Annotated in this window: 51 protein-coding genes and 1 tRNA gene (2 of these 52 running past the window's edge); 30 read left to right on the top strand and 22 right to left on the bottom strand. The window is 63.8% G+C overall.

Annotated elements, in window-relative coordinates:
• Both ACFPN5_RS17480 and ACFPN5_RS17475 read right to left on the bottom strand, forming a co-directional pair.
• A protein-coding gene (locus ACFPN5_RS17480; RefSeq protein ID WP_379785054.1) for a phospholipase A crosses the window boundary here: on the bottom strand, positions 1–474 show its start. Its footprint begins 582 nt before the window's first position; only the first 474 of its 1,056 coding nucleotides appear in the window; its start codon is at positions 472–474; its stop codon lies beyond the left edge, outside the window.
• A 195-nt stretch (positions 475–669) separates the two neighbouring features.
• Positions 670–1,386: a pseudouridine synthase gene (locus tag ACFPN5_RS17475; protein ID WP_379785053.1), complete on the bottom strand. Its 717-nt coding sequence runs from the start codon at positions 1,384–1,386 to the stop codon at positions 670–672.
• Between the two features lie 205 nt (positions 1,387–1,591).
• On the opposite strand from ACFPN5_RS17475, the gene ACFPN5_RS17470 reads away from it, so the two are divergent.
• The gene (locus ACFPN5_RS17470) at positions 1,592–1,894 is read left to right on the top strand and encodes a hypothetical protein (RefSeq protein ID WP_379785052.1); all 303 of its coding nucleotides are present in this window, start codon (positions 1,592–1,594) and stop codon (positions 1,892–1,894) included.
• A 246-nt stretch (positions 1,895–2,140) separates the two neighbouring features.
• On the opposite strand, the gene ACFPN5_RS17465 is transcribed toward ACFPN5_RS17470, so the two are convergent.
• The 4 genes from ACFPN5_RS17465 to ACFPN5_RS17450 all read right to left on the bottom strand — a co-directional run bounded on the left by ACFPN5_RS17465 (position 2,141) and on the right by ACFPN5_RS17450 (position 5,287).
• Positions 2,141–3,133 carry a S49 family peptidase gene (locus ACFPN5_RS17465; RefSeq protein WP_379785051.1) on the bottom strand — a complete coding sequence of 331 codons (993 nt, stop codon included), beginning with the start codon at positions 3,131–3,133 and terminating at the stop codon, positions 2,141–2,143.
• Positions 3,134–3,182: 49 nt separating this feature from the next.
• On the bottom strand, positions 3,183–3,560 hold the full coding sequence (locus ACFPN5_RS17460; RefSeq protein ID WP_379785050.1) for a Rieske (2Fe-2S) protein: 378 nt from the start codon (positions 3,558–3,560) through the stop codon (positions 3,183–3,185).
• Between the two features lie 13 nt (positions 3,561–3,573).
• Complete coding sequence (locus ACFPN5_RS17455) at positions 3,574–4,233, bottom strand: HAD-IIIA family hydrolase (RefSeq protein ID WP_379785049.1); 660 nt, start codon at positions 4,231–4,233, stop codon at positions 3,574–3,576.
• Between the two features lie 73 nt (positions 4,234–4,306).
• On the bottom strand, positions 4,307–5,287 hold the full coding sequence (locus ACFPN5_RS17450; RefSeq protein WP_379785048.1) for an RluA family pseudouridine synthase: 981 nt from the start codon (positions 5,285–5,287) through the stop codon (positions 4,307–4,309).
• 662 nt (positions 5,288–5,949) lie between these two features.
• Here ACFPN5_RS17450 and ACFPN5_RS17445 point away from each other — a divergent pair.
• From ACFPN5_RS17445 to ACFPN5_RS17425, 5 genes are all read left to right on the top strand, one after another.
• Complete coding sequence (locus ACFPN5_RS17445; protein WP_379785047.1) at positions 5,950–9,051, top strand: Rne/Rng family ribonuclease; 3,102 nt, start codon at positions 5,950–5,952, stop codon at positions 9,049–9,051.
• An 89-nt stretch (positions 9,052–9,140) separates the two neighbouring features.
• Positions 9,141–10,493, top strand: coding sequence for a chromate efflux transporter (gene chrA / locus ACFPN5_RS17440; RefSeq protein ID WP_379785046.1), 1,353 nt, complete (start codon positions 9,141–9,143; stop codon positions 10,491–10,493).
• Positions 10,486–11,595: a GTP 3',8-cyclase MoaA gene (gene moaA, locus ACFPN5_RS17435; protein WP_379785045.1), complete on the top strand. Its 1,110-nt coding sequence runs from the start codon at positions 10,486–10,488 to the stop codon at positions 11,593–11,595. The genes chrA and moaA overlap by 8 nt, the downstream gene beginning before the upstream one ends.
• 21 nt (positions 11,596–11,616) lie before the next feature.
• Positions 11,617–13,506 carry a molybdopterin molybdotransferase MoeA gene (moeA, locus tag ACFPN5_RS17430; protein ID WP_379785044.1) on the top strand — a complete coding sequence of 630 codons (1,890 nt, stop codon included), beginning with the start codon at positions 11,617–11,619 and terminating at the stop codon, positions 13,504–13,506.
• 158 nt (positions 13,507–13,664) lie between these two features.
• Positions 13,665–14,201 carry an REP-associated tyrosine transposase gene (locus ACFPN5_RS17425; RefSeq protein ID WP_379785043.1) on the top strand — a complete coding sequence of 179 codons (537 nt, stop codon included), beginning with the start codon at positions 13,665–13,667 and terminating at the stop codon, positions 14,199–14,201.
• Positions 14,202–14,315: 114 nt separating this feature from the next.
• Here ACFPN5_RS17425 and ACFPN5_RS17420 read toward each other — a convergent pair whose 3' ends face one another.
• The 4 genes from ACFPN5_RS17420 to ACFPN5_RS17405 all read right to left on the bottom strand — a co-directional run bounded on the left by ACFPN5_RS17420 (position 14,316) and on the right by ACFPN5_RS17405 (position 19,718).
• Positions 14,316–15,656: a DNA recombination protein RmuC gene (locus ACFPN5_RS17420; RefSeq protein WP_379785042.1), complete on the bottom strand. Its 1,341-nt coding sequence runs from the start codon at positions 15,654–15,656 to the stop codon at positions 14,316–14,318.
• Positions 15,656–16,045: a group II truncated hemoglobin gene (locus tag ACFPN5_RS17415; protein ID WP_379785041.1), complete on the bottom strand. Its 390-nt coding sequence runs from the start codon at positions 16,043–16,045 to the stop codon at positions 15,656–15,658. Before ACFPN5_RS17415 ends, ACFPN5_RS17420 begins: the two co-directional genes overlap by 1 nt.
• Before the next feature lie 86 nt (positions 16,046–16,131).
• A complete protein-coding gene (locus tag ACFPN5_RS17410) occupies positions 16,132–18,687 on the bottom strand; it encodes an ABC transporter permease (protein WP_379785040.1) in 2,556 nt (851 codons plus the stop codon).
• Between the two features lie 20 nt (positions 18,688–18,707).
• The gene (locus ACFPN5_RS17405) at positions 18,708–19,718 is read right to left on the bottom strand and encodes an adenosine deaminase (protein WP_379785039.1); all 1,011 of its coding nucleotides are present in this window, start codon (positions 19,716–19,718) and stop codon (positions 18,708–18,710) included.
• 651 nt (positions 19,719–20,369) lie between these two features.
• On the opposite strand from ACFPN5_RS17405, the gene ACFPN5_RS17400 reads away from it, so the two are divergent.
• The 17 genes from ACFPN5_RS17400 (at position 20,370) to ACFPN5_RS17320 (ending at position 40,598) form a co-directional block, all read left to right on the top strand.
• Positions 20,370–22,292 (top strand): PrkA family serine protein kinase, encoded by a 1,923-nt coding sequence (locus ACFPN5_RS17400; RefSeq protein ID WP_379785038.1) that lies wholly within the window; start codon positions 20,370–20,372, stop codon positions 22,290–22,292.
• A 133-nt stretch (positions 22,293–22,425) separates the two neighbouring features.
• Entirely contained in the window at positions 22,426–23,697 is a 1,272-nt protein-coding gene (locus tag ACFPN5_RS17395; protein ID WP_379785037.1) for a YeaH/YhbH family protein, read from the top strand.
• A gap of 23 nt (positions 23,698–23,720) precedes the next feature.
• A complete protein-coding gene (locus tag ACFPN5_RS17390) occupies positions 23,721–25,247 on the top strand; it encodes a SpoVR family protein (protein WP_379785036.1) in 1,527 nt (508 codons plus the stop codon).
• Between the two features lie 530 nt (positions 25,248–25,777).
• Positions 25,778–26,446 (top strand): energy transducer TonB, encoded by a 669-nt coding sequence (locus tag ACFPN5_RS17385; protein ID WP_379785035.1) that lies wholly within the window; start codon positions 25,778–25,780, stop codon positions 26,444–26,446.
• 84 nt (positions 26,447–26,530) lie between these two features.
• Positions 26,531–27,469, top strand: coding sequence for a MotA/TolQ/ExbB proton channel family protein (locus ACFPN5_RS17380; RefSeq protein WP_379785034.1), 939 nt, complete (start codon positions 26,531–26,533; stop codon positions 27,467–27,469).
• A gap of 3 nt (positions 27,470–27,472) precedes the next feature.
• Positions 27,473–27,901, top strand: coding sequence for an ExbD/TolR family protein (locus tag ACFPN5_RS17375; RefSeq protein WP_379785033.1), 429 nt, complete (start codon positions 27,473–27,475; stop codon positions 27,899–27,901).
• Between the two features lie 69 nt (positions 27,902–27,970).
• On the top strand, positions 27,971–28,402 hold the full coding sequence (locus tag ACFPN5_RS17370) for an ExbD/TolR family protein (RefSeq protein ID WP_379785032.1): 432 nt from the start codon (positions 27,971–27,973) through the stop codon (positions 28,400–28,402).
• A gap of 68 nt (positions 28,403–28,470) precedes the next feature.
• A complete protein-coding gene (locus tag ACFPN5_RS17365; RefSeq protein WP_379785031.1) occupies positions 28,471–29,700 on the top strand; it encodes a tetratricopeptide repeat protein in 1,230 nt (409 codons plus the stop codon).
• A 267-nt stretch (positions 29,701–29,967) separates the two neighbouring features.
• Positions 29,968–30,963 (top strand): bifunctional riboflavin kinase/FAD synthetase, encoded by a 996-nt coding sequence (locus ACFPN5_RS17360; protein WP_379785030.1) that lies wholly within the window; start codon positions 29,968–29,970, stop codon positions 30,961–30,963.
• Positions 30,964–31,056: 93 nt separating this feature from the next.
• Complete coding sequence (gene ileS, locus ACFPN5_RS17355) at positions 31,057–33,954, top strand: isoleucine--tRNA ligase (protein ID WP_379785029.1); 2,898 nt, start codon at positions 31,057–31,059, stop codon at positions 33,952–33,954.
• Positions 33,955–34,038: 84 nt separating this feature from the next.
• Entirely contained in the window at positions 34,039–34,557 is a 519-nt protein-coding gene (lspA, locus tag ACFPN5_RS17350; protein ID WP_379785028.1) for a signal peptidase II, read from the top strand.
• A gap of 146 nt (positions 34,558–34,703) precedes the next feature.
• The gene (coaBC, locus tag ACFPN5_RS17345) at positions 34,704–35,924 is read left to right on the top strand and encodes a bifunctional phosphopantothenoylcysteine decarboxylase/phosphopantothenate--cysteine ligase CoaBC (RefSeq protein WP_379785733.1); all 1,221 of its coding nucleotides are present in this window, start codon (positions 34,704–34,706) and stop codon (positions 35,922–35,924) included.
• A gap of 47 nt (positions 35,925–35,971) precedes the next feature.
• Positions 35,972–36,421 carry a dUTP diphosphatase gene (gene dut, locus ACFPN5_RS17340; RefSeq protein ID WP_379785027.1) on the top strand — a complete coding sequence of 150 codons (450 nt, stop codon included), beginning with the start codon at positions 35,972–35,974 and terminating at the stop codon, positions 36,419–36,421.
• Between the two features lie 12 nt (positions 36,422–36,433).
• Entirely contained in the window at positions 36,434–37,519 is a 1,086-nt protein-coding gene (locus tag ACFPN5_RS17335) for a M48 family metalloprotease (protein ID WP_379785026.1), read from the top strand.
• 181 nt (positions 37,520–37,700) lie between these two features.
• Complete coding sequence (locus ACFPN5_RS17330) at positions 37,701–38,711, top strand: XdhC family protein (RefSeq protein WP_379785025.1); 1,011 nt, start codon at positions 37,701–37,703, stop codon at positions 38,709–38,711.
• Positions 38,712–38,790: 79 nt separating this feature from the next.
• Positions 38,791–39,684: a DMT family transporter gene (locus ACFPN5_RS17325; protein WP_379785024.1), complete on the top strand. Its 894-nt coding sequence runs from the start codon at positions 38,791–38,793 to the stop codon at positions 39,682–39,684.
• Positions 39,685–39,695: 11 nt separating this feature from the next.
• The gene (locus tag ACFPN5_RS17320; RefSeq protein ID WP_379785023.1) at positions 39,696–40,598 is read left to right on the top strand and encodes a DNA-3-methyladenine glycosylase family protein; all 903 of its coding nucleotides are present in this window, start codon (positions 39,696–39,698) and stop codon (positions 40,596–40,598) included.
• A 16-nt stretch (positions 40,599–40,614) separates the two neighbouring features.
• Here ACFPN5_RS17320 and ACFPN5_RS17315 read toward each other — a convergent pair whose 3' ends face one another.
• Both ACFPN5_RS17315 and ACFPN5_RS17310 read right to left on the bottom strand, forming a co-directional pair.
• Complete coding sequence (locus ACFPN5_RS17315) at positions 40,615–41,028, bottom strand: T6SS immunity protein Tdi1 domain-containing protein (protein WP_379785022.1); 414 nt, start codon at positions 41,026–41,028, stop codon at positions 40,615–40,617.
• Positions 41,029–41,244: 216 nt separating this feature from the next.
• A tRNA-Met gene (locus ACFPN5_RS17310) sits at positions 41,245–41,321 on the bottom strand.
• A gap of 172 nt (positions 41,322–41,493) precedes the next feature.
• On the opposite strand from ACFPN5_RS17310, the gene ACFPN5_RS17305 reads away from it, so the two are divergent.
• From ACFPN5_RS17305 to ACFPN5_RS17285, 5 genes are all read left to right on the top strand, one after another.
• Complete coding sequence (locus tag ACFPN5_RS17305) at positions 41,494–42,093, top strand: NUDIX hydrolase (RefSeq protein ID WP_379785020.1); 600 nt, start codon at positions 41,494–41,496, stop codon at positions 42,091–42,093.
• Between the two features lie 15 nt (positions 42,094–42,108).
• Complete coding sequence (gene aat / locus ACFPN5_RS17300; protein ID WP_379785019.1) at positions 42,109–42,846, top strand: leucyl/phenylalanyl-tRNA--protein transferase; 738 nt, start codon at positions 42,109–42,111, stop codon at positions 42,844–42,846.
• A 79-nt stretch (positions 42,847–42,925) separates the two neighbouring features.
• Complete coding sequence (locus ACFPN5_RS17295) at positions 42,926–43,654, top strand: arginyltransferase (RefSeq protein WP_379785018.1); 729 nt, start codon at positions 42,926–42,928, stop codon at positions 43,652–43,654.
• A 50-nt stretch (positions 43,655–43,704) separates the two neighbouring features.
• Positions 43,705–44,742 carry a quinone-dependent dihydroorotate dehydrogenase gene (locus ACFPN5_RS17290; RefSeq protein WP_379785017.1) on the top strand — a complete coding sequence of 346 codons (1,038 nt, stop codon included), beginning with the start codon at positions 43,705–43,707 and terminating at the stop codon, positions 44,740–44,742.
• Between the two features lie 2 nt (positions 44,743–44,744).
• Positions 44,745–45,803, top strand: a complete 1,059-nt coding sequence (locus tag ACFPN5_RS17285) for an aldo/keto reductase (protein ID WP_379785016.1) — start codon at positions 44,745–44,747, stop codon at positions 45,801–45,803.
• Between the two features lie 4 nt (positions 45,804–45,807).
• Here ACFPN5_RS17285 and ACFPN5_RS17280 read toward each other — a convergent pair whose 3' ends face one another.
• From ACFPN5_RS17280 to ACFPN5_RS17250, 7 genes are all read right to left on the bottom strand, one after another.
• Positions 45,808–46,737: a CysB family HTH-type transcriptional regulator gene (locus ACFPN5_RS17280; protein WP_379785015.1), complete on the bottom strand. Its 930-nt coding sequence runs from the start codon at positions 46,735–46,737 to the stop codon at positions 45,808–45,810.
• Complete coding sequence (locus ACFPN5_RS17275) at positions 46,734–47,807, bottom strand: sulfate/molybdate ABC transporter ATP-binding protein (RefSeq protein WP_379785014.1); 1,074 nt, start codon at positions 47,805–47,807, stop codon at positions 46,734–46,736. Before ACFPN5_RS17275 ends, ACFPN5_RS17280 begins: the two co-directional genes overlap by 4 nt.
• A complete protein-coding gene (cysW, locus tag ACFPN5_RS17270) occupies positions 47,804–48,658 on the bottom strand; it encodes a sulfate ABC transporter permease subunit CysW (protein ID WP_379785732.1) in 855 nt (284 codons plus the stop codon). Before cysW ends, ACFPN5_RS17275 begins: the two co-directional genes overlap by 4 nt.
• 50 nt (positions 48,659–48,708) lie before the next feature.
• Positions 48,709–49,545: a sulfate ABC transporter permease subunit CysT gene (gene cysT / locus ACFPN5_RS17265; protein WP_379785013.1), complete on the bottom strand. Its 837-nt coding sequence runs from the start codon at positions 49,543–49,545 to the stop codon at positions 48,709–48,711.
• 134 nt (positions 49,546–49,679) lie between these two features.
• The gene (locus ACFPN5_RS17260; protein ID WP_379785012.1) at positions 49,680–50,453 is read right to left on the bottom strand and encodes a sulfite exporter TauE/SafE family protein; all 774 of its coding nucleotides are present in this window, start codon (positions 50,451–50,453) and stop codon (positions 49,680–49,682) included.
• Between the two features lie 245 nt (positions 50,454–50,698).
• Complete coding sequence (locus ACFPN5_RS17255) at positions 50,699–51,337, bottom strand: peroxiredoxin (RefSeq protein WP_379785011.1); 639 nt, start codon at positions 51,335–51,337, stop codon at positions 50,699–50,701.
• A 106-nt stretch (positions 51,338–51,443) separates the two neighbouring features.
• Complete coding sequence (locus tag ACFPN5_RS17250) at positions 51,444–51,830, bottom strand: diacylglycerol kinase (RefSeq protein ID WP_379785010.1); 387 nt, start codon at positions 51,828–51,830, stop codon at positions 51,444–51,446.
• Between the two features lie 157 nt (positions 51,831–51,987).
• Here ACFPN5_RS17250 and ACFPN5_RS17245 point away from each other — a divergent pair, with 157 nt between their 5' ends.
• Positions 51,988–52,770, top strand: coding sequence for an IclR family transcriptional regulator (locus ACFPN5_RS17245; RefSeq protein ID WP_379785009.1), 783 nt, complete (start codon positions 51,988–51,990; stop codon positions 52,768–52,770).
• Between the two features lie 85 nt (positions 52,771–52,855).
• On the opposite strand, the gene ACFPN5_RS17240 is transcribed toward ACFPN5_RS17245, so the two are convergent.
• From ACFPN5_RS17240 to ACFPN5_RS17230, 3 genes are all read right to left on the bottom strand, one after another.
• Complete coding sequence (locus ACFPN5_RS17240) at positions 52,856–54,070, bottom strand: serine hydrolase (protein ID WP_379785008.1); 1,215 nt, start codon at positions 54,068–54,070, stop codon at positions 52,856–52,858.
• 203 nt (positions 54,071–54,273) lie between these two features.
• Positions 54,274–54,969, bottom strand: coding sequence for a nitroreductase (locus ACFPN5_RS17235; RefSeq protein ID WP_379785007.1), 696 nt, complete (start codon positions 54,967–54,969; stop codon positions 54,274–54,276).
• A 14-nt stretch (positions 54,970–54,983) separates the two neighbouring features.
• The gene (locus ACFPN5_RS17230; RefSeq protein WP_379785006.1) at positions 54,984–55,907 is read right to left on the bottom strand and encodes a DMT family transporter; all 924 of its coding nucleotides are present in this window, start codon (positions 55,905–55,907) and stop codon (positions 54,984–54,986) included.
• Between the two features lie 333 nt (positions 55,908–56,240).
• Here ACFPN5_RS17230 and phaP point away from each other — a divergent pair, with 333 nt between their 5' ends.
• Positions 56,241–56,410, top strand: the 5' portion of a protein-coding gene (gene phaP / locus ACFPN5_RS17225) for a TIGR01841 family phasin (protein WP_379785005.1). The gene runs 415 nt beyond the window's last position; the window shows 170 of its 585 coding nt (coding positions 1–170); it begins with the start codon at positions 56,241–56,243; its stop codon lies beyond the right edge, outside the window.

Genomic DNA, 56,410 nt, shown 5'->3' with positions numbered 1-56,410 from the left:
CACCTTGAAGCTCAGCTGGTAGGCCAGCTCCGTCTTCGACAGGTTGCTGTCGCCCGACAGGCGCCGGTATGGCAGGTAGGGTTCCTCGTTCGGGCGGTAGGTGCGGGTCGCGATCAGGTAGTTGGCGTGGTGCGGGCGGAACTTGAAGAGGCCGCGCTCATAGGGTGCGTCCAGCTCCCAGTGGTCGAGCTGGCTGAATTTGGCGCTGCTCTCGGCCGAAGGCTGGGCCGTTACTACGGGGACGGTGGCAGCCGGGCTGCCATCGGTTGAATTGACGACGACGGCCGCTTCGGTGCGCGGCGCAGGCGTGGCGGCGAGCTTGTCGAAGCAGGCCAGGCGGGCGACGTTATCGGCGATATTGGCGCAATCGCCCACGACTTTCGGCGTGTCCTGGGCAAAGGCGTTGGCGGCGCTGAGCAGGGGAAGGGCAAACAGGGGAAGGGAAAGCAGGAGGGTGCGGTGTGGATGAGGCATCGTGAACAGGGAAACGGTTGCAAAAAACGCCGTCGCGCTCGACTACCCTTGTTCAACTACATGAGGCGCCGATCACGTTTCGGCGCGAATCGGCATGCAGTGTGCGTGAAAACCGGGCTGGCCGTCGCACCGCAGGCGAGCGCACTCGATGAGTTCGGCAGCGCTTTCCCCTATTCCCTCAATCCGTTTTCCGGATCAGCCAGCCGTAAGCAAATCCAGCTGGGCCTGCTCCAGGAAACACCACTCGCCCTCCTTCAGGCCGAGTGCCTCGAGCGTCAAGCCACCGATGGCGGAGCGATGCAGTGCGCCGCAATGGTTGCCGGCCGCGGCCAGCATGCGCTTGACCTGGTGGTACTTGCCCTGCTCCAGCACGATCTCGAGCTGGTGCTCGCCGCGTTGCACGCAGGACACGGCGCGTAGCGGCGCCGGTTCGTCGTGCAACTGGACGCCGTCTAATAATTGTTGCACCAGCTCGGGGGTAACCGGTTCGGCGGTCGTGGCTTGATACACCTTCGGCACATGGCGCTTCGGCGAGGACTGGGCGTGGATGAACGGGCCATCGTCCGACATCAGCAGCAGGCCCGTGGTGTCGTGGTCGAGCCGGCCGACCGGCTGCACCTCGCGCCAGCCAAACTGTTCCGGCAGCAGCGTTAGCACGCCAGGATGGTGGCTGGGCTTGCGCGAGCATTCGAAATTGGCCGGCTTGTACAAGGCGATATACACGCGCTCGCGGTACACCCATTCCTCGTCGAACACGGTGAGCACTAGAGCGTCCGTGTCCACGGCGAGCTTGTAATTGTCGACAATGGCACCGTTCACGGCGACGTCGCCGTCTTCGATCAGGGCACGGCAGTACTTGCGGGTACCGAAGCCTTGCGATTGCAAGATCCGGTCCAGGGATAATTTACTCATGGGCGAGACTTTAACAGAAGGCACCCTCATGGCATAGGTTGACAACATGTTACCGCAAGGATACGAAACCACCATACGTTTGACATAAATCAATCGTAGCGGGAGATCCATTGATAGACTTCAACTCAATTAGGAATCGGCCTAAGCCTTGCCGGAATCCATACCAGTAGGGCTAGGATAAATTACTGACAAAAAGAGGAATACAATGCACGCAATCAAGCTTGTGCCCCATGCCGCCCTGCTACCCGCCGCGTCCGCATCGGTCAAAGCCACGCGCTTATCGCTGGCGCGTTCACAGTCGACCCTGTTCCCCACGCGGCTGGCGCTGGCGCGCTGGACAGCCGGCGGCGACGTGCCCCACTTGCACAGCAACGCCAACGCCAACGCACCCCTGCGCGCCGCCTGGCTCACCCGTGCCCAGCGCGATTTCCAGGCCTGGCTCGACAGCGGCGGCTTTGTCCAGCATGACGGCGATGACGCGGCGGAGGATGCCGCCCCCGGCGTGTGAAGCGCTGTTCGTAATCCTGGAACCCAAATGAAAACGACGGCTTGCGCCGTCGTTTTCGCTCCCAGGAAGAGCTGTTACTGTGAGGAATTGAATTCTCTCGAAACCCGCGCGCAGGCGGGGAAGTAGTGTCGCCAGATAAGTCGATCATGAACAGATGAGACCGGTTATTGATCGCTCTTCATGGAAGAACTACAAGCCTCACTATAGGACAATTTGCGGAACTTTCAAGGAAATTATTGATCTTTGTCAGTTCAACTTCGGCAGCACAGGACCCGCCACCGCTTTTACTGCCCCGGCCCCCACCGAGGCGCCGAATTTCTTCAGTACCCGCTCCGGCAAGCCTTCGTGCGCCGTGTAGTCGACGATATCCTCGGCCTTGACAATGTCGCGCGCGACCGTGTCGACCGTGCCGAACCCGTCCGCCAACCCCATCTCGACCGCCTTTGCCCCGGTCCAGTACAGGCCGGAGAAGGTTTCCGGTGTTTCCTTCAGGCGCGTGCCGCGGCCCGACCGCACCACCGAGATGAATTGCTGGTGGATATCGTTGAGCATTTCCTGCGCGTGGGCGCGGTGTTTCTCGGACTGGGGGCTGAACGGGTCGAGGAAACCCTTGTTGGCGCCGGCCGTCAGCAGGCGCCGTTCGACGCCCAGCTTGTCCATGGTGCCGGTGAAGCCAAAACTGTCCATCAGCACGCCGACCGAACCGACGATGCTGGCCTTGTTTACATAAATCTTGTCGGCGGCGGCGGCGATGTAATAGCCGCCGGAGGCGCAGATTTCGTCGACCACCACATACAGCGGCTTGTCCGGATAGCCGCGCTTGAGGCGCAGGATTTCGTCGACGATGATGCCGGCCTGCACCGGGCTGCCGCCGGGGCTGTCGATGCGCAGCACCACCGCGGCCGAGCCGGCGTCGGAAAAGGCCTTGTTCAGCGAAGGGATGACATTGTCGGCCGCACCGCTGCCTTCTGCTTCGATCTCGCCGTTAATTTCGATCAGCGCCGTATGGCGGCCGAGGCTTTCGTCCTCGCCGCCGAAGCTCAAATCGAAATACGTCCACAGACCTACCACGAGGATGGTGAGGAAGGCCAGCCGGAAGAAGATGCTCCAGCGGCGCGCGGCGCGCCGCTCCTTGATGGTCGCGAAGACCAGCTTTTCGAGCGTGTCGCGCTCCCAGTTGCCGGCAGTCGGATCGGACACGAAGCGGCCCTCCCCGTCATTCCTTAAATTGTCGCTCATAAGTGTCTGAAGTTAGATACATCCGCCGTGCATTCACTAGTCATCGCATTCAGGCCGGCGGCGCGCTGATCCGTTCGTCGGGTTGCCAGTACACCTTGCCGTCCGCCTCGCGCACGGCGATCGACCGCAGGCGCGCGCCGCGGCAGGGACCGCCCGCGCACACGCCGCTTTCCGGCCGGTAGACCGCGCCATGCGTTGCGCACATGATGTATTCGCCGCCCGATTCGAAGAACTGCCCCTGCACCCAGTCCAGTTCGATCGGGACATGGGCGCAGCGGTTCAGGTAGGCATAGGCCGTGCCCTGGAAGCGCACCACGAAGCCGGTTGCCGCCTCGCCGTACACCGATACGGGAAAACGCACCCCGGCGCCGCCATCGTGCAGCGCGTCGGAATCGCAGACCAGCACCTCCGCGGGCTTCTCAGCCATATTCTCGGCCATATTACGCGTATTCGGCCAGCCAGGCGTGCAGCTCGACCGCGGTTTTCGCCGAATACAGCGGGCGGCAGGCCTGCAGCTGGTCGACCGGATGCGCGCCATACTCTACAGCAATGCCTGCCGCGCCGGCGTTTCTCGCCATCAAGAGGTCGTGCGTGGTGTCGCCGATCATCACCGTGCGCCGCATGTCCTGGCCGAGCTCGCGGGTCAGTTCCTGCAGCATGGCCGGATGGGGCTTGGAGAACGTTTCGTCCGCGCAGCGTGTGGCGTCGAAGGTGGACAGCAGGCCGGCCGCGTTCAGGGCCCGGTTCAGGCCGACCCGGCTCTTGCCGGTGGCCACTGCCAAAAAATAACCCTGCTGGTGAAGTTCGGTCAACATCTCGCGAACGCCCTTGAACAGCACCAGTTCGTGGTCTTTCGTCAGGAAATGGTAGCGATAGCGTTCGACCAGGCGCGGGTACATCGCGGGCGCCATGTCGGGGATCGCCGCCTGCATCGCTTCCGGCAGGGCCAGCCCGATCACATGCGAGGCTGCCTCGTCGCTGGGAACCGGCAGGCCGACATCGCGCGCGGCGGCCTGGATGCAGCGCACGATGGCAACGGTACTGTCCATCAGCGTGCCGTCCCAGTCGAAGACGATCAGATCAAATTGCTTTCTTGGCATGTCTTCCGGCAAACCGCCGGCTCCTGTTGTTTACCCCGTTAGCGGGCGGCCGTGCCGCTTCGCGCGTCGATAGTTATTGAATGGCTTGCCCCAAGCTTAACAAGAAACGGTCGCACTCTGCTGGCAAGGGTGCCTGCAGCGTCATCGGCTTGCCGCTTTCCGGGTGCGTGAACGTGATCTTGTAAGCATGCAGGAACATGCGCTTGAGTGCGCCACGCGTCTGGTCGCCCTTTTGCAGCGCCCTGTTCATGGCGAAATCGCCGTATTTCTCGTCACCAAGGATGGGAAAGCCCGACGAGGCCAGGTGCACGCGGATCTGGTGCGTCCGCCCGGTTTTCAGTTCGGCCTCGAGCAGGGCGAACCGTTCCCACTTGCGCAGCAGGTTGAACACCGTATGCGACTCCATGCCGCCGGCCTGCACCACCACGCGCCGTTCGCCGTCCGGGGTCGAAAATTTATGCAGTGGCAATTTCACGTGCTGGCGCTTGTTGACCCAGTCGCCGGCCACCGCGGCCAGGTAGCGCTTGTCGGTGAGGCCATCGCGCATCTGCTCGTGCAGGTTCGTCAAGGCCGAACGCTTTTTCGCCAGCAACAGCAGCCCCGAGGTTTCGCGGTCGAGGCGGTGGACGAGCTCGAGGAACTTGGCGTCCGGGCGCGACGCGCGCAATTGTTCAATGACGCCATACGACACGCCCGAGCCTCCGTGCACGGCGACGCCGGCCGGCTTGTCGATGACCAGCAAATGCGTGTCTTCATGGACGATCCGGAATTCGGCGCCCGGTACCGGCGCGGTATGCGTTTTTTCGGCAATGCGGATCGGCGGAATGCGCACCAGGTCGCCGGTTTCGAGCCGGTACAACTGGTCGATACGGCCCTTGTTGACTCGGACTTCGCCGGAGCGCAGGATCCGGTAAATGTGGCTTTTTGGAACGCCTTTGCAGACCCGCAGCAGGTAGTTATCGATGCGCTGGCCGGCCTCTTCTTCGGTGATCGTGACGAACTGTGCTGCTAACGCCTGTGATGAAGGGGGAACAACATCGTTTTGCATCTTCATTTGGACTGTCTTCCCAGAAATTCTCTCTAAGTCCTTCATTTTGAATATATAATCGACAGGCGGCGGTGAGACCTCTGCAGGTGTAAGAATTAAAACGATATTTTACACAGGGGCGCGCTCCATCGGCCCCGCTGGCATGCAAATTCGATGGAAAAAACGTGTACGCACATTCCTGCCCGGATCAGGGTTGCACCGCAGTTGTAATCGGATCGCGTGCAGGAGTGCCGGATTGGATTGTTTGGAACTGTAAGGATAAGTACCGGAAAGCTTGTTTTCAAAGCAGGCTCGCCGGTTGATGGTGTCGATAACGCTTGTCGTTTCGCCCGACCCATTGCAGGCCTCATTCCGGAGGCTTCAAAAACTTGGCTGATTACATCGCCTGTCATCGAAGTCCTGGTTTGTTCGCTGTAACGGTTTGGCTGGTAGTTGCGCGCACCGCCTCCACCCTGTTGCGCCGCTCGGGATGAGCGGCCCAGGTGCGGCGTGCCCTCGGCATGACGATCGATCCCATTTGCGCCCTGTTGCGGCAGCGATGCCATGCGTCGCCGTGCCGTACGCCCGGGCATACCCCCTCCAGCTCTCCCCTCCCGCGTATGTCCCTGTACTTTGGCCGTCCTGGCAAGGCGGCCCCGGAACGGCCCCTGGGTCGCGGAGTTATAAAAATGAAACGTATGTTGTTTAACGCTACGCAGCAAGAAGAGTTGCGCGTAGCAATCGTCGACGGTCAGAAACTGATCGACATCGATATCGAAACGGCCGGACGCGAACAGCGCAAGTCGAATATCTACAAGGGTGTCATCACCCGCATCGAACCCTCCCTCGAAGCTTGCTTCGTCAGCTACGGCGAAGACCGCCACGGCTTCCTCCCCTTTAAAGAAGTTGCCCGCACGTATTTCCGTGACGGCGTCGACGTGCGCAATGCCTCCATCAAGGAAGCGCTGCGCGAAGGCCAGGAAATCATGGTCCAGGTCGAAAAGGAAGAACGCGGCAACAAGGGCGCGGCCCTGACCTCGTTCATCTCGCTGGCCGGCCGTTACCTGGTCCTGATGCCGAACAATCCGCGCGGCGGCGGCGTATCGCGCCGTGTCGAAGGCGAAGAACGCCAGGAACTGCGCGAGACGATGGACAAGCTGGACCTGCCGCAAGGCATGTCGGTGATTGCCCGCACCGCCGGCATTGGCCGCAACGTCGAAGAACTGCAGTGGGACTTGAATTACCTGATGCAACTTTGGCGCGCGATCGAAGGCGCCGGCAAGTCGGCATCGGGCGCCTTCCTGATCTATCAAGAGTCGTCGCTGGTGATCCGTGCGATCCGCGATTACTTCCAGCCTGACATCGGCGAAGTCCTGATCGATACCGACGAGATCTTCGACCAGGCCCAGCAGTTCATGAGCCATGTGATGCCCGACATGGCGCACCGCGTGAAGCGCTACAGCGACGACGTGCCGCTGTTCTCGCGTTTCCAGATCGAACACCAGATCGAGACCGCCTACGCGCGTACCGTGCCGCTGCCATCGGGCGGCGCGATCGTCATCGACCACACCGAAGCCCTGGTCTCCATCGACGTCAACTCGGCACGCGCCACGCGCGGCTCGGACATCGAGACCACCGCCTTCAACACCAACTGCGAAGCGGCCGACGAAGTGGCCCGCCAGCTGCGCCTGCGCGACCTGGGCGGCCTGATCGTGATCGACTTCATCGACATGGAAGTGGCCAAGAACCAGCGCGAGGTGGAAACCCGCCTGAAGGATGCGCTGCACCATGACCGCGCCCGTGTCCAGATGGGCAAGATTTCCCGCTTCGGCCTGATGGAACTGTCGCGCCAGCGCCTGCGTCCGTCGCTGTCCGAAGGCTCGCACGTGACCTGCCCGCGCTGCTCGGGCACCGGCCACATCCGCGATACCGAATCGTCTGCCCTGCAAGTCCTGCGCATCATCCAGGAAGAGGCGATGAAGGAAAACTCGGCCACGATCCACGTGCAAGTGCCGGTCGACGTCGCAGCCTTCCTGTTGAATGAGAAACGTGGCGAAGTCCTGAAAATCGAGAACCGCCACCGCATCAGCGTGATCCTGGTGCCGAACAAGCACCTCGACACCCCGCACTACAAGCTCGAGCGGATCAAGCACGACGACCCGCGCCTGGAAGAAGCGGCGTCGAGCTATACGCTGGCCGAGTCCGCCGAAACCGACATGGCCTACAGCAAGCGCCAGAAGGAAGAAGCCAAGCCGCGCCAGGAAGCCATGGTCAAGACCATTACCCCGGCCCAGCCGGCACCGGTGGTCGACCGCAGCGAAGCGGCGAAACCAGTCAAGGCGGTCGAAGCGCCAGCCGCACCGGTGGTCGCGGCCCCTGTTCCGGCCCCGGCCGGTTTCTTCGGCAAGATCAAGAGTTTCTTCTTCGGCGCGCCTGCGCCGGTGGCCCCAAGCCCGGTCGTGGCCGAGCCGGTCAAGCCGGCCGCCCCTGCCGCAGCCGAACGCGGCGAGCGCAACGGCCGTGGCCCGCGTGCCCGGAATGGTCGCAATGAGGGTCGCAACGAGGTACGCACCGGCAAGCCCGAGCGTACCCGCGAAGAGCGCGATACGACGGCCAAGGCCGGCGTCGACGAGGCTGTCAAAGGCACCGAGTTCGAGGCCAAGCCGGCGCGTCCGCCACGTCCGCCGCGCGAGCCGCGTGCCCCGCGCGAAGCTCGCGAGCCGGCCGAGGCAACGCAAGCGGCACCGCGTGGCGAACGTCCGGAACGCGCCGAGCGCACTCCTCGTCCTCCGCGTGAACGCGCCGAGCGCACCCAGCCGGTCGAAGTCAAGGCAGAGGCCACGGCCGATGCGAAGGCGGTAGACATCACTGCCATCCACGCGATCCCGGCGCCGGCAACCGAAGCGGAACTGTCGACGACCACCCCGCACGGCGACCAGCTCGAGAACGCGGTAAAAGCCGTGACCACGCAGGGCCCGAATGGCGAGGAGCTCGAAGTCGAAGGCGACGAGCCGCGCCGCCGCCGCCGCCGCGGTGGCCGCAACCGCAATCGCCGCGACCGCGACGGGACCGAAGGTGTCGAGTCCGCCGAGCATGGCGAACACGAAGGCACGCCGGCCTTCATGCCGGTAGCCGACGAAGAAGCCGCGAAGGTGCAGGCTGCCGCCGCTGCCGAGAAGCCAGCCCGCAAGCCGCGTGGCGAAGGCAGGCAGCAAGCCGCCAAGCTGGCGCCATGGCCGTTCCCGACCGCCGCGTCGGTGGCCGCAGCGCAAGCCAAGGCTGCAGCGAAAGCTGCGCCGGCTCCAGCTCCGGCGGCCCAGCCTGCCCAGGCAGCGCTGGTCCGGACGGCGACCGCACAGGCATGGTTCTTCCCGACCGCCGCCTCAATGGCTGCAAGCAACCCGCAGCCGGCTGCAGCGCCTGAACAGGCAGCACCGGCACCAGTGGAAGTGGCTCCGATCCAGGCTGCACCTGCACCTGCTGCTGCTCCCGTGCAGGCTGTGCCTGCACCTACTCCGGTCGCCGTCGAAGCGCCGGCACCGCAAGCTGCCGCGCCGCAAGCACCAGTTGCGCCAGCTCCGGCACCAGCTCCAGCTCCGGCCGCCCCTGCGGACCTGAGCGAAGCGCTCGGCGCCGCCGGCCTGACCCTGGCCGCGACCGATCCGGAAAAGCTGCGCGCAGCCCAGGAAGCGGCCGCCCAGGCAGCCGCCCCGATCCGCGTCGGCCGTGCCCGCAAGCCGGCGCCGAAGCTGGCTGACGAGCCGCTGATCCAGGTCGACACCCGCCAGTAAGTTGATGAACCAAGCGGTGAAGTAACCTGTAGAAAGGGAAGCCGCGTGCTTCCCTTTTTTTCGTCTGTTCCTCTTTCTTTTGAACGCGCATGAACGATACGCCCCCACCACCGCAAGTCACCCGCCGCGAAGCCTTTCTCTACTGGCTCAAGCTCGGTTTCATCAGCTTCGGCGGCCCGGCCGGGCAGATCGCGCTGATGCACACCGAGCTGGTCGAGCGCCGCCGCTGGATCTCCGAAGGCCGCTTCCTGCATGCGCTGAATTACTGCATGCTGCTGCCCGGGCCGGAAGCGACGCAACTGGCCATCTACATCGGCTGGCTGCTGCACCGCACCTGGGGCGGCATCGTCGCCGGCCTGCTGTTCATCCTGCCCTCGCTGGCGATCCTGATCGGCCTGGCCTGGATCTACCTCGCCTTCGGCCACCTGGCGCCCGTGGTCGGCATCATGAACGGCATCAAGCCGGCCGTGGTGGCCATCGTGCTGGCGGCGGCGTGGCGCATCGGCAGCCGCACCTTGAAGAATGGAACGCTCATCGGCATCGCGCTGGCGGCCTTCATCGCCATCGCGCTGCTCGAACTGCCCTTCCCCCTCATCGTGCTGGGAGCGGCATTGGCCGGCGCCATCGGCGGCCGCTTGCGTCCGCAGGCCTTCCAGCCCGCCGGCGCCCATGGCGGCGCACATGGCGGCAAACAGGGCACGCCGGCCGCGGCCAGGCCGCGCGCGCTCATCGACGACGATACCCCGACACCGGCGCACGCACGCTTTTCAGCGAAACGCCTCGCCGCCGTCGTGCTGCTTGGGGTCGGCATCATGCTGCTTGCATGGCTGCTGCTTGCTGCATGGGGCGGCACGCGAGGTACGCTCGCGCAGATGGGCTGGTTTTTCACCAAGGCGGCCCTGCTGACTTTCGGCGGCGCCTATGCCGTCCTGCCCTATGTCGTGCAGGGCGCGGTCGAGCATTACGGCTGGCTGAGCGCGGCCCAGATGATCGATGGGCTGGCGCTCGGCGAAACCACGCCCGGCCCCCTGATCATGATTGTCGCTTTCGTCGGTTTCGTCGGCGGCTGGACCCATGCCCTGCTCGGCCCGGCCGCGCTGCCGCTGGCCGGCGTGCTGGGCGCCGCAGTGGCGGCGCTGTTCACCTTCGTGCCCTCGTTCATCTTCATCCTCGCCGGCGGACCGCTGGTGGAGTCGACCCGCGGCAACCTGCGGCTCACGGCCCCGCTCACCGCAATCTCGGCGGCGGTGGTCGGCGTCATCGCCAGCCTGGCGCTCTATTTCGGGCGCGAAGTGTTTTTCGCAGGGGGCACTGTCCAGTGGCAGGCGATCCTGCTCGGCGTGGCGGCGGCAATCGCCCTGCTGCGCTACCGGGTCGGCACGATCACGCTGCTCGCCGCCTGTGCGCTCGCTGGCCTCGTGCTATCGTATTGGCATGGCTGAAAATATCATCATGCTGCACGACCTGCGCGCACCTGCGATGGCCGTGCCGGCAGCACCTGAGGCGCCCGTCGGCCATTTGGCCGATGCCCTCGCGCGTCCCCTGCACGACCTGCGCATTTCCGTGACCGACCGCTGCAACTTCCGCTGCGTTTATTGCATGCCGAAGGAAGTGTTCGGCAAGGATTACCCCTACCTGCCGCACAGCGACCTGCTCTCCTTCGAGGAGATCACCCGGGTGGCGCGGCTGTTCATCGCCCACGGCGTCGAAAAGATCCGCCTGACCGGCGGCGAGCCGCTGCTGCGCAAGAACCTCGAACACCTGGTGGCGATGCTGCGCGCCCTGCCGACCCCGTCCGGGCGCCCGCTCGACCTTACCCTGACCACCAACGGTTCGCTTCTGGCGCGCAAGGCGCAGGCATTGAAAGACGCCGGCCTGGACCGCGTCACGGTGTCGCTCGACGCGCTCGACGACGACGTGTTCAAGCGCATGAACGATGTCGACTTTCTGGTCGCCGACGTGCTGGCCGGGATCGACGCGGCGCACGCCGTGGGCCTGGGGCCGGTCAAGGTCAACATGGTCGTCAAGCGCGGCAGCAACGACGACCAGATCGTGCCGATGGCGCGCCATTTCAAAGGCTCGCCGACGATCCTGCGCTTCATCGAATACATGGACGTGGGCGCGTCGAACGGCTGGAACATGGATGAAGTCGTTCCCTCGAGCGAGGTCGTGCGCCGCATCGATGCCGAGCTGCCCCTGGTGCCCCAGGCGGCCAACTACACCGGCGAGACGGCGGCGCGCTGGCGCTACCTTGATGGCGGCGGCGAGGTGGGCGTCATCTCGAGCGTGACCGGGGCTTTCTGCAAGGACTGCAGCCGCATGCGCCTGTCCACCGAGGGCAAGCTCTACACCTGCCTGTTCGCCACCCGCGGGCATGACCTGCGCGCGCTGCTGCGTAGTGGTCAGGATGACCTGGGCATCAGCGCGGCCATCGCGCGGCTCTGGCAGGGGCGCACCGACCGCTATTCCGAAACGCGCACCTTGAATACCGCGAGTAGCGACACTGGGGCACGCAAAGTCGAAATGTCCTATATCGGTGGCTAAATCAGTGGCGGTTAAAATAATATGAACAAACACGAATCGATCAGCGGGCTGATCCTCGCGGGCGGACGCGGCACGCGCATGGGCCAGGTGGACAAGGGGCTGCAGCCGTTTCGCGGCAAGACAATGGCCGCGCACGTGCTCGAACGCCTCGCCCCGCAAGTGGCCAGCGTGGCGATCAACGCCAACCAGAACCTCGACGTCTACGCCGGGTTGAAAGTGCCTGTGTGGCCGGACGACCTGCCCGGCTTCGCCGGGCCGCTGGCGGGCATGGAGGCCGGCATGCGCCGCTGCGCCACGCCTTACCTGCTCACGGCCCCCTGCGATTCGCCCTTCCTGCCGCCTGACCTGGCCGAGCGCCTGCTGGCGGCACTCGAGGCGGCGGAGGCCGACCTCGCCTTTGCGATGACGCAGGAGCCTGGCCAGCGGCCGCAGCCGCATCCCGTGTTTTGCCTGGTGAAGGCGAACCTGCTGCCGGTGCTTTCCAGCTATCTGGCAGAAGGCGGACGGCGCATGGACGGCTGGTACAAGGATTTGAAGGTGGTCGAGGTGCCGTTCGAGGATGCGGACGCCTTCCGCAACATCAACACGCTCGACGAGTTGCGCGGCCTCGATACCGGGCATGCAGTGCGCCCAGCAGCGCGCCTGCAGGACGTGACGAGCTGCCTGTCGGATTACGACCCGGATGCGCTGCCGGTCAAGCAGGCCCAGCACATCATCCGCGAGTTCGTGCAGCCGGTCGGCGCCGTCGAGCAGGTTGCCTTGCGCGCCGCGCTCGGCCGGGTGCTGGCGCGCGACATCGTCTCGCCGATCAATGTGCCGGCGCACGACAATTCGGCGATGGACGGCTACGCGCTGCGTGGCGCCGACCTGCCTGCCGAGGGCCAGGTCCAGTTGAAGGTAATCGGCACCGTGTATGCGGGCCGGCCTTCGGACACGGTGCCGGGCCCGGGCGAATGCGTGCGCATCATGACCGGCGGCGTGATGCCCGAGGGGTGCGACAGCGTGGTGCCGCAGGAGCTGCTGGCCGAGGAAAGCGAACACCAGGTCGTGCTGCGCGCCGGCACCATCCAGCTCGGGGACAACCGGCGCTTCGCCGGCGAGGATTTAGCGGCCGGCAGCGCCGCGCTGCGCGCCGGGAAGATCATCCGTCCGGCCGACCTCGGCCTGGTCGCCTCTTTGGGTATCGCTGAACTACCTGTGCGGCGCCGGCTGCGCGTTGCGTTCTTTTCCACCGGCGACGAACTGCGCTCGATCGGCCAGCCCCTCGATGCCGGCAGCGTCTACGACAGCAACCGCTACACGATCTACGGCATGCTGCAGCGCCTGGGCTGCGACATCATCGACATGGGCATCGTGCGCGACGACCCGGCAGCGCTCGAGGAAGCCCTGCGCAGCGCCTGCGAGAACGCGGATGCGATCGTGACCTCGGGCGGGGTGTCGGTCGGCGCCGCCGATTACACGAAGCAGATCATGGCGCGCCTGGGCGACGTCACGTTCTGGAAAATCGGCATGCGGCCCGGGCGGCCGCTGGCCTTCGGGCGCATTCACTCGAACGGGCACGATGCCTTCCTGTTCGGGCTGCCGGGCAATCCGGTGGCGGTAATGGTCTCCTTCTACTTCTTCGCCCGCGAAGCGCTGCTGCGCATGATGGGCGCCGATGCCCCGCTGTCGCTGCTGCGCGCGCGTTCCGAAGCCCCGATCCGCAAGAAGCCGGGCCGCACCGAATACCAGCGCGGCATCCTCACGCATGGCGCGGACGGCATGCCGCAGGTGCGCATCACCGGGTCGCAGGGCTCGGGCATCTTGCGGTCGATGTCGGAGGCGAATTGCATGGTGGTGCTGCATGATGGGCAGGGGAGCGTCAATGCGGGGGATATGGTGGATGTGCTGATGTTTGAGGGGTTGGTGTAATCCACCTGCTCTATTCGAAGGGACGTAGGGTGGGCGGGTCTCCCGCTCACGCGTTCAACCGGCTCCGGCTCATCCACACAACGCTTGTTCGTTTGACCGACATCACGGCCGTCGCACCTCCGATTCGTGCACGCGCCTCCACGCCTTACGATGGCGCGATGTCCCGCTTCCGCCGCCCGATTGCCGGTTCAACTTTTTTCTTCACGCTCGTCGCGTGGCGCCGTCGTCCCATCCTTTGTGATGACATCATTCGCAATGCGCTCCGGGATGCCATACACGCGGTGCGCAAACGCCGACCGTTCAGGATCGACGCGTGGGTCCAGCTGCCCGACCATCTACGTTGCATTTGGACGCTGCCGCAAGACGATATTGATTTCGCTCGGCGCTGGTCGGAGATCAAGCACAGCGTCTCATATGCGTGCCGCGATCGGTATGACGGTCCGGGATTGTCGCTAAGCATGACGAGACGGCGCCTATCAACGATCTGGCAGCCGCGCTTTTGGGAACACCAGATCCGTGACGAGCACGACTTCAGCAGGCATGTCGATTACATTCACATCAACCCGGTGCGTCATGGGCTGGTTGGGCATGCGTCGCTTTGGCCGTATTCAAGTTTCGGTCGGTATGTGCGCGACGGGGTGTATCCCGTGAATTGGTGCGGACCAGTTGGTGTCCAGGAGTTGTGGTTGGAGTGACGCTGGGGCGCGAATGATCAGCCGCTGGTTGAACGCGTGAGCGGGGGACCCGCCCACCCTACGGGTCTGAACAAGCGAATCGACAGGTTCCAGGTGACGGGAATGCCGGCCGGTTTACTCGTCTTTATCGATTTCCGCCCCCAGCATCAGTTGCGCCGCCTCGCTCGGCAGCGCCTCCACCGACTTGAGCTTGCGCGCCATCTGGCGGCTGCGCACTTCGGCGTTCTCGATGTTCTTGGCCGCCTTTTCCAGCGTGGCCTTGGTGGCGGCGAGGACGTCGCCGAATTTTCCGAACTCGGTCTTTACCGCGCCCAGTACCTGCCACACTTCGGACGAGCGCTTTTCCAGCGCCAGCGTGCGGAAGCCCATCTGCAGGCTGTTGAGCAGCGCCGACAGCGTCGACGGGCCGGCGATCGTCACGCGCATCGTGCGCTGCAAGTCGTCGGCGAGACCCGGACGGCGCATGACCTCCGCGTACAGGCCCTCGGTCGGCAGGAACAGGATCGCAAAATCGGTCGTCTGCGGCGGCGAGACGTATTTTTCGCAGATGGTTTTGGCTTCGGTACGCACCGCGCGTTCCAGTTCGGCGCCGTGCCTGGCCACGCCGTCGGCATCGGCGCGGTCCTGCGCTTCGATCAGGCGTTCGTACTGTTCCTTCGGGAATTTGGCGTCGATCGGCAGCCACAGCGGCGGGCCGCCGTCGACGGTACCGGGCAGCTTGATCGCGAACTCGACCCGGGCATTGGTGCCGGCCACGGTCTCGACGTTCTTCGCGTACTGGTCCACGGTCAGCACCTGCTCGAGCAGCATCTCCAGCTGCACTTCGCCCCAGGTGCCGCGCGTTTTCACGTTGGTCAGCACGCGCTTCAGGTCACCCACGCCAATGGCCAGCTGCTGCATTTCCCCGAGGCCCTGGTGCACCTTCTCCAGGCGTTCGGACACGTGGCGGAAGGATTCGGTCAGGCGCGTTTCCAGCGTCGTGTGCAGCTTCTCGTCGACCGTCTGGCGCATCTCTTCGAGGCGCTTGGCGTTATCGACCTGCAGGTCGCGGATCTTGTGTTCGAGCGTGGCGCGCACTTCCAGCATGCGCTGGGCGTTCGATTCGGTAAGGTTGGCCAAGGTCTGCTGCAGCGTGTCGGCGAAGCGCTTGAGCGAACGCGCCTGCTCTTCGCGCCCGCCGGCGGCATGCAGCTGCATCTGCTGGCGCATGCTCTCGAGCTGCTGCAGGGTCGCGCCCTGGTGCTGGGCCATGTGCCCGGCCAGTTCCTGGCGCGTGGCCTGGGCGCTGTGCTGCAGCTCCAGGCGCAGCTCGCGCTCGACGCGCTCGAAGGCCAGGGCCTGCGCGCCGGCATTGGCGTTAGCGTCAGCGCCGCGCGGGCGCAGCAGGAGCAAGACCAGCAGCGCGATCACGACCAGCAGGGCGACCACGAGTACCGCAAATTGAAAAGTGGTCATCAGTCGGCTTTGTTCCGCATCCAGTCGGCGGTCTGGTAGAACGACTGCATCAGCCGCAGGCGGAGCTCGTCGTCCATGCCGATGTCTTCCATCGCCAGGGCCATGGCGCGCAGCCACTGGTCGCGTTCTTTCGTGCCGATGGCGAACGGCAGGTGACGCGCGCGCAGGCGCGGGTGGCCGTAGCGTTCGACGAAGAGGTCGGGCCCGCCCATCCAGCCGGACAGGAACATGAAGAGCTTGTCGCGCGAGCTGTCGTTGGGTTTCGGGTGGAGGGCGTGGATGCCGGCAAATTCCGACTCCAGTTCCATCAGGTCGTAGAAGCGGTCGACCAGTTCGCGCAGGCGTGATTCGCCGCCGATGATCTCGTACAGGGTTTGGTTCTCAGGCATGCCGCCATGATAGCGTAGGTGAGTGAGGCCGGGGGCCTCACTCACGGCCCGTAGGGCCAGTCGTCACCCTCCCCGCAACAGTCGGGTTAAGCCTCGCGCAGCGTCTGCAGCGGCGGCTGGCGCAGCACTCCGCGCAGGCCGAGCCACCCGCCAATGAGCGCACACAAGGCGCCGACCACGATCCCCGCCAGCCACACCCCCGGCTCGAAGGCCCACGGGAACTTGAACTGGTAAGTCGCCAGCGCCCAGCCCAGCAGTGCAGCGCCGCTGGCGGCCAGCAAGCCGGCCAACCCGCCGACCAGCACGAACTCGATGCGCTGCGCCTGCGCCAGCTGCTTCTTGGTGGCGCCGAGCGCGCGCAGCAGGCCGGCTTCGCGGGTGCGCTCGGACTGCGAGCCCATCAGGGCGGCGTACAGCACCAGCACGCCCGAGGCAAGCGTGAACAGGAACAGGAATTCGACCGCCACCACGACTTGGTCCACCACTTCCTGCACCTGGCGGATGATGCCGCTGACATCGATGACGGTCAGGTTCGGGTAGGCACGCGCCAGCTCATTGGCGAAACCCGTCGCCAGGCTGGCGCCCTGCTGCGGCAGGTGAAAGGCCGTCATGTAGGTCGCGGGCGCGTTCGCCATCGCTTGCGGATTGATGATGACGAAGAAGTTGGCCCGCATCGATCCCCACTCGAGCTTGCGCAGGCTGGTGATTTTGGCGTCGACGACCAGTCCGGCCATATCGAAGCGCATCACGTCGCCCAGTTTCAGGCCCAGCGTCTTGGCGATGCCCTGCTCCACCGAGGCCTCCGATACGCCGGGCGCATCGCGGAACCAGGCGCCGCCGACGATCTCGTTGCCTTCGGGTGCCTCCAGCATCGTCGACAAATTGAATTCGCGGTTGGCCAGGCCGCGCGCACGGTCCTCGGTGTAGGTATTGGCGGTGACCGGCTTGCCGTTCACGGCGGTCAGGCGCCCGCGGATCATCGGGAACAGCACGGGTTGCTCGACGCCGGCCGCCGCCATGCGCCGCGCCACATCGTCCTTCTGGTCGGGCAGCACGTTGATGACGAAGCGGTTCGGCGCATTCTCGGGCGTGGCCCGCTGCCATGCCGCGACCAGGTCGCCGCGCACCACGGTGAGGAGCAGCAAGGCCATCAGGCCCAGCGCCAGCGAGACCACCTGCACGATGGTGGCGCCCGGGCGGCGCTGCAGCGAGGTGACCGCGAAGCGCCAGCCCTGGTGGGTGGACAGGCCGCGCAGGCGCCGCAGCAGGCGCAGTCCGAGCCAGGCCACCAGCGCGAACACGGCAAAGCCGCCGAGGAAACCGCCGGCCGTGGTCAAGGCCAGTTTCGGGTCGCCCGCCTGCCACAGCATCAGCAGCACGAATACGCCGACGCCGAGGCCATAGGTGGCGAGCGCCATCGGCTGCGGCGCCGCCTGCTCGCGCCGGATCACGCGGTTGTGTGGCACGTTCCGCAGTTGCAGCACCGGCGGCAGCGCAAAGCCGACCAGCAGCAGCATGCCGGTGGCAATGCCCTGCACTGCCGGCATGGGCGAGACCGGCGGCAAGTCCGCCGGCAACAGGTTGCCGATCAATTCCAGCAATACGAAATGCGCGGCAAAGCCCACCAGCACGCCGATGACGCTGCCGACCAGGCCGACCAGCGCGAATTCGAACAGATACAGGGCGCCGACCCCATTCTGCGTCATGCCCAGGCAGCGCAGCATGGCGCAGGCATCGAGGTGGCGCTGCATGAAGCGGCGTGCCGCCATCGCGACCGCCACCGCCGCCAGCATTGCCGACAGCAGGCCGACCAGGGACAGGAACTGGTCGGCGCGCTCGAGCGTCGCCTCCATTTCGGGGCGGCCGTTTTCCAGCGACTCGATGCGCACGCCCTTGACGTTGTCCTGCTTGATGCGCTCGCGCACCCATCGGCCGTAGTCGAACACCGCCTTCGGGTCGTTGGCGTTGGGCGCCGCCACCTGCATGCGGTAGGTGACGCGCGCGAAGTTGTCGACCAGGCCAGTGGACGGCAAATCGCCCAGCGCCAGCATCACGCGCGGCGAGAAGTTGGCGAACGAGGCGCCGCGGTCGGGTTCGGCCGCGATCAGTTGCGCGATCGTAAAGCGGCGCTCGCCCAGTTGCAGCACGTCGCCGACTTTCACGCCCAGCCCCGTCAGCAGATTGGGATCGACCCAGACCGTGCCCGGGCTCGGAACCGCCTGCGTAGGCGTGCCGCGCGCTTCGCTCGCCTGGGCAGGGTCGGTCGTGATGCGCAGTTCGCCGCGCAGCGGGTAGCCCGGCGACACGGCCTTGATCGAGCCCAGTTGGGCTTGCGACGCCTCGCCCTCGCCGGCCTGGGCCATGCTCGGAAAGGTCACGGTATCTGCCAGCAGCAGGCCGCGCCGCTGCGCTTCCAGGCGCCAGCTTGCCGGCACCGGATTGTCGGCGTTGACCAGCAAATCGGCGCCCAGCAACTGGTTGGCGTCGCGTGCCAGGCCCGCGCGCATGCGGTCGATGAAAAAGCCGACCGAGGACAAGGCCGACACGGCCACGATCAGCGCGACGAGCAGGAAGCGCAGTTCGCCGGCGCGCCAGTCGCGCGCGGTCATGCGGAGGGACTGGCGGAAGGACTGAATGAGCATGGCGCTGGCTTGTTGGCTATTTAGTGAACAGGCGCGAAGAAGGCGTCGACTTCAGCGAGGAAGGCGCGCTTCTGTTCCGGGTCGAGGAAGGCGGCTTCGAAGCTGTTGCGGGCGAGCTGGCGCGCATGCGAGGCGTCCAGGGGCAGCGACTCGAAGGCAGCCACGAAATTATCGTTCATATAGCCGCCGAAATAGGCCGGGTCGTCCGAGTTGACGGTCGCCGCCAGGCCCTTGTCGAGAAGCGTGCGCAGGTTGTGCGAACCCATCACGTCGAAGACGCGCAGCTTGATGTTCGACAGCGGGCAGACCGTCAGCGCCATCCGTTCGCGCACCAGGCGCTCGACCAGGGCCGGGCTCTCGAGGCAGCGCACGCCATGGTCGATACGTTCCACCTTCAGCACGTCGAGCGCGCTCTCGATGTAGCTTGGGGGCCCCTCCTCGCCCGCATGGGCGACCAGGCGCAGGCCGAGCTGGCGGGCGCGCTCGAAGACGCGCGCGAATTTTTCGGGCGGGTGGCCCACTTCCGATGAGTCGAGGCCGACGCCGATGAACTTGTCGCGATGGGGCAGCGACTCTTCCAGTGTCGCCAGCGCTTCTTCCTCCGACAGGTGGCGCAGGAAGCACATGATCAACGCGGCGCTGATGGGCGCGTCCTGGCAGGCGCGCCAGATGCCGTTGATGGCGGTCTCGAACGGCACGCCGCGCGCGGTATGGGTTTGCGGATCGAAGAAGATTTCGGTGTGACGCACGTTGTCGGCTGCCGCCCGTGCCAGGTAGGCGGCGGTCATGTCGTAGAAGTCCTGCTCGGTCAGCAGCACACTGGCACCGGCGTAATAGATATCAAGAAAGGACTGCAAATCGCTGAAAGCGTAGGCCTCACGCAACGTTTCGACCGATGGATAGGCCAGCGTGACGCCGTTCCTTTGCGCTAACGCAAAGATCAGTTCCGGCTCGAGCGAGCCCTCGATATGGATGTGCAATTCCGCTTTGGGCATCTGTTCGATGGTGTGGCGCAGCTGCTCGTTGAGCATGGTTTTCTCCGTCTGGGGCGGTGTGGCAGGGATAGGGAGGCAAGTGTACCGCATGCCGATCCTGCCCTGTTTTCATTGGAAAATGCAGGAGGAAAATATGCGATATGCGTGCGCCACCAGCCTGCCAGATCATGCACTATCAATAGCGCGGTTTCGACAACCCGGCAGTACAGCCGCCAACACATGAGCTTGCAGAACAGCTCGAAATGCTGACTCGGCTTGCCGTCGGAACCTTGCTCGATTTCCTGCTTTCCATATAAGAATCATGTACTTAGGTGCAAGTTCGCAACACACCTGTTACCGCTTTACTTCGAGAACCAATAGGCACATAATAAATTTCAGATATACAAGAAGACCCTCCATCCAAATGGGAATCCGGCCATGAGGAGCATCTGACAAAATTCAGGGCAAGGCGCTTCGTCGAAGACAGTACGCAGGTACGGCGAGACGAATGCAACGCAGCCATGGGTTTTGTCAGATGTTCCGAGCCGGACAGAACAAGAATCATCGTCCTAGCCGACGCGCATTCGCGGCGCTACCAGGGCGACCCGTCAAATATGGGACTTACGCCAAGAAAATTCGGGCTTGGGCAGTCGGCTGCGTCTGGCTGTCGTGATAGTGATCGTTGTTAGCAAACTAAAGGACATGCACATGACCATTTTTGACAACTACGCAGCCCGCTACGAGCGCACCCGTGAAGAAGAATATTCCCTGTCCGAATACCTTGCCCTGTGCAAGAAGGACCCGCTGACCTATGCCAGCGCGCCGGAACGCATGCTCGCGGCGATCGGCGAACCGAAACTCGTCGATACCCGGCTCGACCCGCGCATGTCGCGCATCTTCGCCAACAAGGTCATCAAGATTTATCCTGCCTTCCGCGAGTTCTACGGCATGGAAGAAGTCATCGAGCAGGTGGTCTCGTACTTCCGCCACGCGGCCCAGGGCCTGGAAGAGCGCAAGCAGATCCTCTACCTGCTGGGACCCGTTGGCGGCGGCAAGTCGTCGATCGCCGAAAAGCTCAAGCACCTGATGGAACAGGTGCCCTTCTATGCGATCAAGGGTTCGCCCGTGAACGAGTCGCCCCTGGGTCTGTTCAACGAAGAGGAAGACGGCGTCATCCTCGAGGAAGACTACGGCATCCCGCGCCGCTACCTGCGCTCGATCCCGAGTCCGTGGGCCGTCAAGCGCCTGCACGAATTCGGCGGCGACATCAACAAGTTCCGCGTCGTCAAGCGCTACCCGTCGATCCTGAAACAGGTCGCCATCTCGAAGACCGAACCGGGCGATGAAAACAACCAGGACATTTCGTCCCTGGTCGGCAAGGTCGACATCCGCAAGCTCGAAGACTATTCGCAGGACGATCCGGACGCCTACAGCTATTCGGGTGGCCTGTGCCTGGCGAACCAGGGCCTGATGGAATTCGTCGAGATGTTCAAGGCGCCGATCAAGGTCCTGCATCCGCTGCTGACCGCCACCCAGGAAGGCAATTACAAGGGCACCGAGGGCTTCGGCGCGATTCCATTCGAGGGCATCATCCTGGCGCACTCGAACGAATCGGAATGGAAGACCTTCCGGAATAACCGCAATAACGAAGCTTTCCTCGACCGCATCTATATCGTCAAGGTGCCGTACTGCCTGCGCATCTCCGACGAGATCAAGATCTACGACAAGCTGATTCGGAATTCCTCACTCGAGAAGGCGCCCTGCGCGCCGGGCACGCTGCGCATGATGGCGCAGTTCGCGATCCTGTCGCGCCTGAAAGACCCGGAAAATTCGAGCATCTATTCGAAGATGCTGGTCTACGATGGCGAGAACCTGAAGGACACCGATCCGAAGGCCAAGTCGCTGCACGAATACGTCGATTACGCCGGCGTGGACGAAGGCATGAATGGTTTGTCGACGCGCTTCGCCTTCAAGATCCTGTCGAAAGTCTTCAACTTCGATAACACCGAAGTGGCCGCCAATCCGGTGCACCTGCTGTATGTGCTGGAGCAGCAGATCGAGCGCGAGCAATTCCCGCCTGAACTCGAGCAGCGCTACCACTCCTATATCAAGGAGCACCTGGCGCAGCGTTATGTCGATTTCATCGGCAAGGAAATCCAGACCGCTTACCTGGAAAGCTATTCCGAATATGGCCAGAACATTTTCGACCGCTACGTGACCTTTGCCGACTTCTGGATCCAGGACCAGGAATTCCGCGATCCGGATACCGGCGAAAGTTTCGACCGCGAGTCGCTCAACGCCGAACTGGAAAAGATCGAGAAGCCGGCCGGGATTTCGAACCCGAAGGATTTCCGCAACGAGATCGTCAACTTCGGCCTGCGTGCCCGGGCGACCAACGGCGGCAAGAACCCGGCCTGGACCAGCTACGAGAAGTTCCGCACCGTTATCGAGAAGAAAATGTTCTCGAACACCGAGGAACTTTTGCCGGTTATTTCGTTCAATGCCAAGGCCAGCGCCGAGGACGCAACCAAGCACGCGGACTTCGTCGCCCGCATGGTGGAAAAGGGCTACACCGCCAAGCAGGTGCGGCTCCTGTGCGAATGGTACCTGCGGGTAAGGAAGTCGTCGTAAAAGGGTTAAAAATAGTTCCGTGCATTTTTGACGACCCTGACAGCCGTGCGCACCCCGCTTATGCACGCAGCGTATTAAGATAGGGGGCCGGCGTCACTGCCGGTCCGCCGCGGGTTTTACCAGGAGGCATGTTTTGACTTACCTCATCGACCGACGCTTGCAGGGCAAGAACAAGTCCGCCGTCAACCGCGAACGCTTCCTGCGCCGCTATAAGGCGCAAATCAAGGATGCGGTCGGCCGCGCGATCAAGGGCCGCTCGATTACCGACGTCGAGAACGGCGAAAAGGTCTCGATCCCTGTCAAGGACGTCAGCGAGCCGCATTTCGGCCACGCCCATGGCGGCGTGTGGGAGACCATCAACCCCGGCAACACCGAATACCAGAAAGGCGACCAGTTCAACCGTCCGCGCAGCGGCGGTGGCGGGTCTGGGCGCGGGCGCGCCGGCAACAGCGACCAGACGGTCGAGGACGACTTCATTTTCGAGCTGTCGCGCGAAGAGTTCATGAACTACTTCTTCGAAGACCTCGAGCTGCCGAACATGATCAAGACCCAGCTGTCGCAGACGGTCGACTTCAAGACCCAGCGCGCCGGCTATAACGTCTCGGGCACCCCCTCGAACATCCACGTGCTGCGCTCGCTGCGCGGCGCGCTCGGGCGGCGCATCGCCGTCGGCGGCCCGAGCCGGCGCAAGCTGGCCGATGTCCAGCAGGAGCTGCAGGACCTGTACGACGCGGAAGTGCCCGAAGACGACCCGCGCGTGGTCGAACTGCGGCGCCAGGTGCACCACCTGCACACCCGCATCAACGCCATCCCTTTCATCGACCCGTTCGACCTGCGCTACAGCAACCGCATCAAGGTGCCGAAACCGAGCACCCAGGCCGTGATGTTCTGCATCATGGACGTCTCCGGATCGATGGACGAAACGCGCAAGGACACCGCCAAGCGCTTCTTCATCCTGCTCTACCTGTTCCTCAAGCGCGTCTACGAGCGCATCGACGTCGTCTTCATCCGCCACCATACGGCCGCGGCCGAAGTCGACGAGGACGAATTCTTCCATTCGCGCGAATCGGGCGGCACCGTGGTGTCCTCGGCCCTGCACCTGCTGCAGAAAGTCATCGGCGAGCGTTACTCCAACGCCGACTGGAACGCCTATGTCGCCCAGGCCTCCGACGGCGACAACTGGGACAACGATTCGGTGCTGTGCAAGCAATTGCTGAACAACGGCATCATGCCTAAGGTCCAGTACTACACCTATGTCGAAATCACCGACGGTCCGCCGCAGAACCTGTGGGAGCAATACACCGAGGTCGCGGCGCACCACAGCAACTTCGCGATGCAGAAAATCGTGACGCCGGCCGACATTTATCCCGTGTTCCGCGAGCTGTTCAAGAAGCAGCCCAAGTAACGCGACAGACTGCGAGGCACGCCATGCCAGACGACCACACCAATCCGCGCGCACTGCCCGAACAGTCGGAGTGGACTTTCGACCTGATCGAGCAGGCGCACGAGGAAATCCGCCGCGTGGCCAGGAAATTCGGCCTCGACACTTACCCCAACCAGCTCGAGATCATCACCGCCGAGCAGATGATGGACGCCTATACCTCGGTCGGCATGCCGGTGTCCTATAACCATTGGTCTTTCGGCAAGCATTTCCTGTCGACCGAAAAAAGCTACAAGCGCGGCCAGATGGGCCTGGCTTACGAGATCGTGATCAATTCCGATCCCTGCATCGCCTACCTGATGGAAGAAAACAGCCTGACCATGCAGGCGCTGGTCATCGCCCACGCCGCCTATGGCCATAACTCCTTCTTCAAGGGCAATTACCTGTTTCGCACCTGGACCGACGCCGAGGCGATCGTCGACTACATGGTGTTTGCCAAGAACTATATCGCCGAGTGCGAGCAGCGCTACGGCATCGACGCCGTCGAAGACCTGCTCGATTCCTGCCACGCGATCCAGAATTACGGGGTCGACCGCTACAAGCGCCCGGCCAAGCTGTCGGTGGCGCAGGAGGCGGCGCGCCAGAAGGAACGCGAGGAATATGCGCAGTCGCAGGTGAACGCGCTCTGGCGCACCGTGCCGCGCCGCGAGGAAGAAGAGCGCAACACCCCGCTGCCGCGCTTTCCGCTCGAGCCCGAGGAAAACCTGCTGTACTTCATCGAGAAGTACGCGCCGCTGCTCGAACCCTGGCAGCGCGAACTGGTGCGCATCACGCGCAAGATCTCGCAATACTTTTATCCGCAGCGCCAGACCCAGGTGATGAACGAAGGCTGGGCCACCTTCTGGCACTACACGATTCTCCAGGAACTATATAAAGAGGGCATCGTCGGTGACGGCTTCATGCTCGAATTCCTGCAAAGCCATACCAACGTCGTCTACCAGCCGCCGGCGACCAGCCCGTATTACAGCGGCATCAATCCATATGCACTGGGCTTTGCCATGATGAGCGACATCCGCCGCATCTGCGAAGAGCCCACCGAGGAAGACCGTGCCTGGTTCCCCGACATCGCCGGCAGCGACTGGAAGAAAACCCTCGATTTTGCGATGCGCAACTTCAAGGATGAAAGCTTCATCGCCCAATACCTGTCGCCCAAGCTGATCCGCGACTTCCACTTCTTCGCCGTGCTGGACGACGACCGCAGCGACAAGCTGACGATCTCGGCCATCCACGATGAAGCGGGCTACCGCTACGTGCGCCAGCAGCTCGCCGAGCAGTACAATATCGGCAACCGCGAGCCGAACATCCAGGTCTGGCAGGTCAATACCCGCGACGACCGCGCGCTGACGCTGCGCCATACCCAGTTCCAGCGCCGCCCCCTGAACGCCCAGGCCCACGAGGTGCTCAAGCATGTGGCCCGGCTGTGGGGCTTCGACGTGCGGCTCGAAACGGTGGACACCTCCGGCCACGTGGTCAGCTTCCTCGACTGCCGCCGCGAGAAGCGCCACCACCGGTAAGTCATCGATCCTCCCCCCGGCATGGACCGCAGCTGGTCCATGCCCAGAAGCACCCTCCGAACTGAGCCATATCAAGACTTTGTCTTGACATCACCTCCCGGCATACCCCTCGCCCCGCCCTCCCCCCGCTTGTGTTAGCTGCCGAACGCTCGTCTTTACGGAAACTGGCTATAGTTTGCGCAAAGCCGTGCATTGCACTATATGATATTTGCCTGTAAGAAAATTAGGCGTGTATTGTTCGGCGAAAGCAGCCATCTCTCCACATGTTCTACAGTGCGCAAGTAACGAGCAGAAATGTTGTAATTTTAGTCACCATTAACCTGCGCTTTTTTGCACAGCGGGAGTGCGTCCGGATGAGCAACAAGGCCTGTTTTTACAGGCATTTACGCTCATTTTGATGAGTCAAAAATACCTGTGCAAAAAAGAATTCGTAGGTATAATTCGCCGATGTCCCGGATGCGGCCTTGTCTTTTCGTCGTGTTTTGTGGGTTTAGTAGCAACAAAAAGAGTTGGTATTGGAGAAAGCAGGCATGAATTTTTCACATGAGAAGGAACCGGGGAAGAATATCACTGGTATCACCATTGTGGTCCTGTTGCACCTCTTGGTCGGCTGGGGAATCCTTAATGGCCTCGGCACAAAAGTGATCACGAAGGTGCAGGAAGCAGTGGAAACGAAGTTGATTGAAGAGGTGAAGCCGCCGCCACCGCCGGAGACCCCTCCACCGCCGCCACCGCCGGAAATGAAGGCCCCGCCGCCTCCGTTCATCCCGCCGGTCGAGGTGCAGGTGCAGCAGCCGCCGCCACCGCAGAACGTCATCCAGGCAGCGACCAGCACGCCGCCTCCGACGACCAGCCTGGCTCCTCCGGCACCGCCGGCGCCGACGGCCCCCCCGGCGCCGGCAGCACCAGCAGGCCCGAGCCGCACCGCGGCAGTGGCCGACTTCAGCACCTGCGCGAAACCGGAATACCCGAAAGCCTCGCAACGTAACGAAGAAGAAGGCACGACGACGATTTCGTTCCTGATTGGCGTCGATGGTCGGATGATCGACTCCAAGATTCAGAAATCGAGTGGATCGCGTGACCTGGACCGCGCAGCGCAGGCTGCAATCGGCAAATGCCGCTTCAAACCGGCAATGGTCAACGGTCAGCCTGAACAGGCATGGGTCCCAGTACAGTACGTCTGGTCGCTGGAACAATAACCGAGACAGAGGATCGTCTCACAACTGTGATTTTCGTTGTCTTTAGATCAGCGAACTGTCTATTTTTATATTTCTGGAGGAAGCATGTTTAAGAATACCCGTTTGTCCGCTGTACTGGCGGCAGTCCTGTTCTCGGTGACGGCGGCATCGGCCCTGGTCTCGGCACCAGCCTTTGCCGACGCACCGGCAGCAACCGCACCGGCCGCCGCTGCACCGGCAGACGCAGCAGCAGCCGCTCCGGCCGCTGACGCAGCAGCTCCAGCAGCTGAAGGCGCCGCTCCGGCCGCTGCCGCTGCCGCTGGCGAGACCACCGAAGAAGTGCACAACCCGTACGGCTTCCAGGCCATGTGGGAAGAAGGCGACTTCGTCAACAAGGGCACCATCATCATTCTGTCGCTGATGTCGATGGGTTCGTGGTACATCATCATCACGAAACTGATCGACCAGGCCAAGATCATGCGCCAGTCGAAAGAGACTCAAGCCAAGTTCTGGAAAGCCAACTCGATCGCTGCCGGTTCGGCAACGCTGAAAGAAGGTTCGCCATTCCGCTTCATCGCTGAAACCGGCACCAAGGCAACCCAGCACCACGATGGCGCCCTGCTCGAGCAGATCGACCTGTCGACCTGGGTGACCATGCAGATCCAGCGTTCGGTAGACAAGGTTCAGTCGCGCCTGCAAGACGGCCTGTCGTTCCTGGCAACCGTTGGTTCGACCTCGCCGTTCATCGGTCTGTTTGGTACCGTTTGGGGCATCTACAACGCACTGGTCGCCATTGGCATGTCGGGTAACGCATCGATCGACAAAGTCGCCGGCCCAGTCGGTGAAGCACTGATCATGACCGCCTTCGGTCTGTTCGTTGCAGTTCCTGCCGTCCTCGGTTACAACTGGCTGGTTCGCCGCAACAAGACGGCAATGGAAGATGTCCGTTCGTTCAGCGCCGACGTTCACTCGGTCCTGATCTCGGGCGCGATGAACACCTCGGAAGCCGCACGTGCTGCTGGCTCGGCTAAGAAGATTGGATAAATCATGTCAATGAGTGTCGGCTCCGAAAGCGGAGATGATGATGCCGTGATGTCAGAGATCAACACGACGCCGCTTGTCGACATCATGTTGGTTCTCCTGATCATCTTCCTGATCACCAGCCCGGTGGTCCTGCAGTTGCAAAAGGTTGCTCTGCCGGCGGAAACGAACCAGGTCACCAAGACCGCGCCGGAAGACATCAACATCACCGTTAATAAAGACGGCGAAATGTTCTGGAACCAGCGACGCATCGCGAACACGGACGAGCTGTTCAAGTTCTTCGCGGAGCAGTCGGTGAAAGTGCCGCAGCCTGCAGTGAAAGTGCGTGGCGACCAAGCCACCCGTTACGAGTCAATCGGTCGGGTGATTTACACGGCACAACGTGCTGGTGTGCAAAAGGTCGGTTTCGTGATCGAACCGCCTGACAGGGGCTAAACAAGCCAGCGGCGCCGGATGCAGATCCGGCGCCGCACCTTGCACCCCAGTCATTAGAAAGGAAACACCATGGGTATGAACGTAGGTTCAGGCTCCGCCAAGGCAGCCGATCCGGAACCGATGATGGAAATGAACATGACACCCTTGATCGACGTTCTGTTGGTCTTGATCATCATGTTGATTATCACGATTCCGAAGCAAAACCACTCGGTCAATCTGAACATGCCGGTCGGTACCCCACCGCCGAAAACTGAAGAGCCGCGTGTGCACACGGTCGACGTCGACTTCGACGGTACCATCCTCTGGGATGGCATCGCAGTTCCTGACCGTCCGACACTGGAAGCGAAGATGAATGAAGTCGCTGCCCAGCCGAACCAGCCGGAAGTGCACCTGCGTCCGAACAAGCTGGTCGAGTACAAGGTGGTTGCCGGCGTCATGGCAACTGCACAGCGTCTCGGCGTCACGAAGATTGGCATGGTCGGTAACGAGCAGTTCCAGTAATCGCATCAGGTTTGACCAACACGGCAGGGTTTCCCTGCCGTGTCCATTTTCAAAGAGGATTTTCCACGATGATCAAATTCCGACTCGCACACCTCGGCCTCGCAATGGCCGCCCTCGGCTTCACCGCAGCAGCTCCGATCGTTGGCCTGGCCCCTGCGTACGCGCAGACCGTGAGCGCCCAGGTCGGTAAGCCGCTGCAGGCTGCCCAGGCATTGATGAAACAGGGCAAGCACAAGGATGCCCTGGCAAAACTGCGCGAAGCGGACAATGTCTCCGGCAAATCGGCGCACGAGAGCTACCTGATCGAGCGCGTGCGCGCCGCGGCAGCTTCGTCGGCCGGCGACTACGGTACGGCTGCCAAGGCCTTCGAAACCCTGATCGCCTCGGGCAAGCTGTCGGCCAGCGAGCGCAGCCAGTTCTCGGAAGGCCTGATCGGCATCTACATGCGCGGCGGCGACCTGAACAAGGCGAACGAAGCCATCCAGCGCCAGCTCAAGAATGGCGACGATCCGAAACTGCGCGCCTACCTGCTGCAGAACTATTACAAGCAGGGCAATATCGCAGCCCTGGAAACCGAGCTGCGCAACGCCGAGAAGTCGGGCCGCATGTCGGAAGACATGCTTGGCATGCTGGCGAACATCCAGCTCAAGAAGAACGACAAGGCCGGCTACGTCAACACCATCGAAAAGCTCGCGGCCAACTACCCGAAAGCCCAGTACTGGAACGACTTGCTCAACCGCGTGCAGAGCAAGCCTGGCTTCTCGAGCGGCCGCCTGTCGGTTGACGTCTACCGCCTGAAGCTGGCCAACGGCCTGCTGAAGAAGCCGAGTGAGTTCATGGAAATGGCCCAGCTCGTGATGCAGGGCAAGGCCCCAGCCGAAGCGCTGAAGGTGATCGACAAGGGCTACAAGGCCGGCGCCCTGGGCACCGGTCCTGACGCAGAACGTCACGCCCGCCTGAAGGCACTGGCCGAGAAGAACCTGGCCGAGCAGAACAAGAACATCGCCGCCCTGGAAGCCGAGTACACGGCTGCCAAGGACAACGATGGCCTGGTCGCCCTCGGCTACAGCATGGTGCAGTCGGGCCAGGCTGACAAAGGTCTGAAGCTGATGGAATCGGCGATCAAGGCCGGCGGCCTGCGCTACCCGGACGAAGCCAAGCTGCGCCTGGGCGAAGCCTACGCCGCGGCCGGCAAGAAGTCGCAGGCGATCACCACCCTGCGCGGTGTCAGCGGCAAGGAAGGTACCGCCGAACTGGCACGCTACTGGATCATGGCCATCAACAAGCCACTCGCCTGATCCCGCGCTCTTGCAGCACATCGAAACGCCACCTGTTCGCAGGTGGCGTTTTTTTTAGCCCGATGCCGTTAAGCGTTTCGGCATGCACACGTGCGTTGAACGCGTGGGCGGCGCCGACGTCGCGGGCACTCATCTGCCCCGGGTATAGCCGACCACCCTACGTCTCCGCATTGCAACAAGCCTTTACCGTATAATCAAGGTTTCGCCCCGAGGCATCGTCGACCACGCGCTGCGTGGCCTGACTCGCCGGGCATTCTGGAACCACCAATGAAGGTATTTCGCGGACTTCCCAACGATGCGGCGCGCGCTCCCTGTGCGCTTACGATCGGCAACTTCGACGGTGTCCATCGCGGACACCAGGCGTTGCTGGCGCGCGTCCGGGCAGCGGCCGACCATCTGGGCCTGGAAGCGGCGGTGATGACCTTCGAGCCGCATCCGCGCGAGTACTTTGCCCGCGTGAGCGGCGACCTCTCCCGCGCACCGGCGCGCATCGCCAACCTGCGCGACAAGCTGGGCGACCTGGCCCAAGCCGGCATCGACCGCGTCATCGTCGAACACTTCAACGAACATTTCGCCTCCATCACGCCCCAGGACTTCATCGAACGCGTCCTGGTCGACGGCCTGCACGTCAAATGGCTGATGGTGGGCGACGATTTCTGCTTCGGCGCCAAACGCGCCGGCAACATCGCGATGCTGGTGGAAGCGGGCAAGCGCCACGGCTTCCAGGTTGAAACGCTGCCGACCGTGCGCCAGGGCGACCAGCGCATCTCGTCGTCGGCCGTGCGCGCCACGCTGGCCGCCGGCGACCTGAACGCGACCGGCGCCCTGCTCGGCCATCCGTATGCGATCTCCGGCCACGTGATCCACGGCCAGAAACTGGGCCGCACGCTGGGCTTCCCCACCCTGAATTTGCGCGTCATGCACCGTCCCGCGCTGCAGGGCATTTTCGTCGTGCAGGTGCACGGCCTGGCGGAGCATCCGCTGCCGGCCGTCGCCAGCCTTGGCGTGCGTCCGACCGTGGAAGACGCGGGCCGCATGCTTCTCGAAGTCCACGTGTTCGACTACGACCTTCCCTGCTACGGGAAACTGGTCCGCGTCGAGTTCCTGGAAAAGCTGCGCGACGAAGAGAAATACGTTGACCTCGATACCCTGAGCGCCGCGATCGACCGCGACGCGAACCAGGCGCGCGCCTGGTTCGCACGGCGCGACCGGGTGGCGGCAGGCACGCGCGCCGGCACCCTCACCGCCACCGACCGAATTTGACGCAGGACCACCGAGCGTCCTGCGCGGCTGCCGAGTTAGCTTCCTGATTAGCCAACCCAGCAGCCACCTGAATATCCCTACTTGATAAAGCATATGTCCGAAAACAGCAAACCTGTCCAGAATGCGCCGGCCCAGAAGGGCGGCAAGAAGCCTGAGAGCAAATACCCAGTCAACATGACCGACACCCCGTTCCCGATGCGTGGCGACCTCGCCAAGCGCGAGCCGGGCTGGGTCAAGCAGTGGCAGGACAAGAAGGTCTACGAGCGTATCCGCAAGGCCGCTGCCGGCCGTCCTACCTTCATCCTGCACGACGGCCCTCCGTATGCGAACGGCGACATCCACCTGGGCCACGCGGTTAACAAGATCCTGAAGGACATGGTTGTGAAATCGCGCACCATGGCCGGCTACGACGCGCCGTATGTGCCGGGCTGGGATTGCCACGGCATGCCGATCGAAATCCAGATCGAAAAACTGCACGGCAAGAACCTGCCGACGGCCGAGGTCCTGCAAAAGGCGCGCGCCTATGCGCTCGAGCAGATCGACCGCCAGCGCGCCGGCTTCATCCGCCTGGGCGTGCTTGGCGAATGGGACAACCCGTACATGACGATGGCCTACGGTAACGAGGCCGACGAGCTGCGCGCCCTCGGCAAGCTGCTCGACAAGGGTTACGTCTACCGCGGCCTGAAGCCCGTCAACTGGTGCTTCGATTGCGGTTCGGCCCTGGCCGAGGCGGAAGTCGAGTACCAGGACAAGCGCGATCCGGCGATCGACGTCGGCTTCCCGTTTGCTGAAGAAGAGAAACTGGCCGCTGCCTTTGGCCTGCCACAGCTGCCAACCATGAATGGTTTCATCGTGATCTGGACCACGACGCCGTGGACGATCCCGTCGAACCAGGCGCTGAACGTTAATCCGGAAGTGACCTACGCCCTCGTGCAAGCGGAGCGCGACGGCCAGCCCCTGCTCCTGATCCTGGCCCAGGACCTGGTCGAGTCCTGCCTGCAGCGCTTTAAACTGGAAGGGCAAGTGATCGCCACAACCACGGGCGACAAGCTCGAAGGCATGCGCTTCAAGCACCCGATGTTCGCCGCCGACCCATTCTACGACCGCACTTCGCCGGTCTACCTGGCCGACTACGTCACGACCGAAAGCGGCACCGGCGTGGTCCACTCGGCCCCTGCCTATGGCCTCGAAGACTTTATCTCATGCAAGGCGCATGGCATGAAGGATGACGAGATCCTGAAACCGGTGATGGGCGACGGCCGCTTCGCGTCCTCGCTGCCGCTGTTCGGCGGCCTGACGATCTGGGAAGCCTCGAAACCGATCTGCGCGGCCCTGACCGCTGCCGGCGCCCTGTTCGAACTCAAGATGTTCGACCACAGCTACATGCACTGCTGGCGCCACAAGACCCCGATCGTCTATCGCGCAACCAGTCAATGGTTCGCCGGCATGGACCTCACTCCCAAGGATGGCGGCCCGACCCTGCGCGAAACGGCGCTGGCCGGTATCGACAAGACCCGGTTCTTCCCGGACTGGGGCCAGGCGCGCCTGCACGGCATGATCGAAAACCGCCCGGACTGGACCCTGTCGCGCCAGCGCCAGTGGGGTGTGCCGATGGCCTTCTTCATCCACAAGGAAACGGGCGCCCTGCACCCGCGTACCCCGGAGCTGCTGGAACAGGTGGCGGAGCTGATCGAGCAGAACGGCATCGACGCCTGGCAAACCCTGGATGTGCGCGCGCTGCTGGGCGATGACGCCGACATCTATGAAAAGAACAAGGACACGCTCGACGTCTGGTTCGATTCGGGCGCCACGCACCAGACCGTGCTGCGCGGCTCGCATGCGCAGCAGTCGCAGTTCCCGGCCGACCTCTACCTGGAAGGCTCGGACCAGCACCGCGGCTGGTTCCACTCGTCGCTGCTGACCTCGTCGATGCTCAACGGCGAGCCGCCCTACAAGGCGCTGCTGACCCACGGCTTCACGGTCGACGAGCACGGCAAGAAAATGAGTAAATCGCTCGGCAACACGATGGCGCCGCAAAAGATTTCCGACACGCTCGGCGCCGACATCCTGCGCCTGTGGGTAGCCTCGACCGACTACACGAGCGAGCTGTCGATCAGCGAAGAAATCCTGAAGCGCGTCACGGAATCCTACCGCCGCATCCGCAACACGCTGCGCTTCCTGCTGGCCAATACCTCGGACTTCGACCCGGCGCAGCACGCGGTTCCGGTCGCCGAGCTGTTCGAGATCGACCGCTACGCGATCGCGTCGATGGCCGAGCTGCAAAAGGACATCGCCGCGCACTTCGAGCGCTACGAATTCCATCCAGTGGTCGCGCGCCTGCAGAACTACTGCTCGGAAGACCTGGGCGGCTTCTACCTCGACATCCTGAAGGACCGCCTGTACACCAGTGGCGTCGAGTCGATCGCGCGCCGCTCGGCGCAGACCGCGCTGTGGCACATCGCCCACTCGCTGCTGCGCGTGATGGCGCCGGTGCTGTCGTTCACCGCCGAGGAAGCCTGGGCCGTGTTCGCGGGCCAGGAAGCGTATGCGAAAAGCGACGAAACCATCTTCACGCAAACGCTGTGGGCCTTCCCGGAACTGCCGGATGCGCAGCAACTGCTGGCCAAGTACGCGGCCTTGCGCGAAGTGCGCGCCGACGTGACCAAGCAGCTCGAAGAACTGCGTGCCTCGGGTGCGATCGGCTCCTCGCTGCAGGCCGAGCTGACGATCCGGGCCTTTGGTGCCAAGCACGCGCTGCTGGCAAGCCTGGACGACGACCTGAAATTCGTCTTCATCACTTCGCAGGCGACGGTCGAACAGGCCGCCAACGAGAGCGAGGAAGCGGTGCAGGTGACGCCGTCCGAAGCGCCGAAGTGCGAGCGCTGCTGGCACTACCGCCGCGACGTCGGACACAACCACGAGCACACCGGCCTGTGCGGGCGCTGCGTGAGCAACCTGTTCGGCGCCGGCGAAGCACGCCGCTTCGCGTAACGAACATCGTGCAAGCGATTTCTACCGCCAGCCGCCATGCCGCCCACGCGGCATGGCGGTTTTCCTTATCTAACATTCAGTCCCATGGCAACCAAGAAAAAATCCAGCATCTCCACCGTCCACAAATCCAGCGCGGACATGACCCCGTGGCTGGGCATCGCGTTCATCATCATCCTGGTCGACCAGCTGACCAAGATCACGGTCAACAAGCTCTTCACCTACGGTGAAACGCGCCCGGTGACGGATTTCTTCAACCTGGTGCTGGTGTATAACCCGGGCGCGGCGTTTTCCTTCCTCGGCGACCAGGGCGGCTGGCAGCGCTGGTTCTTCACGGCGATCGGTGTCGTCGCCATCGGCTTCATGCTGTACATGCTCAAGCGCCATCCGGGCCAGCGCCTGTTCTGCTGGGCGCTCGCGCTGATCCTTGGCGGCGCCGTCGGCAACGTGATCGACCGCATCGCCTACGGCCACGTGGTCGACTTCCTCGACTTTTACTGGCGCGGCTGGGGCCACTTCCCGGCCTTTAACGTGGCCGACATCGGCATCAGCATCGGCGCTTTCCTGTTCATCGTGGATGAACTGCGCCGCGTGAACAAGAATTAAACAATCAACCATGAACGACTGACAAGAGCTCACGGCAATCCCCAAGGGGGAAGCGACATCGTCGAAGACAGTACGCTAGTACGGCGAGACGAATGCAACGCTGCCATGAGGTCTTGTCAGGCGTTCATAAGGAGTTTGCGATGAGCATGGACCTTCAGGGTAAAAAAATCGTCCTCGGCCTGTCCGGGGGCGTGGCCTGCTACAAGGCGGCCGAACTGTGCCGCGCCCTGATCAAGCAGGGGGCATCGGTACACGTGGTGATGACCGATGCCGCGACCCATTTCATCGGCCCGGTAACGATGCAGGCCCTGTCGGGCAACACCGTCTGGCTCGACCAGTGGGACCCGCGCATGCCCAACAACATGGCCCACATCGACCTCACGCGCGGCGCCGATGCCGTGCTGGTGGCGCCCTGCTCGGCCGACTTCATCCGCAAGCTGGCGCACGGCGCCTGCGACGACCTGCTCTCGACCCTGTGCCTGGCGCGCCCGCACGGCGTGCCGCTGCTGGTCGCCCCGGCGATGAACGTCGAGATGTGGCAGAACCCCGCTACCCAGCGCAACGTCGCCACGCTCCTTGGCGACGGCGTCAGGATCTTCGGCCCGGCCGCGGGCGAACAGGCTTGCGGTGAAACGGGCCTGGGACGAATGCTCGAGCCCGAGCAGCTGCTGGAGGAACTGATCGCCTCGTTCCAGCACAAGATCCTCTCGGGCAAGCGCGTCCTGATCACGGCCGGCCCGACTTTCGAGGCAATCGATCCGGTACGCGGCATCACGAATCTGTCGTCCGGGAAGATGGGCTATGCGCTCGCGCGTGCCGCCCGCGAAGCCGGCGCCGAGGTGACCCTGGTCTCCGGCCCGACCGCCCTGCCGACCCCGTACGGCGTGCGCCGCATTGATGTGCTGTCGGCCGCGCAAATGCATGACGCGGTCATGGCTGCCGTGCCGGGCCAGCATGTTTTCGTGGCGGTCGCGGCGGTGGCCGACTGGCGCGTGGCCAATGCCAGCGACCAGAAATTGAAAAAGCAGGACGACGGCGGCGCACCGCAACTCGAATTCGTCCAGAACCCGGATATTCTCGCCACCGTGGCCGGCACCGTGTCACTGTCGGGCTGGCCCTACTGCGTCGGCTTTGCCGCCGAGTCGGAAAACCTGGTCGAGTACGGCGCGGCGAAACGCGAGCGAAAAGGCATTCCACTGCTGGTAGGCAACATCGGCCACCATACCTTCGGGCAGGACACGAACTCCATCGTCCTCTTCGACGAACACGGCCACACCGTGCTGCCACATGCCGACAAGCTGACCCTCGCGCGCCAGCTGGTGTCGGAAATCGGCAAGCGGCTGGAACAGCGCTCCCTGCTTACCTGACCTGTTACCTGATTGACCGATTCACCGTTCCGGAAAAAGCATCACGCATGAAAACCATTGATATCAAAATTCTCGATCCACGCATGAAGGAACTGCTGCCGGCCTACGCCACGCCCGGCAGCGCGGGCCTGGACCTGCGCGCCTGCATCGAATCGCCGCTGACCCTAGAACCCGGCCAGACCGTGCTGGTGCCGACGGGCCTGGCCATCCACGTGGCCGATCCGGGCTATGCCGCGATGATCCTGCCGCGCAGTGGACTCGGCCATAAGAACGGCATCGTTCTCGGCAATCTGGTAGGCTTGATCGACTCCGATTACCAGGGCCAACTGATGGTATCGACCTGGAACCGCGGCCATACCGCCTTCACCCTGCAGCCGCTCGACCGGCTGGCGCAGCTGGTGATCGTGCCGGTGCTGCAGGTTGGCTTCAATATCGTCGAGGAATTCGCATCGAGTGAACGGGGCGTCGGAGGGTTCGGCAGCACCGGAAAACAATAACAGAGGAAGACCATGACCCGCATTCGTCGCCTGCGCCCTGCAGTGCTGGCAGTATCCATCGCCATTTTCCTGACCGCCTGCGGCACGCAGGCCCCGATCCGCCAACCCGGCATGCCGGGCGCCGCTCCGCAAGTCCCGCAAGGCGTGCAGATATCGCCCCAGGTCGCGGCAGCAGCCGACACGCTGACCAGGATGGCGGCGCTGCAGGACCGCCTGTACCGCGTCGCAGCGCCGCTGCTGATCGACAATGCCGAGCTGTGCAAGAAGCAGGCGCGCAACCTGCTCGGTTTCACGGCAAAGAACCGCTATTCCTATCCGGGCGTGTACAGCGAAGCGGCGCAGGTGGCGTTCCGCATGGACGAACGGCTGCAGGTCACGAGCGTACTGGCCGGCAGCGGCGCCGCCAAGGCCGGGCTGCGCCTGGGCGACGACCTGGTGGCGGCCGGCGGCAAGCCGCTGCCGACCGGGCCGGGCGCAGCCAGCAAACTGGGGTCGGTGTTCGGTCCCCTGATCGCCGCCTCGCCGACGCTGCCCCTGAGCATCGAACGCGACGGCCGCCCGCGCGACCTCTCGATCCCGGTCACCCGCGCCTGCGCCTTCGCGGTCGAACTGGGGAACGCCGACCACGTGAACGCCTATGCCGACGGCTCGCGCATCATGCTCACCCGCGGCATGATCGCCGCCACCAGGAGCGACACCGAACTGGCCTACGTCCTGGCGCGCACGATGGCGCACAACATGCTCGAGCACCCGAAGGCGCAGCGCAATTCCGCCACGCTCGACAGCGTGATCGAAAGCCTGCTGCTGCGAGCGAACCCCGACCTGTCGATGATGGGCGGCAGCGCCGGCATCAAGGCTATGCCGTCGAACCTCGACGCCGCGGCCGACCGCCTCGCCGTCTTCCTGCTGGCACGCGCCGATTACGACATCGATGGCGTTGCCGGGTTCTGGAAACGCTTCACGGCGGCGACGCCGGTCACGGTGGCGAATGGCCATACCGCGAACCACCCGGCGATCGCCGCGCGGCTGACGGCCATCGAGCTGGCCGTGGACGATGTGCAGGCGAAGCAGGCAGCGAAGAAGCCGCTGGTGCCGTAAAGGGTTTTTGTAGGGTGGAAGGCTCTGTCGTCCACGCGTCCAGCGTATGGCCGCAATGACGCATGCACGGTTTGAACGCGTGGACGGGAGACCCGTCCACCCTACGTTTAGCCCCACCCCGCCGACGTCCGTCCGGCTTTTTTTGTATCATTGTCATTCCTCACCGCCGCGCCCCCGCCTCATGGACAGCCTCGACCTCGAAGTACTCAAGACCGCCGCCGCCTGGCTCGATGCTGGCCACCGTTGTGAACTCGTTACCGTCATCAAGACCTGGGGTTCCAGCCCGCGCCCGATCGGCGCCACGCTCGCGGTGCGCGGCGACGGGCGCGTCGTCGGGTCGGTCTCGGGCGGCTGCATCGAGGACGACCTGATCGAGAACGTGCGCGCCAGGGGCATCCCGGAGGACGCGGTGCCGCAGGTCGTCAGCTACGGCATCAGCGCCGACGATGCGCACCGCTTCGGCCTGCCGTGCGGCGGCACCATCGAGCTCGCCATCGAGCCCCTGCATGCCGGCAGCGGCATCGGCGAACTGCTGGTGCGGCTGGCGGCGGGTGAATTGCTCGAACGCCGCCTGCACCTGGCCAGCGGCGCCGTCACCCTGGCGCCTGCCGCCCCCGGCGCGACACTGCGCCTCGAGAACGACACCCTCCACACCATCCACGGCCCGCGCTGGCGATTGTTCATCATCGGTGCCGGGCCCCTGTCGCGCTTCCTGGCGCAGGTGGCCAGCGCCATGGATTACCGCGTGGTCGTGTGCGACCCGCGCGAGGAATACCGCGCCGACTGGAACCTGCCCGGTGTCGAACTCGTGCACGCGATGCCCGACGACCTGGTGTTGGATGCCCGGCTCGACGCGCGCAGCGCCGTCGTCGCCCTCACCCATGATCCCAAGCTCGACGACCTGGCGCTGATGGAAGCCTTGAAATCCGATGCGTTCTACGTCGGCGCCATCGGTTCGCGCCTGAACAATGCGAAGCGCCGCGAGCGCCTGAAGCTGTTCGACCTGAGCGAGGCCCAGCTCGACCGCCTGCATGGCCCGATCGGCCTGTATATCGGCAGCAAGACCCCGTCCGAAATCGGCATCGCCATCCTCGCCGAAATGACCGCCGCCAAGAATGGCGTGCCGACAGCGCTACTGGTGCCGCACGCCGCCGCGCCGCAGCCGGCCACGCTCGAATCCTGCGCTCGCTGATGAGCGAACAATAAAGCAATAAGCGGGAGGCGCGGGCCGCCACCGCCTGCTACGCTGCGCCAACTCCAACGCCTCGACCATGACCACAGCCAATTTCCTGCGCCTCTTGCTGCTTGCCGCCATCTGGGGCGGCTCCTTCCTCTTCATGCGCATCAGCGCCCCGGTGCTCGGCCCGGCGGTGCTGATTGAATACCGGGTGCTGTTCGCGGCGCTGTTCCTGGCTGCCGTCGGGCTGGTGTTGCGCAAGCGCCTCGACCTGCGTGCCAACTGGAAGCATTACCTGATGCTGGGCTTCTTCAACTCGGCCCTGCCCTTCCTGCTGTTTGCGTATGGCGCGCGCACGCTGACCGCCTCGGTGCTGTCGGTGCTGAACGCGACGGCGCCGATGTGGGGCGCGCTGCTCGGGGCGCTGTGGGCGCGCCAGGCCATCAGCGCGCGCACCGGCCTGGGCTTGCTGCTGGGTACGGCGGGCGTGGCGCTGCTGGTCGGCTTCGACGACGTCTCGACCCTCCCCGGCGCCGGCTTGGCCATTGCCGCCGCGCTCGCTGCGGCACTGTGTTATGGCATCGCCAGCATCTACGCCAAGTCGGCGAAAAGCGTCGAGCCCTTCGCCAACGCGCATGGCACGATGTGGGCCGCAACCCTGTTCGTGCTGCCCGCAATACCCTTCTTCCCGGCGCCGGCGAGCCCGACGCCCGGTGTCTGGGCGGCCGTACTCGCGCTCGGCGTGGTGTGCAGCGGCATCGCTTACCTGATTTATTTCCGCCTGATCGCCGAGGTCGGCCCCACCTCGGCCCTGACCGTCACCTTCCTCAATCCCGTGTTCGGCATCCTGTGGGGCGCCCTGTTCCTGGGTGAGACGGTCGGCTGGCACACGCTGGCCGGCTCCGCCACCGTGCTCGTCGGCACCGCGCTGGTGACCGGCTTCGTGCCGCGCTTTGGGCGCACTGCGGCCGCCGTATCGGGAAAATGAGCGGGAAAATAATGAGCACGCATAGCGTGACGCTGGCGCTGCCGGCCTTGTATCGCAGCGACGACGTGCTCGCCTTTCATGCGCGCGATGCCGAAGGGGTGTCGGAGCAGGTGGCCGCGGGGACGGGTGAAGCGCGTCTGCGCAAGGCGGTCGTGCTGGCAGGGGTGCCGGTCCTGCTGGACGTGACGCTGACGCCAAGCGAGGCACTGTGCCGCATCGACGCCAATGGCGAACTGGGCGAGCCTGCGCTTGCGCTGGCAATGGATGCCCTGCGCAGCACGCTGGCCCTGCGCATCGATCCTGCCCCCTTTGCCGACTTCGTCCGGGACGACCCGGTCTTCGGCCCGCAGGTGGCGCGCCAGCCGGGCCTGCGCATCGTGCAGTCCGCCACCGTCTTCGAAGCCCTGACCTGGGCCATCATCGGCCAGCAGATCAACCTGCCGTTCGCAATCAGCCTGCGCCGCACCTTCATCGAACAGGCCGGCCGGCGGCACAGCAGCGGCCTGCTGTGCTATCCGGAAGCACCCGATGTCGCCCGCCTCGACCTGGACAGCCTGACGACACGCAAGTTTTCGCGCGCCAAGGCCGAGACCCTGCTGCGCGTTGCCCGCCTCGCGGCGGAGGGCAAGCTGCCGCTCTGCCAGCTTGGCGATCCCGAACGCGCGGCCGCGGCCCTGCTGGCCATCAAGGGCATTGGCCCGTGGACGGTGAATTACACCCTGTTGCGCGGCTACGCCTATGCCGACTGCTCGCTGCATGGGGATGTGGCGATCCGCACAGCCATCGGCCGCCTGCTCGGCATGGCGGACAAACCCGGCATCGCCGACACCGAAGCCTGGCTTGCCGCCTACCGCCCGCACCGGACAATGGCGGCGGCCTATTTATGGGCCAGCCTCAACCAGCTTCCCGACTGAGCGCTTCTGCGGGGCATCAACACCAGCGCGGCATGCCCTGGAACTGCTGTGCCCCCTCCCCGGAAAACCGGATCAGCTCCGACAGCGGCACGGTCGCCAGGTTTTCGCTTCCGTAATGCCCGCCAAGCGCACTCGGGATTTTCAGGCAATACTTGCGGCCTTCGGCGAGCGGGCCGAGCGTGGATTCGGCCAGATCGACCAGTTCCGGCATGTACCAGTCGTTCAGGAAGTCCTGGTTGTACGAGAGCGCATCGAGCGCGGCGCGGTCTTCGGCGACCGGTTCGCAGGAAAGGTCTTGTGGACGCAGCCGCCAGAAGCTGCCGTCCGCATCGCGGATCATCAGGTTGCCGAAGGCGTTGATACCCAGTACTTCCACCGCCGTTAACCCTACCCAGCCCCAAGCCTCGTTGATTTCGTCAACAGTAATCATGGTTGCACCCGAGAGTTATGAACCCTTGGCGTGCCGGGGAACGGTTCCCTGGCATCGCAGCTTGTTTGTTCGACAGTGCCGAGCCCGGCAGGTGCGTTGAAAGCGAACGCGGCTTGATGTGCGTCGAAGTGACACCGGAGGCACAAATGAAAAAGCCGCCGAACCCTTCAAGGGATCGGCGGCTTTAATATTACTTTAGGCTTTTACACCTGAATTTGGTTGCGGGGACAGGATTTGAACCTGTGACCTTCGGGTTATGAGCCCGACGAGCTGCCAGACTGCTCCACCCCGCGTCTGTGAAATGAATTATACGCGCTCGCGCCCGTTTAGGCAAACCTTATGCTCGGGCAGTAGTCGATTAGAGCATTCAATGACGCCAGGACAACACCCCTGCCCGGCTGGCGTGGCGTCACAGCCGGGCAAATCGGGTGTAAAGTAGGCATACGTTCATTTTCGCCACTCCCTATGAAATTTTGTTCCGAGTGCGGCCACGGGGTCGCGCTGGCCATTCCCGACGGCGACAACCGCCCGCGTCACGTGTGCATACAATGCGGCACGATTCATTACCAGAACCCGAAAATGGTGATCGGTTCCATTCCCGTATGGGAAGACCCGGAAAACGACGGCGCCCTGCAGGTGCTGCTGTGCCGGCGCGCGATCGAGCCGCGCCATGGCTACTGGACGCTGCCGGCCGGCTTCATGGAAAACGGCGAAACGACCAGCGAAGCGGCGGTGCGCGAGACCGAAGAGGAAGCCGGCGCCCATATCGAGATCGGCAAGCTGTTCACGCTGCTCAACGTCGCCCACGTACACCAGGTGCACATGTTCTACCTGGCGCGCCTGCTCGACCTCGACTTCGCACCGGGCGAAGAGAGCCTCGAAGTGCAGCTCTTCACCGAGCAGGACATCCCCTGGGACGACCTCGCCTTCCCGACCATCCGCAAGACGCTGGAACTGTTCTTTGCCGACCGCGTCAAAATCCGCGAGAGCCATGACAAACAAGGGTACGGCGTTCACTGTCACGACATTGTCCGGCCAATGATCGCCCCACGCGAACCAGACTGATCTTTCGATACCCACATGATCCCCTGGCTTGATGCACATACGCCGTTTCCCGACGTATCCGAGGCGCTGACGATCGACGCGCCGGGCCTGCTCGCGGCCGGCGCCGACCTGTCCCCGCGGCGCCTGCTGCTGGCCTACCAGCACGGCATCTTCCCGTGGTTTTCCGAGGGCCAGCCCATCCTGTGGTGGAGCACCGATCCGCGCATGGTGCTCTACACCGACGATTTCAAAGTCAGCGACAGCCTGAAAAAAACCTTGCGCCGCATCGAGCGCAGCCGTACGGGCGACGGGCGCTGGCAAGTGCGTTTCGACAGCGATTTCGAAGGCGTGATGCGCGCCTGCGCGGCGCCCCGCAAGGACGGGCCGGGCACCTGGATTTCCGAGGAAATTATTGATGGCTACACCGGCCTGCACGCCATGGGCCATGCCCACTCGTCCGAAGTCTGGTTTGAGGGCGAACTGGTCGGCGGCGCCTATGGCGTGTGCATCGGCCGCATGTTCTATGGCGAGTCGATGTTCGCGCGCGTCTCCGACGCCTCGAAGGTCGCGCTGGCTTACCTGGTCGCCTTCCTGCGCTCGCACGGCGTGCGCATGGTCGACTGCCAGCAGGAGACCGGGCACCTGGCCTCGCTGGGCGCGGCGCCCATTCCACGCAGCGTGTTCCTGCAGCACCTGCGCACCGCGATCCGGGAGCCGGCGATCGGCCCCTGGGAAGTGGTGGCGCCGCTACCCTCCCCGCCGCCCTCCAGTTAACTGTTTAGCAAACTTTTCGAACCGTGCGCGCCCGCGCTTTCGTTAAAATAGGTCCATCACGTCGTCCCGAGAGTCTTGCATGACGCATCTTAATGACCTGCCCTTTTCGACGCTGCAGTTCTACACGACCGCGCCCTACCCGTGCAGCTATCTCGACGCACGCCAGGCACGCTCGCAGGTCGCCACCCCTTCGCACCTGATCAACGCCGACGTGTATTCCGAGCTCGTGAAGAACGGTTTCCGCCGCAGCGGCATCTTCACCTACCGCCCGTATTGCGACGGTTGCCAGGCCTGCATCCCGGTGCGCGTGCGCTGCGACGAGTTCGCACCCAACCGCGCCCAGCGCCGCGCCTGGAACCGGCACAGCGACCTGGCCGCCATGGTCGCGAACCTGTCGTTCTCGGACGAGCACTACGCGCTCTACCTGCGCTACCAGACCACGCGCCACGTCGGCGGCGGCATGGACCAGGACAGCCGCGACCAGTACGCCCAGTTCCTGCTGCAAAGCCGGGTCAACACGCGCCTCGTCGAATTCCGCGAGCCGGACGGCACCTTGCGCATGGTGTCGATCATCGACGTGCTCTCCGACGGACTGTCGTCGGTGTACACCTTCTTCGACCCCGACGTCGCGGGCGCCTCCTTCGGCACCTATAACGTGATGTGGCAGGTCGAGCAGGCGCACGAACTGGGGCTGGCCTTCGTCTACCTCGGTTACTGGATCGAGCAGAGCCCGAAGATGGCCTACAAGATCAACTTCCGGCCGCTGGAGGCGCGTATTAACGGCGTGTGGGGCATCCTCGATAGATAGGCGGGGCCACGCACGGTACAATTGGCACGCCCCCTATTCAAGAGCGTTCCATGCCCGACAAAATCCTCTATACCCTTGCCCGTCCGCTGCTGTTCACGCTGCCCGCCGAAACGGCCCACAATCTGACCCTGCCGGCCCTGCGCAATGCCGCGTCGCGCGGCATGACCGGCGCATTCAAGAAGCCTGCGCCCGATCCGCGCGTCGTCATGGGCATTACCTTCCCGAACCCCGTCGGTCTCGCCGCCGGGCTCGACAAGGATGGCGCCTATATCGACGGCCTCGCCGCACTCGGCTTCGGCTCGATCGAAATCGGCACCGTCACCCCGCGCCCCCAGGCCGGCAACCCGAAGCCGCGCATGTTCCGCATCCCCGCCGCGCAGGGCATCATCAACCGCATGGGCTTCAACAACGGCGGCATCGACAAGTTCGTCGCCAACGTCAAGGCCTCCCGCTTTTACCAGGAACGCCAGGGCGTGCTCGGCCTGAACATCGGCAAGAACGCCGACACGCCGATCGAGCGCGCCGCCGAGGACTACCTGCACTGCCTGCGCAAGGTGTATCCGTACGCGAGCTATGTGACGGTCAACATCTCGTCGCCGAACACGAAGAACCTGCGCCAGCTGCAGGGCGCGTCGGAACTCGACGCCCTGCTCTCAACGCTGAAGGCAGAGCAGACGCGGCTCGCAGACGAATATGGCCGGTATGTGCCGCTGACGCTGAAGATCGCGCCCGACATCGATGGCGAGCAGATCAAGGACATCGCGGCGGCGCTGCTGCGCCACAAGATCGATGGCGTGATCGCCACCAATACCACCCTCAACCGCCGCGACGTCGAGCGCCATCGCCACGGCAGGGAAACCGGCGGCGTGTCGGGTGCGCCGGTGTTCGACCTGTCGAACATCGTGATCCGCGCCCTGAAGAAGGAACTGGGCGACGCCCTGCCGATCATCGGCGTGGGCGGCATCCTGTCAGGCGCCAACGCGCAGGAAAAGATGGCGGCCGGCGCCCAGCTGGTGCAGCTCTACAGCGGCCTGATCTACCGCGGCCCCTCGCTGGTGCGCGAGTGCGCCGCTGCACTGAAGGCATAAGCATGCAACGGACACAGCTGGGGCGCACCGATTTGCAGGTGTCGAAGGTCTGCCTGGGCACGATGACCTTCGGCGAGCAGAACACGGAGGCGGACGCCCACCGCCAGCTCGACTACGCGGTCGAGCGCGGCATTAATTTCATCGACACGGCCGAGATGTATCCCGTGATGGGCCGCGCGGAGACGCAGGGATCGACCGAGCGTTTCATCGGCAGCTGGCTCCGCAGTTGGCTGAGAAAACGCGGCCGCCGCGACGACCTCGTCATCGCCTCGAAAATCGCCGGCCCGAACCCGAACATGAGCTGGATCCGCGGCGCCGCGCACGACCTCGACGCGGCCAACCTGCGCGCGGCGGTCGAGGACAGCCTGCGCCGCCTGCAGACGGACTACATCGACCTGTACCAGGTCCACTGGCCGAGCCGCAACCTGCCGATCTTCGGGGCGAACAGTTTTGATCCGCAACGTGAACGCGCGAGCGTACCGATCGAGGAGACGCTGGGCGCCCTGGGCGAACTGGTGCAAGCCGGGAAAATCCGCCACATCGGCGTGTCGAACGAAAGCAGCTGGGGCGTGTGCGAGTACGTCAAGCTGGCGGAGGCGCGCGGCCTGCCGCGCATCGCGACCATCCAGAACCTGTACAACCTGACGGCGCGCGCCTTCGAGACCTCACTGCTGGACGAGACCTGCTATCGCAGCGAAGTCAGCCTGCTGGCCTACAGCCCGCTCGCCTTTGGGCAGCTCACAAGCAAATACCTCGACAATCCGAAGGCGCACGGGCGATTGACGATCTTCCCGGCCGGCTGGAGCCCGCGTTATGTACGCCCGGAAGTGCTGGCGGCGACCGCCGAGTATGCGGCGCTGGCGCGCTCGCATGGATTGAGCCCGGCGCAGATGGCGCTGGCCTGGTGCTATTCGCGCTGGTTCGTGGGCTCGACCATTATTGGCGCGACCACGATGGAACAGCTGAAGGAGAATATCGACGCCTTCGATACCGTGTTGCCGGGTGAGGTGGTGGCAGCGATCGATGCGATTCATGCGCGCATCACGAATCCCGGGCAGTAAGCACCTACCCTGCTTCCGCCTGCAAGGCCCGCTCGATATCCGAGCGCGTGAACCCCGGCGCAAAGCGCTCGATGAAGTGGTAGGCATACGCCCGCAAATACGCGCCGCGGCGCACGGCCAGGCGCGTCACGTTCGGCGCGAACAGGTGCGAGGCCTCGACCGCGCGCAGCCCCTTGTCGCGCCCATGATCGAAAGCCATCGAGGCGATGATCCCGACGCCCATCCCCAGCGACACATACTGCTTGATCACGTCCGAATCCATCGCGGTCAACACGATGTCGGGCGTGATCCCGGCCGCGGTGAACGCGTCATTGATATGGCTGCGTCCCGTATAACCGACGTCATAGGTGATCAGGGGATGGGCGGCGAGGTCTTCCAGGCGCAGCGGCGCACCGCTCAAGAGCGGATGCCCTTCCGGCGCCACCACCACGTGGCTCCAGCGGTAGCACGGGAAGGAGACCAGATCCGGGAAGGTCGTCAGGCCCTCGGTGGCGATGCCGATATCGGCCCGCCCCGACAGCACATATTCGGCGATGTGTTCCGGTGCGCTCTGCTGCAGGGCGATGCGCACGCCCGGGAAGGCGCTGCGGAAGGACTGCACCACCTGCGGCAGCGCATAGCGCGCCTGGGTGTGGGTCACGGCCACGGTCAGCGTGCCGCTGTCCTGCCCTGCGTATTCCTGGCTGGCCTGCGCCAGGTTTTCCGCTTCCACCAGCAGGCGCTCGACGATTTTCAGGATGCCCTTGCCCGGCCCGGTCAGCCCGGTCAGGCGCTTGCCGTTGCGCTCGAAGATGACGACGCCGAGTTCGTCCTCGAGTTCGCGGATCTGGCGCGATACGCCCGGCTGCGAGGTGAACAGGGCCGTGGCGACATCGGTCAGATTGAAATTGCGGCGCGCTGCCTCGCGCACCGAGCGCAGCTGCTGGAAGTTCATATGCCGCCGCCCTCGTCGACGAACACCTGGATCTGGCGCGGACGCACCAGCAGCGTCTCGCCGTCTTTCAGCCCCAGGCGGGCGAAGCGCTCGTTCGGGATCACCGCTTCGATCAGCTGGGCGTTGTCGAGGCGCTCGAGGTCGAGCTGGGCCAGCGGACCGATCGCGTGCGAACGGCGCAGCTTGACGGCGATGCCCTTCTCCCCGGCCGCAAAGCGTTCGACCTCGAGGTCGTGCGGGCGCACGTAGCCGATGCCGTCGGCGTTCTGCACGGCGCCGTGGCCCGGCGCGTCGAACAGCGCGTCGCCGCTGGCCAGCACGCCGTCGTGCACACGGCCGTGGAACAGGTTCACGTTGCCGAGGAAGCTGTAGACGAAGGGCGAGGCGGGCGAGTTATACACGCTCTCCGGCGTGCCGAGCTGCTCGACGCGGCCCTTGTTCATGACGACCACCTGGTCGGCCACTTCCAGCGCCTCTTCCTGGTCGTGGGTGACGAAGATCGAGGTCACGTGCAGGTCGTCGTGCAGGCGGCGCAGCCAGCGGCGCAATTCCTTGCGCACCTTGGCGTCCAAGGCGCCAAACGGCTCGTCGAGCAGCAGCACGCGCGGCTCCACGGCAAGGGCCCTGGCCAGTGCAATGCGCTGGCGCTGGCCGCCGGAGAGCTGCGGCGGATAGCGGTCGGCGATCCAGTCGAGCTGCACCAACTCCAATAACTGCTTCACCTTGTCACGGATCTGCTGCTCGCTCGGACGCTCCTTGCGCGGGCGCACGCGCAGGCCGAAGGCGACGTTCTCGAACACGGTCATGTGCTTGAACAGCGCGTAATGCTGGAACACAAATCCGACCTGGCGCTCGCGTACATGGCTGCGCGAGGCATCCTGGCCGTCGAGCAGCACCGAGCCGGAATCCGGATGCTCGAGGCCGGCGATGATGCGCAAGAGCGTCGTTTTGCCGCAGCCTGAAGGGCCGAGCAAGGCGGTGAGTTCCCCGTTGGGAAATTGCAGCGAGACGTCGTCGAGCGCCGTGAACTGGCCGAACTGCTTGCGGATGTGTTGGACTTCGATCGTCATTGCATGCGCTCCGTAGTGCCGGCGTCCGCAGCCATGGAGAGGTGCAGGCGCCATTCGATAAAGGACTTGATGGCCAGCGTCACCAGCGCGAGGAGCGCCAGCAGCGATGCGATCGCGAACGCGGCCGTGAAGTTGTATTCGTTGTAGAGGATTTCCACCTGCAGCGGCATGGTGTTGGTTTCGCCCCGGATGTGGCCCGAGACGACCGACACCGCACCGAATTCGCCCATCGCCCGTGCATTGCACAGGATGACGCCGTACAGCAGGCCCCACTTGATGTTCGGAAGCGTCACGCGCCAGAAGGTCTGCCAGCCCGACGCCCCGAGCACCAGCGCCGCTTCTTCTTCCTCGGTGCCCTGCTGCTGCATCAGCGGGATCAGCTCGCGCGCGACAAACGGGAAGGTAATGAAGACGGTCGCCAGCACGATGCCGGGCACCGCGAACAGGATCTTGATGTCGTGCTCCATCAGCCAGTCGCCGAACCAGCCCTGGGCGCCGAACAGCAGCACATAGATCAGGCCCGCGATCACCGGCGAAACGGAGAACGGCAGGTCGATCAGGGTCAGCAGGATGCTCTTGCCGCGGAAGTCGTGCTTGGTGATCGCCCAGGCAGCGGCTACGCCGAACACGAGGTTCAGCGGCACCGAGATGCCGGCCGCGATCAGGGTCAGCTTGATGGCGGAAATCGCGTCCGGATCGACGATCGATTCGACATAGGTTTCCCAGCCGCGTTTCAGGGCCTCGGCGAACACCGCGACCAGGGGCACGAACAGGAACAGGGTCAGGAAGGCCAGCGCGATGGCGATCAGGGTCCAGCGCACCCAGTTCGGCTCGAAGGCATTGGTCTTCATCGGACGCACGGCGCGCGGCGCGGCGACGATCGGTTTATCTAAAACAGCGCTCATTTCTTGCCTGCCCTTCTGCGGGTCCAGGCCTGCAACAGGTTGATCGTCAGGAGCAGGATGAACGAGAAGACCAGCATCACGACCGCGATCGCGGTGGCGCCGGCATAGTCATACTGCTCCAGTTTGGTGATGATGAGGAGGGGTGTGATTTCAGAGACCATCGGCAGGTTGCCGGCGATGAAAATCACCGAACCGTATTCGCCGGTGGCGCGGGCAAAGGCCAGCGCGAAGCCGGTCAGCAGGGCCGGAATGATCGTCGGCAGGATCACGCGGAAGAAAGTCTGCAACGGGCTCGCGCCCAGGCTGGCGGCCGCTTCTTCCAGCTCGCGCTCGGCCTCTTCTAGCACCGGCTGCACCGTGCGCACGACAAAAGGCAGGCCGATGAAGGTCAGCGCGACGACGACGCCGAGCGGCGTGAAGGCGACCTTGATGCCGAGGGTTTGCAGGTACTGGCCGATCCAGCCATTGTGCGAATACAGGGCGGTCAGCGTGATGCCGGCCACGGCGGTCGGCAGCGCGAACGGCAGGTCGACCAAGGCGTCGATGAAGCGCTTGCCCGGGAAGCGGTAGCGCACCAGCACCCAGGCCACGATGCCGCCGAACACCACGTTCAGGCTGGCGCCAATCAGCGAAGCGCCAAAGGTGAGTTTATAGGAGGCAATCACACGCTCGGACGTGACGGCCGCCCAGAACGCTTCCCAGCTCATGGTGAAGGTCTTGAGGAACACCGCCGACAGCGGGATCAGCACGATCAGGGCAAGATAAAAGATCGTGAACCCGAGCGACAAGCCAAAGCCGGGCATGACCCGGCCTGGTGCGCGTGATGATTTCATAGCCGCCTTATTACGAATTCTTCTAATGGATCGTAATAATCTCACTTACAACTCATAAACCAAACGAAGTAATCTTCATTTGCATAGACGAATTACGCTATTAGCGAGGCGAATCTGATACGTCCAGCTGATCCTTACAAAACCAGCTTCGCCGCAACGCCGGTCAGGGTGACCGCCAGCAGGCCGCGCAGGAAGCGTTCCGGCACCTTGCGCGCCAGCATCGAACCGAGGGTGATACCGGGAACGGATCCGACCAGCAAGGTCACCAGCAGCATCCAGTCAATCGAGCCGAGCCACCAGTGTCCGAGCGCGGCAATGGCCGTTAGTGGCACGGCGTAGGCGATGTCGGTTCCGGCGACTTCCGCCGGCGTGAGTTTCGGATACAGCATCACGAGCAGGGTCGCGCCGATGGCGCCGGCGCCGATCGAGGAAACGGTGACCAGCACGCCGAGCACGGCGCCGGAGAAAATGGTCGCGTTCGCGAGCGCCCTGCCCTGCAGCTGGCGGCCCGGCTTGGCCTGGACCCAGGCCAGCATGCGGCGCCGGAACAGCAGCGCCACGACGGTCAGCATCACCGAACCGGCGATCGAGTAGCGGATGATCTGGCCAAGCCGGGCGTCGAGCGCTCCGAAGTACTTCAGCGCCAGCGTGGCGGCGAGCGCCGCCGGCAGCGCGCCGATGCACAGGCGGCGCACGATGGCCCAGTCGACGGTGTTGTTGAAGCGGTGGGTGATGGTGCCGGCGCCCTTGGTGACGGAGGCGAATGCGAGGTCGGTGCCGACCGCAACCGTCGGCGAAACGCCGAACATCAGCGTCAACAACGGCGTCATCAGCGACCCGCCGCCCACGCCCGTCATCCCTACCAGAAGCCCGACCGCGAAGCCGGCGGTGATATATGTCAATAGCATGCTTGTCCCTTAGTGAGCCCAAGAGTAAGCCGGGTCAGCCGTGGGACAAACGATGGGTTTCTTATTTGCTTATGCGTGCGGTGGAGATGGTGCGGAAGGCGGGTGCCATTGACGGCATGTCGATATGCGGGAAGTTGTAGGGTGGGCTCCGCCCACGCGGTCTCACGGACGCGGTTCGGCATCGGGACCGTGCCATACCGCGTGGGGGGAGCCTGCTCGGCCCGGCCACACCCTACGAAAAACGCTTACTTGTTCGGCTGCGGCGTCAGGCGCAGATACGGACGCGGTGCAGTAAACCCCTTCGGATATTTTTCCGCGATCACGGCCGGATCCTGCACGGTCAGCGGAATGATCACGTCATCGCCATCCTTCCAGTTGCCGGGCGTGGCCACCGTGTAGCCGTCGGTCAGCTGCAGCGCGTCGATCACGCGCAGCACTTCGTCGAAGTTGCGGCCGGTGCTCATCGGATAGGTGATCGTCAGGCGGATCTTCTTGTTCGGGTCGATCACGAACAGCGAACGCACCGTGGCCGTGGCCGACATTTCCGGGTGGATCATGTCGTACAGGGTCGAGACCGTTTTATCGGCGTCGGCGATGATCGGGAAGCCCACCACGGTCTGCTGGGTTTCTTCGATGTCGCGGATCCAGGTGCGGTGCTGCTCGGCCGGGTCGACCGACAGCGCGATCGCCTTCACGTTGCGCTTGTCGAATTCCGGCTTGAGTTTGGCTGTCAGGCCCAGTTCGGTCGTGCACACCGGCGTGAAGTCGGCCGGATGCGAGAACAGCACCACCCAGGAGTCCCCTGCCCACTCATGGAAGCGAATGCGGCCGATGCTGGAATCCTGCTCGAAGTCGGGGGCGATGTCGCCCAGGCGTAAAGTCATGGTTATCTCCTAGTGGACCGGCGCCGCGGCGTCACCATGACGCCGCACAGGCCATCCGGCCATTTTGCGTCATTTTTAATAAGCTTGCTGTCTTGTCACCTTATTTTCACATGAAGCGGCTGTAGAGCACTGTGCCCCAGGTGATGGCCGCCAGCAGGATCGTCAGCCCGACCGCGGCGCCGCCGAAGTCCTTGGCGTTTTTCGACAAGGGATGGCGCTCGAGCGAAATACGGTCGACGACCGCTTCGATCGCCGAATTGATGAGCTCAACGATCAGTACCAGCAACACGACGCCAATCAGCACCAGTTTCTGGAAGCCGGACACCGGCAGCACGAAGGCGAAAATCACGGCGAGCGCGAACACCAGCACTTCCTGGCGGAAGGAATGTTCGGTGCGCCAGGCTGCGGCCAGGCCCTGGATCGCGTAGCTCGACGCGTTATATATGCGCTTTAGCCCGGCTTTACTCTTGAACTCGCTGGTGGGTTGTTCCATTATATTTCCAAGAAGACATGCAGAACGGTCATTATGCCTGTTCCGGGTATGGCCGGGAAAGTGCTTCACCTTCGACTGCGACCGGCAGGGAATGCTTGGCCGTGTTTCGCATTATGGTATAAAGTATGGAACGATACCGCACTGCACCAACCACATCATGAAAATCGAAACACTCGAACCGCCCAAGACATCGATCCAGGTGATTGAGCGTATGGTCGCGTTACTCGATGCGCTGGCGACCTATCCCGACCCGGTCAGCCTGAAGGAATTGTCGAAAGTCTCCGGCCTGCATCCATCGACCGCGCACCGCATCCTGAACGACATGGTGGCCACGCGTTTCGTCGACCGCGTCGAGCCCGGCACCTACCGCCTTGGCATGCGCCTGCTGGAACTGGGCAATGTCGTGAAAAGCCGGCTGTCGGTGCGCGAGGCGGCGCTCGATTACATGCGCGCCCTGCACAAGAAAACTCAGCAGACGGTCAACCTGTCGGTGCGCCAGGGCGACGAAATCGTGTATATCGACCGCGCCTTTTCCGAGCGTTCGGGCATGCAGGTGGTGCGCGCCATCGGCGGGCGCGGCCCGCTGCACCTCACGTCCACCGGCAAGCTGTTCCTGTCCGTCGACGAAGCCAAGGCGATCCGGGCCTATGCCACCCGCACCGGTCTTGCCGGCCACAACAAGAATTCCATCACCGACCCGGCCAAGCTCGAGCGCGAACTGAGCCTGGTGCGCGCGCGCGGCTATGCGCGCGACAACGAGGAGCTGGAACTGGGGGTGCGCTGCATGGCGGCCGGCATCTACGACGACAGCGGCAAACTGGTGGCCGGCCTGTCGATCTCGGCGCCAGCCGACCGCCTGCAGGACGAGTGGCTGGACGACCTGGTGCAGACCGCCGGGCAGATTTCGTCGACGCTGGGCTTTCGGCCGGCACCGGTCTGATCTTCCGGCTTTCCTCCGTCCAGATGCAACAACGGCGCCCGCGGGCGCCGTTGTCGTTATTGTGCCCGGATAAGGGACGCCGTCGTCAGCGGATGGTCGGCACCGTCACGGGCCGGAATGCGGCGTGGGCCGCATGGGCCGCTTCCGTGGCAGCCGAGGCGGCCGTCGTGGTAGTGGTGACGGGTGCCGCGAGCGTGTCGGGCGTGAGCGCTTCGAGCCAGCGGCGCATACGGCCGGCGTCCGCCGTCCGCGACATCTTGCCCTTCGAGTCGAGGAACACCATGATCACGTTGCGGCCCTGGATCATGGCCTGCATCACGAGGCAGCGCCCTGCTTCGTTGATGAAACCGGTCTTTTGCAGGCCGATGTTCCAGTCCGGGAGCGCCACCAGGTAGTTGGTATTGTTGTAGCGCATGGGCCGGCCGCTGGCCTCGACCACCCAGTTCGGATCGGTCGAATACTGGCGCAGCAGCGGCTTCTGGTGTGCGTAGGCGACCAGTTTCGCCAGGTCGCGCGCGCTCGACACGTTCTGGCTCGACAGGCCGCTGGCATCGACGTAGCGCGTTTCGTTCATGCCCAGTTCGCGCGCCTTGGCATTCATCGCGGCGACGAAACCGTTAATGCCTCCCGGGTAGTTGCGTCCCAGGGCCGATGCCGCCCGGTTTTCCGAACTCATCAGCGCAATGTGCAGCATATTGTTGCGGGTCATGCGCGCGCCGACAGGCAGGCGCGAGCTGCTGTACTTGTGGCGGTCGACGTCGTCGTTGGTAATGGTAAGAACGTCGTTCAGGTTCTGGTTCGCTTCGACGACGATCAGCCCGGTCATCAGCTTGGTGATCGAGGCGATCGGCAGCGCGACGTTGGCATTTTTTTCGAACAGCACTTCGGACGTATTCTGGTCGAGCACCAGCGCCACGCTCGAACGCAGCGACAGCGCATCGCGCGTCTGGTGCAGGCCGGCCATGTCGCCGACGGTGCGCAGCGCGGGCGCGATGATGATGGGCGCGGCGCGGCGCGCCACATGGTAGGTCACGCGGCGCTTGCCGCGCACGGTTTCGACACGGCGCACCATGCGCTGGCGCTTGTCGGCGGCGATCAGGTGCGCGGTTTCCTTGCGCTTGCCCTGGCGCTTGGCCTTGGCGGACGTTTTCTTGACGACCTTTTTCTTGGCGACAGGGCGCTTGCCCTTCGCGGAACCGGCCCTCTCGCCGGCGCCTGCGCCCGCGCCCGCCCCTGCGGCCGAAACGGGCTCGGCTACCAGGAACAGCGATATCAGGGCGGCCAATACGAGCTTCAACATTTTCTACTTTCTTTCGCACGGAACGGATGAGGCACTGCCCCAGTGTATTCAACCCCAACTCAACTGCAAGCGAATTTAACATTCACCCTGCTATTTTGCCGCAATACAACGAAATGCGGCGCGCAAGTGGACAGCAATTGCGCGCTTGTTTTTCACTTGTATTCGCGGCGCAACATGCCATTTCGGCATGTCAGCCCAAGCTGTCATTCCATGAAATGGACGAAAGAACCGATTGGCTCGCGCTCGGTGACGAGCGTGTTTTCCACCCGGGCCGGATCGGCCCAGCCCAGCGCCATGCCGCACACCACCGTTTCGTTGGCCGGCAGGCTCAATTGCTCGGCAATGACCCGGTGGTACTGCGTGAACGCAGCCTGCGGGCAGGTGTCGAGCCCGCGCCCGCGCGCCGCCACCATGATGTTCTGCAAGAACATGCCGTAGTCGAGCCAGGAGCCCTGCTCCATTACGCGGTCGATCGTGAAGATGAGGCCGACGGGCGCGTCGAAAAAGCGGAAATTGCGCGCGTGCTGGGCGGCCATGCCTTCCTTGTTGTCACGCGTCAGGCCGAGCAGGCTGTACAGGTCCCAACCGACCTTGCGGCGGCGGTCGACGAAGGGCGACACCCATTCGCGCGGATAGTAGGCGTACTCCTCGGTGTGCTGGCGCGACTGGGCAGGGTCGAGGTGCACGGCCAGGATCGCGTCGGAGAGCCGGGTCCGCGCCGCGCCGGTCAGAACGTAGACCTTCCACGGCTGCGTGTTGGTGCCGGACGGCGCGCGCGCCGCCACCTCCAGAATGCGCGCGATGTCATCGCGCTCGACCGGCTTGTCGAGGAAGGCGCGGATCGACCGGCGCGACGTGATCGCGGCATCGACCGCTTCTTGTGGTTGGCTTGAAATCATTTCAACTCCCGATTCTAACGAGGACTGCGGACGACGACTGCGGACGACGGCTTCTTGACGACGAATGCGACCCCGGCGACGGCCACCACCATGCCCACCAGGGCGACTGGACCGAGCGTTTCGCCGAACAGCAGCCAGGCCATGATGGCGGTCGTCGGCGGGGTCAGGTAAAGCAGGCTCGTTACCTCGAGTGCGGCGCCCCGGCTGATGAGCCGGAACAGCAGGAAGATCGCGCCGATCGACAGCGCGAAGATCGACCACAGCAGCGAGCCGATGAAGCGCGCCCCCCACTCTACTTTAGACAACGACAAATCGAACTGTTCCAGAAAAATCGCAAGCGGCAGCAGTGCCGCAACCGAGACCGCGAACTGGATCGCGGTGCCGGTCCGCAAATCGAAACTGGGGCAAAAGCGCTTCTGGTAGAGCGTGCCGGCGGTGATCGACACCAGCGCCAGTACACAATACAGGATCGACCTCGCGAATAGTCCGTCGGTCTCGATTTTTGCGGCCACCACCAGCGCCACGCCGCCCAGGCCCAGCAACAGGCCCAGCCACTGGCGCGGGCGCACGCGCTCGCCGATCAGGGGTGCGGCCACGGCCGTGAGGATCGGCTGCAGGCCGACGATCAGGGCCGATAGTCCCGCCGGCATGCCGATCTTGATTGCGCTCCAGACGCCGCCCAGATAACCCGCCTGCAGCAGCAGGCCCGCAATCGCGATGTGCTTCACGCGCCCGTGCGGCCAGGGCGCGCGCCACACCAGCAGCAGCGGCAGCAGCACCAGCAGGACGCCTGTGCAACGCAGCAGCAGGAAGGTCAGCGGCGGCGCATATGGCAGGCCGAATTTGGCGACGATAAAACCGGTGCTCCACAGGACAACGAAAAAAGCCGGCATCAGCCAGCGGTGCGTGGGTCCTGAAGTTGCGGTCGTGTCGGCCATGGTCGGAATCGGGGCGCCAAGGACCGGATAGCGGATTCCGATTGGCGCAAAGGCAAGTCTACCATGCGGCAGTGCGAGAGTTTGCGGTGGAGCAAACGTCTTCACCTGGGACGTCCAAGCAAGATTTATTGCCGTTCAGTATTTCTTCGGATGCAACAAAACAACAGACGAGGCCAGTATGGTGCAATGCACCAAATTCGCTTGACTCACTTTCAAAAATGAGCAAAACTGCGTTCTGTTGCGGTGCACAATCCTTTCGAGCGCACCGGTTAAGGGACCAGAAACACCGGTTCCAGCAGCATACCTTCCTATAACGTTTGTTTGGAGATCTACATGTTTGCAATCCCAGAGCAATTCTCGAATGCCACCAAAGCCAATTTCGAAACCCAATTCGCCCTGTTTTCGTCGCTGAGCGCGAAGACCTTTGAAAGCGTTGAAAAGCTGGTCGAGCTGAACATCGCCACCGCACGCGCCGCCATGGAAAGCAATTCGAACACTGCACG

It is taken from the genome of Massilia niabensis (genome assembly GCF_042655085.1).
GTDB lineage: Bacteria > Pseudomonadota > Gammaproteobacteria > Burkholderiales > Burkholderiaceae_D > Telluria > Telluria niabensis.
This window is presented reverse-complemented; position numbering and strand designations above follow the sequence as displayed.

What these genes read in the sequence shown, in the direction of transcription:
- ACFPN5_RS17475 (WP_379785053.1), bottom strand. Translation starts at nt 1,386, where the DNA reads ATGAGTAAATTATCCCTGGACCGGATCTTGCAATCGCAAGGCTTCGGT.
- ACFPN5_RS17470 (WP_379785052.1), top strand. Translation starts at nt 1,592, where the DNA reads ATGCACGCAATCAAGCTTGTGCCCCATGCCGCCCTGCTACCCGCCGCG.
- ACFPN5_RS17465 (WP_379785051.1), bottom strand. Translation starts at nt 3,133, where the DNA reads ATGAGCGACAATTTAAGGAATGACGGGGAGGGCCGCTTCGTGTCCGAT.
- ACFPN5_RS17460 (WP_379785050.1), bottom strand. Translation starts at nt 3,560, where the DNA reads ATGGCTGAGAAGCCCGCGGAGGTGCTGGTCTGCGATTCCGACGCGCTG.
- ACFPN5_RS17455 (WP_379785049.1), bottom strand. Translation starts at nt 4,233, where the DNA reads ATGCCAAGAAAGCAATTTGATCTGATCGTCTTCGACTGGGACGGCACG.
- ACFPN5_RS17450 (WP_379785048.1), bottom strand. Translation starts at nt 5,287, where the DNA reads ATGAAGATGCAAAACGATGTTGTTCCCCCTTCATCACAGGCGTTAGCA.
- ACFPN5_RS17445 (WP_379785047.1), top strand. Translation starts at nt 5,950, where the DNA reads ATGAAACGTATGTTGTTTAACGCTACGCAGCAAGAAGAGTTGCGCGTA.
- chrA (WP_379785046.1), top strand. Translation starts at nt 9,141, where the DNA reads ATGAACGATACGCCCCCACCACCGCAAGTCACCCGCCGCGAAGCCTTT.
- moaA (WP_379785045.1), top strand. Translation starts at nt 10,486, where the DNA reads ATGGCTGAAAATATCATCATGCTGCACGACCTGCGCGCACCTGCGATG.
- moeA (WP_379785044.1), top strand. Translation starts at nt 11,617, where the DNA reads ATGAACAAACACGAATCGATCAGCGGGCTGATCCTCGCGGGCGGACGC.
- ACFPN5_RS17425 (WP_379785043.1), top strand. Translation starts at nt 13,665, where the DNA reads ATGTCCCGCTTCCGCCGCCCGATTGCCGGTTCAACTTTTTTCTTCACG.
- ACFPN5_RS17420 (WP_379785042.1), bottom strand. Translation starts at nt 15,656, where the DNA reads ATGACCACTTTTCAATTTGCGGTACTCGTGGTCGCCCTGCTGGTCGTG.
- ACFPN5_RS17415 (WP_379785041.1), bottom strand. Translation starts at nt 16,045, where the DNA reads ATGCCTGAGAACCAAACCCTGTACGAGATCATCGGCGGCGAATCACGC.
- ACFPN5_RS17410 (WP_379785040.1), bottom strand. Translation starts at nt 18,687, where the DNA reads ATGCTCATTCAGTCCTTCCGCCAGTCCCTCCGCATGACCGCGCGCGAC.
- ACFPN5_RS17405 (WP_379785039.1), bottom strand. Translation starts at nt 19,718, where the DNA reads ATGCTCAACGAGCAGCTGCGCCACACCATCGAACAGATGCCCAAAGCG.
- ACFPN5_RS17400 (WP_379785038.1), top strand. Translation starts at nt 20,370, where the DNA reads ATGACCATTTTTGACAACTACGCAGCCCGCTACGAGCGCACCCGTGAA.
- ACFPN5_RS17390 (WP_379785036.1), top strand. Translation starts at nt 23,721, where the DNA reads ATGCCAGACGACCACACCAATCCGCGCGCACTGCCCGAACAGTCGGAG.
- ACFPN5_RS17385 (WP_379785035.1), top strand. Translation starts at nt 25,778, where the DNA reads ATGAATTTTTCACATGAGAAGGAACCGGGGAAGAATATCACTGGTATC.
- ACFPN5_RS17380 (WP_379785034.1), top strand. Translation starts at nt 26,531, where the DNA reads ATGTTTAAGAATACCCGTTTGTCCGCTGTACTGGCGGCAGTCCTGTTC.
- ACFPN5_RS17375 (WP_379785033.1), top strand. Translation starts at nt 27,473, where the DNA reads ATGTCAATGAGTGTCGGCTCCGAAAGCGGAGATGATGATGCCGTGATG.
- ACFPN5_RS17370 (WP_379785032.1), top strand. Translation starts at nt 27,971, where the DNA reads ATGGGTATGAACGTAGGTTCAGGCTCCGCCAAGGCAGCCGATCCGGAA.
- ACFPN5_RS17365 (WP_379785031.1), top strand. Translation starts at nt 28,471, where the DNA reads ATGATCAAATTCCGACTCGCACACCTCGGCCTCGCAATGGCCGCCCTC.
- ACFPN5_RS17360 (WP_379785030.1), top strand. Translation starts at nt 29,968, where the DNA reads ATGAAGGTATTTCGCGGACTTCCCAACGATGCGGCGCGCGCTCCCTGT.
- ileS (WP_379785029.1), top strand. Translation starts at nt 31,057, where the DNA reads ATGTCCGAAAACAGCAAACCTGTCCAGAATGCGCCGGCCCAGAAGGGC.
- lspA (WP_379785028.1), top strand. Translation starts at nt 34,039, where the DNA reads ATGGCAACCAAGAAAAAATCCAGCATCTCCACCGTCCACAAATCCAGC.
- coaBC (WP_379785733.1), top strand. Translation starts at nt 34,704, where the DNA reads ATGGACCTTCAGGGTAAAAAAATCGTCCTCGGCCTGTCCGGGGGCGTG.
- dut (WP_379785027.1), top strand. Translation starts at nt 35,972, where the DNA reads ATGAAAACCATTGATATCAAAATTCTCGATCCACGCATGAAGGAACTG.
- ACFPN5_RS17335 (WP_379785026.1), top strand. Translation starts at nt 36,434, where the DNA reads ATGACCCGCATTCGTCGCCTGCGCCCTGCAGTGCTGGCAGTATCCATC.
- ACFPN5_RS17330 (WP_379785025.1), top strand. Translation starts at nt 37,701, where the DNA reads ATGGACAGCCTCGACCTCGAAGTACTCAAGACCGCCGCCGCCTGGCTC.
- ACFPN5_RS17325 (WP_379785024.1), top strand. Translation starts at nt 38,791, where the DNA reads ATGACCACAGCCAATTTCCTGCGCCTCTTGCTGCTTGCCGCCATCTGG.
- ACFPN5_RS17320 (WP_379785023.1), top strand. Translation starts at nt 39,696, where the DNA reads ATGAGCACGCATAGCGTGACGCTGGCGCTGCCGGCCTTGTATCGCAGC.
- ACFPN5_RS17315 (WP_379785022.1), bottom strand. Translation starts at nt 41,028, where the DNA reads ATGATTACTGTTGACGAAATCAACGAGGCTTGGGGCTGGGTAGGGTTA.
- ACFPN5_RS17305 (WP_379785020.1), top strand. Translation starts at nt 41,494, where the DNA reads ATGAAATTTTGTTCCGAGTGCGGCCACGGGGTCGCGCTGGCCATTCCC.
- aat (WP_379785019.1), top strand. Translation starts at nt 42,109, where the DNA reads ATGATCCCCTGGCTTGATGCACATACGCCGTTTCCCGACGTATCCGAG.
- ACFPN5_RS17295 (WP_379785018.1), top strand. Translation starts at nt 42,926, where the DNA reads ATGACGCATCTTAATGACCTGCCCTTTTCGACGCTGCAGTTCTACACG.
- ACFPN5_RS17290 (WP_379785017.1), top strand. Translation starts at nt 43,705, where the DNA reads ATGCCCGACAAAATCCTCTATACCCTTGCCCGTCCGCTGCTGTTCACG.
- ACFPN5_RS17285 (WP_379785016.1), top strand. Translation starts at nt 44,745, where the DNA reads ATGCAACGGACACAGCTGGGGCGCACCGATTTGCAGGTGTCGAAGGTC.
- ACFPN5_RS17280 (WP_379785015.1), bottom strand. Translation starts at nt 46,737, where the DNA reads ATGAACTTCCAGCAGCTGCGCTCGGTGCGCGAGGCAGCGCGCCGCAAT.
- ACFPN5_RS17275 (WP_379785014.1), bottom strand. Translation starts at nt 47,807, where the DNA reads ATGACGATCGAAGTCCAACACATCCGCAAGCAGTTCGGCCAGTTCACG.
- cysW (WP_379785732.1), bottom strand. Translation starts at nt 48,658, where the DNA reads ATGAAGACCAATGCCTTCGAGCCGAACTGGGTGCGCTGGACCCTGATC.
- cysT (WP_379785013.1), bottom strand. Translation starts at nt 49,545, where the DNA reads ATGAAATCATCACGCGCACCAGGCCGGGTCATGCCCGGCTTTGGCTTG.
- ACFPN5_RS17260 (WP_379785012.1), bottom strand. Translation starts at nt 50,453, where the DNA reads ATGCTATTGACATATATCACCGCCGGCTTCGCGGTCGGGCTTCTGGTA.
- ACFPN5_RS17255 (WP_379785011.1), bottom strand. Translation starts at nt 51,337, where the DNA reads ATGACTTTACGCCTGGGCGACATCGCCCCCGACTTCGAGCAGGATTCC.
- ACFPN5_RS17250 (WP_379785010.1), bottom strand. Translation starts at nt 51,830, where the DNA reads ATGGAACAACCCACCAGCGAGTTCAAGAGTAAAGCCGGGCTAAAGCGC.
- ACFPN5_RS17245 (WP_379785009.1), top strand. Translation starts at nt 51,988, where the DNA reads ATGAAAATCGAAACACTCGAACCGCCCAAGACATCGATCCAGGTGATT.
- ACFPN5_RS17240 (WP_379785008.1), bottom strand. Translation starts at nt 54,070, where the DNA reads ATGTTGAAGCTCGTATTGGCCGCCCTGATATCGCTGTTCCTGGTAGCC.
- ACFPN5_RS17235 (WP_379785007.1), bottom strand. Translation starts at nt 54,969, where the DNA reads ATGATTTCAAGCCAACCACAAGAAGCGGTCGATGCCGCGATCACGTCG.
- ACFPN5_RS17230 (WP_379785006.1), bottom strand. Translation starts at nt 55,907, where the DNA reads ATGGCCGACACGACCGCAACTTCAGGACCCACGCACCGCTGGCTGATG.